The following is a 57,671-nucleotide window of genomic DNA, read 5'->3' on the forward strand; positions in this document are numbered from 1 at the left end:
AGTGGCGAACATCTGTTTTTCCTCTATTAATAATGATTATCGGCATTCCAGGTAGTATTGTTGGTATTGTCTTATTTTATGAATGGTTATATCCAGAGGAAAAAGTTTTAATCAGTGCAGATAGAATATATCCATCTTCTATATTTCCATCTTCTGATAGCTTGAATTTTAATGTGCTTATCACTCGTTTTGAAGATTATGTAACTCAAAATGATGCTGAATGTATAGGTAAGTCCATTCAGCAAAGTATTGGTGTAATTGATGCAAATAATGAATCTACTATACCAATTGTTTCGGTCTATGCCGATAGCATATTATCTCCTAATAATCAAACACTTGCAAAAGAACTTCAAGAGGAGCATAATGCTGACCTTATAATTTATGGTTTAGCAAGGAATATTGAGGATTGCAATAGCGCAGAAGTCTGTTTTAGGTTTAATGTGAATGAAAATTTTGTTTCAAGAGAGAATCCTGAGTTCAATATTCCAGTCACCAAACATGACGCGAAATATGTAATTACTACTCCTGTACAGATAGAAAGTGGAAATTTCGAAATCAACGAGTTTTCCATAAGAAAATGGATTTCGCTGCTCGCTGAACTAAAAATTAATAAGAAGAAAATTTCTTTTGTTGATTTAGAAAGAATAATGATCGATTCCGATACATTGTCAAATGAAGAACTTGCAAATGTTTATTTAAATATTGGTCTTACGTGCAAGTCTTTAAAACAGTACGACTGTTCTATCGAAGCTTATTCAAAGGCGATTAATTTGTTTTCGGATAATTCTGAGTATTATAATTACAGAGGTATTGTTTATAAAAATTCACAGAACTTTCAATTAGCGATTGAGGACTACACCAAAGCTATAAGTTTAAACCCCACTTATCATAAAGCATACTATAATAGAGGAGCAGCCTATGATCGAAGTAAAAATTATCAAGCTTCAATTGAAGACTTTAGTAGAGCTATTGAGCTTAATCCTGAAGATGAGGATTATTTTATTTATTTAGGCTTTGTATATGATAAAATGAAAGAATATCATAAGGCTATAAAATATTATTCGATTGCAATTAGTATGAACCCTATAGATACTTTGGCATATGGTAATCGAGCAACCACCTACAGGGACCTAAATCAAAAGAAAAAAGCTATGGAGGATATTGAAATGGCTCTTTCTTTAGATTCTACATATTCGCCATCATATAATAGTAGGGGAATCTATTATAAGAATGAAAGGAAATATCAGCTTGCATTAAAAGATTATAATAAAGCAATATTACTATCAAATGGGGAACATACCTATGCCTATTTTAATAGAGGATTTTTACATATTCTTCTTGGGAATTATTCAAAGGCGGTAAATGATTTTGATAAATCTACTGAATTAAACCCAGAGGATTATGATGGCTATTTTTTCAGAGGAATAGCTAAACTCGAACTGAAAAATTATGAATCGGCAATTGAAGATTTTAATCAATCCATTGAATTAAATGATTCCATTAATGATAATTACTATCATAGGGGTAGATCCTTTTACAAGCTAAAAAAATATGGGGAGGCAATAGAAGATTTTGACAGGGCAATACAACTGAATGCATCAAATTTTCGTGCCTATTCTTCAAGAGCTTCTGCTTATTTCAAAATACAAAATCAAAAGAAGGCTCTAAGTGACTTTGATAAGGCAATTGAGTTAAATCCAGATTGGGCAAATACGTATAATAGTAGAGGTGTATTATATCTAAAAACATTAAATGTTAACTATGCAATAAACGATTTTAAAAAGGCAATTTCACTTGAAAACAACCACTTCTATAGTTATGTCAACCTGTTTTTCTCATATTGCCTTAAATATTGGTATTTGGTAATTGCAATTTTAGCAGTATTGATGGTCTTTGTTGCTAGGAAATTTTTATTAAGGAAGTAAGTAGAGTGTGTTTGTTAGTGCCCCCGCCGCCGCAAGATTGCATCTTGTGGTTTAGCAGAATAGATCTAAACAAAAACCCGGCAAATTTGCCAAGTTCTTTGTAGTACCTCCAGGGTATTACTTCGACAAAAAACACTGTTTTTTGCTCAGCATAAACTTCGATTCCGTTTTGTTCCAAAACAAAAGCCCATCCAAATTGGATGGGCTTTTTGTAGTTGCCACTTCGTGGTACCTCCAGGAATCGAACCAGGGACACACGGATTTTCAGTCCGTTGCTCTACCAACTGAGCTAAGGTACCATGCCTGTTAAGCGGGTGCAAATATAATTTCAAAATTAGGATATACAAACAAAAACCTCAAAAAAGGCATTCCTTTTTTTGCAATTCTCGATCTTTGTAGCATGAATCTGGTCATAGACATTGGCAATACCTTAATTAAATACGCCGTTTTTGATAACGGCAACCTCCTTTATGACCAAAGTTCGGAGTCGGGGTTATTTCTCTCCAAGGTCAAGGAACTCTTTGAACAGTACCCTAGAATTAACCATGCCCTTATTTCCTCCGTAGGCAAGCTGGACCGAAAAGAACGGGATATTGTGGCCCTGTTCTGCAAGGTTCATGTGCTCACGCACGATTCCAAAGTGCCGTTCAAGAACAGCTATGCAACACCCCAGACCTTGGGGATGGATAGGGTTGCTCTGGCCACCGCCGCTTTTTATCATAATCCAAGGGGCAACACTTTGGTCATTGATGCCGGCACTTGCATTACCTATGATATGGTCAACAACGGTGGGGAGTACGTGGGAGGCGCCATTTCTCCTGGTATTCGCATGCGCTATAAAGCCATGCATAACCAAACGGCGGCACTTCCGCTATTGGACCCAGAGGATATTATGGACTTTATTGGAAATTCCACCGCAAGCAGCATGCACAGTGGGGTAATCAATGGGGTTACGCAAGAAGTGGATGGGGTGATAGACCAGTATCGCAATCGTTTTCAACATTTAACAGTTATTTTAACAGGCGGTGACGCCCAATTTTTTGCGAAAAGGCTAAAAAACACCATATTTGCGAATTCTAAATTTCTCCTGGAGGGGCTAAATTGCTTGCTGGAATACAACAAACGTTAGATGGTTAAGAAATTTTTGATTGCTTTTGTTTGCATGGTCGCACAAGGCCTTTTTGCACAAAACGGTACCATATCGCCATATTCATATTTTGGGATAGGAGATCTTAGAACTTCTGGAACGGTGGACAACCAAATGATGGGTGGGATGGCCATGTACGCGGATAGTATCCACATCAACCTGCAAAATCCAGCAGCTTACTCAAAACTACGACTTACCACCTATACCGCTGGAATATCGCACACCGAAAATAGATTGAAGGACTGGACCGAGGAACAACGGATTTCCGTGACAAATCTGGATTATTTGGCCATTGCATTTCCCGTCGCCAACAAAGTTGGGGTAGGTTTTGGTTTGATGCCACTCTCATCCGTTGGGTACAATCTTAGGGATGAGACCACAACAGGTACAGGTTCCATGGTCACCAATGTGTATTCGGGTGAAGGAGGGTTGAACCGAATCTACATATCAGTGGGTTTTGAACCCTTCAAGAATGTTAGTTTGGGGGCAACCGTAAATTATAATTTTGGGACATTGGAATACCAACGAATTCAAAGTGTGGAAGATGTACAATTTGGTACGTTGGATAATAGGGAATCGCGAATAAACGGATACGACTTTAATTACGCTTTGAATTATACACCTACCATAAAAGACAAGTATACACTGTTTACTTCGGTTCGTGTAAATACCCAAGGAAATCTTGTTTCCAAAAACTCGCAAAGACTGGGTTCGTTTTCTTTGGTAACTGGCGACGACATTGAGGTCATTGATGTGGATTTGGATGCTACCAACAGAAGAAACACCGAATTGAAGATTCCCACCCGAACCACGATAGGATTAGGATTTGGTGAAGATAAAAGGTGGTTTATGGGAGGGGAATACAGCTTTCAACAATTCAGTGATTTTGAAAACACCTTCCTTGGTTTGGAGAATGTTACCTATAATGACGCAAGCACCTACGCATTTGGTGGGTACTGGGTGCCGGATTACCGCTCATTGTCCAGCTATTTTAAAAGAGTTACCTATCGCGCTGGAGTGCGGTATGACCTAAGTGGGTTGGAGGTGAACAACAAGGAGATCAATAATTTTGGCATAACTTTTGGACTAGGATTACCGATGGGCGGATTAAACTATGAATCTGCCTTCTCAAACTTGAATATTGGATTTGAGCTTGGAAGAAGAGGAACCACGGATGCAGCACTGATTGAGGAAAGCTATTTTAAAGTCAATGTGGGATTATCATTAAATGCAAGGTGGTTTAGAAAAAGAAAGATAGATTGATGCGCCTTTTTTTTAAAAATATCATAATTAACCAACCATATGAATCCCTATAAGAGGATTTTTTAATGAAAATTTGTACTTTAACCACTTTAAAAATCAGTAAGATGAAGAAGAAACACTACTTAACGATGATAGCGGTCATTATGTTGACGGGATTAAGTATGGCTCAAGCACAAAATCCAGAGTGCATGACCAATCTTTCCATTTACGCAGAACACGCAAAAGTAAAAAACTATGATGCCGCCTACGAACCATGGAAAATGGTGTATGAAAGTTGTCCGGACATCAATAAGGCCAATTTCTCCTACGGGGAAAGAATCTTAAAGCACAAGGTTGAAAATTCAACGGGTGCCGATAAGGATGGCTATGTACAAGAATTGTTGTCTTTGTACGATAACAGTCTCAAATATTTCCCGAAAAACTATTCTTCGGCAGGTGTTGGGATAGACAAGGCCCTTTTATTATATGATAACAAAATGGCCTCTGATGAGCAGATATTCAAAATGTTGGATGAGGCTTTCAAATCAGACAAAGAAAATTTCACCAACCCAAAGGCACTGTACCTTTATTTCTCAAGTTTGGTGGATTTGCACGCTGCTGGTAAAAAAGACCTACAAGATGTATTTGACACCTATGATGATGTAACCGAGAAGGTTGAGACGGAAAACCAAAAGTTGACCGACGTTATCACAAAGCTGCTACCTAAAGATTCTACAGGAACCATTACATCCAAAGAAAAAAGAATGCTGCGGGTTGCCAGCACCAACTCTGAATCCTACGGTAAGGTAGGAGCCAGTATCGATTCCAAATTGGGAGCTTTGGCCGATTGTGACAATCTCATTCCTCTTTATGAAAAAAGCTATGAAGAGAAAAAAGGCGATGTTGCTTGGGTAAAAAGAGCCGTGGGAAGAATGTTCTCCAAAGAATGTACCGATGACCCTATGTTTAGAAAGTTGTTCGAAGCCCAGTTGGCCTTGGAGCCTTCCGCAAGTGCATATCTGTATGGAGGTGCTTTGAAGCAAAAATCCGGAGACACCAATGGAGCCATTGCTGATTTCAACAAGGCTGTTGAGTTGGAAACGGACTCCTATAAAAAATCAGATATCCTATACAAAATTGCTACTACAGTACGTAGAACCAGTAAATCGCAGGCCAGAAGCTATGCCCTAAAGGCAATTGATGCCAACCCCGCCAACGGTAAGGCATATTTGTTGATTGCAAATCTTTATGCAAGCAGTGCCAACGATTGTGGAAGCACTCCATTTGAAAAGAGAGCTATCTATTGGAAAGCTGAGGATATGGCCAGAAAAGCAGGACGTGTTGACCCATCTTTGGGAAGCACTGCCAGTCAGACAGCGGCTAGTTATTCAGAAAGAGCCCCTAGCAAAGAGATGATCTTTAATTCCGGAATGGCCGGAAAAACAGTATCGTTCAGTTGCTGGGTAGGTGGTAGCGTTAAGGTGCCGAATCTATAAGGTGAAACAATCCTCTGAACATATTTTAAAGTGTTTTGCCACGGTTTTTACCGTGGCAATCCTTTTTATGTCCTGTGGTGACAACTACAAAAGAGTGGGGGAAGAGGCCGTAAAACCCATTTTTCCGCAAGGCGTGGCCCAAAACTTTACCCTTACCTATACCGAAAGCATTGAAGAATTGAGCTCGCAAGATTCGTCAAAGACGCGAGTAATTGCTGTGCTGACCAGTCCCATATCGGAGGATTTTGACAATCAAAGCTTTAAATTCCGTACCTTTCCTAAAGGACTCAAGGTTGATTTCTATGACGACAAGAACCAAAAAAGTATAATTACGGCCGACTACGGTATTGTCTATTCCCAAACCAGTTTGATAGACCTACGTGGAAATGTTGTGATAGAAAGCCATGATGGGAAAAAGTTGGAAACACCCCAGCTGTTCTTTGATAGAAAAAACAACTGGATTTTCACCGAAGAAACCTTTACCTATACTAATCCAGAAGATGGAACCGTAATGGATGGCGAGGGGATGGATTTCAACAAGGATTTCAGTTTTTTCAAGGCCCACAAAACCTATGGTCTAATGACCATTAAAGAAGAAGAATGATATGATTAAAATATTACGGTATACAGAATACCTTTACTTGGCCGTGGCTGCCATTTCAATCTACAAGATCATTACGCTTTGGAGTGTAGAGCCCAAAGAAACCTATATTTTTATTTTCTTTGCGGTGGTTTCAATTGCCATGTTCATCTTCAGACGAAGATACCGTAAACGCTTTGAGCAACATAAAAAGGATAATCAACAATAGCCTTGGATACCTCGGTAATCATCATAGTCCTTTCATTACTGTTTTCGGCTTTCTTTTCAGGAATGGAAATTGCATTTATTTCTGCCAACAGAATTCACATAGAAATTGAAAAGAAACAAGAGGGACTTTTGGCCAAACTACTGACATGGCTCACCGACAAACCCTCAAAGTTTATTGCCACCATGCTCATTGGCAACAACATAGCTCTGGTCATTTATGGGTTATTCATGGGAGATGTGCTCATGGAATGGTTCCAAAGCCTACTCCCGGCAAAGTATGACTTTGTAAATGTTCTGCTTACGGATTTCAGCCTATTGACCCAAACCGTAATTTCAACTCTGATTATTTTGTTTACGGCGGAATTTTTGCCCAAAGTGCTCTTTCAGATTTATTCCAATACCCTGCTGAAATTCTTTGCCATTCCCGCCTACTTCTTTTACGTGTTGTTCTCTATTGTCTCTTGGTTTGTGATCAAGGTTTCGGACTTTATTCTGAAGATTTTTTTCAAGATTGATGGAGACGAGGTGCAATTATCCTTCACCAAATTGGAATTGGGAGATTATATTACCGAGCAGATGGAAACCGTAGAAGAAGAGGATGTGGTGGATTCAGAAATACAGATTTTCCAGAATGCGCTACAATTTTCCACGGTAAAGGCACGCGAGGTCATGGTGCCCAGAACCGAGATAACTGCTGTTGAGTTGGAGGAGACACCAAAGAACCTCACCAAGTTGTTTACCGAAACGGGCTACTCTAAAATACTCGTGTTCAAGGATAGCATTGATGAAATCATTGGTTATGTACATTCCTACGAACTTTTCAAAAAACCAAAAACCATAAAAAGCATCCTGCTGCCGGTAGAATTTGTGCCAGAGACGATGCTCATTCAAGATATTTTGAATGTACTTACCAAAAAACGAAAAAGCGTGGCGGTGGTGTTGGATGAATATGGAGGTACGGCCGGACTCTTGACCGTGGAGGATATTATTGAAGAACTCTTTGGTGAAATTGAGGATGAACATGACAGCACGGACCTACATGAAGAACAGGTCAGTGAAAATGTATTTAAGTTTTCTGCACGATTGGAGGTAGACTACATTAATGAAACCTATAAATTGGAATTGCCCGAAAGTGAGGAATACGAAACCTTGGGCGGACTGATCATGAACGAGACCGGCGAAATTCCCGAGCAGGATTCAGAAGTGAGGATCGAAAATTTCAGCTTTCACATTTTAGAGGTGTCCAATACCAAAATCGATTTGGTCAGTGTACGTGTTCGCACTGAGGATTAACAATTTCCAGCGTTTTTTACCCTTTCCTATTTGAAAAGAAAGTGGTATTTTCGCCCACTGAAATTAAAGTAAACAAGCAGTAAAATGGCAATATTAGAGAATATTAGAAAACGGACAACCATCCTGATCTTGATCATTGGTATGGCCTTGTTCGCATTTGTAATATCAGGGGTCTTTACCAGCAATGATTTTGCTGGGGGCAAAGTGGGCTCCGAAGTGGCTGAGATTAATGGGGAGAGTATTTCCATTGACGCGTTTAGAAGGGAAGTGGAAACCGCCTCAAGAAGGTTCGGTCCCAACTTTTCTTCAACACAATTGGTAAACACCGTTTACGACCAAGAAGTACGAAAGGCTATCTTAAACCAACAATTTGAGGATTTGGGTATTGATGTGGAAAGCGATCAGATTATTGAGTTTGTAAGAACTTCGGGATACGCGCAGATTCCAGATTTTTTGGATGAGAATGGAATTTTCAACGAGGAGGTATTTAAAAGTGCCATTGCGGATTGGAGGGCCAATGACCCACTTCGTTATGATGCTTGGTTGCAAGACGAGAAATCAATCATTCAAGCCGCCAAAGAACGTATGTACTTCAATTTGATCAAGGGAGGCGTTGGTGCTACCTTGGCCGAAGGTGAGTTCGATTACCAATTGGCCAATAGAAAAGTGGACATCCAGTACGTTCGGGTTCCGTATTCTTCAATTCCCGATAGTACCATTCAAGTTTCAAAAAGTGAGATTCAGGCCTATATCAGCAATCACCAAGATCAATTCCAACAGGAAAAAGCACGGGACATCCGTTTCGTTTATTTTGAAGAAAAACCTTCCGCTGAGGATGAAAAAGCGGTCAAGGATGCCATCACTGCTCTGTTGAGCGACACTGTTGAATACTCAGAGGAAAGGGACGCTACAGATACAATACCTGGGTTTAGGAATACCACCGATATGGTCGCTTTCTTGGATCGGAACTCAGATACCAAGTTTGATACCATATACAAAGCCAAAAACGATTTACCTTCCGTAGCAGCCGATACTTTGATGAGTATGTCTGTTGGTGAAATTTATGGTCCATATAAGGATGGTGATTTCTACCGCGTTTCCAAGATTATGGATAAGAAAACCAATGGAACCGTAAAAGCAAGTCATATTTTGATTACTTGGGAAGGTGCAGAACGTGCCAACCCTAGTATTACAAGAACCAAGGAAGAAGCCGAGGCAAGGGCAAAAGAGCTTTTGGTCGAAGCCAAAAAAGAAGGAACTGTCTTTACTACCTTGGCCCGTGAAAATTCTGATGGGCCTTCTGCGCCACGTGGAGGGGATTTGGGTTATTTCCAAGAAGGGGTGATGGCTGATGAATTCAACGATTTTTGTTTTAATAACCCAGTAGGTGCCATTGACTTGGTGGAAACACAGTTTGGGTATCACATTATTAAGGTTGATGATAAGCAAGACGTGATTCAGGTAGCTACACTTTCAAGAGAAATTGAACCATCTGAAGAAACCATCAATACCTTGTTCACCGATGCCACTAAATTGGAAATGGCCACCATGGATGCCGAACCTGAAAATTTTGGTGACATTGCAAGGGAGAGTAGTTATACGGTACGTCCTGTGAACAAAATCAAAGAGATGGAAGAAAACCTTCCTGGTTTGGGATCACAGCGCAGTATTGTGCAATGGGCTTTTAATGATGATACCAATGTGGGGGATATCAGACGTTTTAATGTAAACAACGGATACGCCATTGTACAATTGACCAAAAAGTACAAAAAAGGCCTTATGACCCCTGAAGATGCTTCTGCAACCGCATTGCCAGAAATCAGGAAGAAACGTAAAGCAGAACAGATTATAGCAGCCAATCAAGGAAAAGCCATGGATGCTTTTGCTTCCGATAACAATGTAAGCTTGAACAATGCCTCGGCTTTGACCATAAAAGCGCCTACCATTCCCGGTGCTGGAAGGGAGCCTTTGGTAGTTGGAAGGGCATTTGCCTTGGACCAAGACCAAACCTCTAACCTAATTGAAGGCGTAACAGGGGTGTTTATGATAAAGGTAACGAACAAGGAAGATGCACCGAGCATTGAAAACTTTAGCACCTATGCTAACAACTTAAGAAGTTCAGCGGCCAACCGTGTAAATGGTGCCGTTTATAATGCTCTCAAAGAAAAGGCTGAGATTGAAGATAAAAGAGCAACGTTCTATTAGACTTTAATAGAAGAATGATTTAAAAAAGCGGGATTTCCTTGGAAATCCCGCTTTTTTTGTGGTTAAGTTTATGGGTATTGCGTTATAATCTGTCTGGTTCATCCCACTTCATTTTATAACAAATGGAGACGATTTTACCTTCTGTATTTGTGGTAACCTTAAAACCTTGTTTGGTCCGGAAGTACGCATCCCGGAGAAAATACCAGCTGCCATCTTTGAAAAAATATTCCCTTTTATCAATCTTCCAATCGGCCACGGGATAGAGAATGTCCAACACATCTTCAAAAATGGGGGCAGTTTCTGGGTTTAGCATAAAGTCTTCCCTAATGAGGCTCAAGAAATTATCCAGGGATGTATTGTTATTGATATGCTGAAAATGAATGATTTCTTCGCCAGTGTCCAAAACGATGAATTTATCCTCACGGCTTCTATCATTACGGTAAGTGTTCAAAGTTTTCCGGTTAATGCAATAGACATTGTATTTTAAGACTTTTCCAATGTCCTCAGAATCAATACATTCTATTGTGGTGACAAAACTTTCTTCCAAGAATGCTTCTATTCGGTGTTGGGCCTGTTCATTGGTTTGCGTAAATGCTTGGAAACATAATAGTAGGGAACAGAATGAAGTGGCCAAGTCGGCATGTAAGGAAGACATATCTCATGTATTTTTGATACACTCCCAAATCTAACAGATGAGCATGAGGAATTTGGCCCGCAATTGACGAAACCCCCATTTGGATTTATGAAAACCCTAACATTACCATTTAAAACTTGAAATTGAGACGTTACGGGGACTCCACTTTTTCCAAATAGACCCGCATTACATCTTTTTCTATGACCAATTCTTTTTGGGTCAATTGTATAATTGTAAAAGCTCCAAGTTCGTCGTTGTTGTCTCTTTCCGATTGCAGCATGAGGGTATTGGATTTTGCATCAATTTTCCATGTACCGGATTTATTAGGGCTTTTCCCAATCCCTCCTCCTTCCAACACTCCATTTTCATGAAAATGGAGGTATTTGTTTCTTTCGGTTTGTGAAGCTTCGTTGGATTTTTCAATTTTATATATTTCCCAATACCCTATTATTTTTTTTGTTTTCTGATTATCTGTAAAGCTGAATGAAATAAAAATGGCAAGGACGAATGGTAGTGTTCTCATGAATACATGCTTTTTTCAAAAGTAACGGATAATAAAGGTAAATGGATAGCTATTTGATTCAAAACCCATTTTTTGAGTCATGGATGCGGTTTTTATCAATGCTCTCCAAAAAGGGTAATGGTAAAGTCGAACAAATCTGTTGCTCCGGCTTTTCCGTGCCCGGGAACAACCACTGAAATTTCTGGATACTTGGATTTTAATTTGGATACGGTTTTGGGCCACTCAGCAATATTGGCATCCCCAAGATATCCTTTTCCGGCACCTAGCGATTTTATCAAACACCCCCCAAATAAAACTTGATCTAAGGGGAAATAACCAATGCTGTTGTCTATGGTGTGTCCTTCTCCCAAGTAATCCAAGATGACCGTTTCGTTTCCAACAGATAGTTCCAATTGGTTTGTAAAACCATGCTGGGGAATGGGAGTATTGTTCAATGCCGCAAGCTCCAAAGTCTTACTATAGGCATATGACGGGATATCTCTATTGTGGAAAGCTTGCAATCCACCCAAACAATCCGTGTGGAAATGGGTGGGTACAACGGCCTTTATGGTGCATTTCAATTCATTTTGAATCCATTGCATCAATTCCTCAGACTCCGCATCTGTATTTGGGGTATCAAATATAATAGCTTCGCCATCGGAGATTACGATCATGCCATTGCAGGGTACCTTGCCAAAACTTTCTGTTTGTAAATAGGTAATGTGTTGAAATGTATGTTCGGTAAGTTGGTTAATTTTTAAGGTCTCTGTTTCATAGCTCACAGGAGATTTTCTGGTGTTACAACTCAAGAGAACTAGAAGAGATATCAGATAGGCAAAATTTTTTTTCATGTGAAGTTAGATATTTTGGGCATGTTTCATTCTTACAATAGCATTTCTGAAAATGCAATTACGGTTTTATATCCCTTAGACTTAAAATAATCCGGGGTTTGATCATTTCCAGTGGCCAAAATAAAATCTCCGCCCCACGCTCCAAGACTTTTGATGCTGCCCGAATAATCTGGAAAAAGTCTGGATTTTATTGTTGGAGTTTGAAGTACCTCGGACATGATGGTCTCATGCTGTGCAATGACCAATTCAAATTCATTCAATGATGTCGCGTTAATCATCTGTTGAGTCAACAGAGAAATGCTATGGATAAGCTTACCTCTGTTAAATTGCTGTTCTTTATAGGCAGCTATGGCTTCCCTGCTACTTTGCTTTTCGTTGAGGTGCACAAAATAAAGCGATTCCTTAAAAGAAGGTGAAAACACAACCGTATTGACTTTTGGAACACCATCTTGGATTTGATAAGTGATGGGAGAATTGTGTTGCGCACATGCAATGTCGTATCCACTGCCGCCAAAAGCATTCCAAAGCAATTGGTACGCATCCACTTGGGCCCATTGTGCTATGTTGTTGATCAAGGTTGATGAAGTACCCAGCCCCCAAGAACGTGGAAATCCCAAATGCGTTTCCACTTTAAAGCCAGCACGGTTGGATAGAAAGTCAGGATTCTGATTTCTGGCTTCTGTCAGAAGTTGAATCAAGGTTAGAGCTACCTTCTCATCTGAAGCAGTTCGTATTCCGAAACTTTTCAGGTCAAATTCCGCTTGGAACCAAATTTCCTTCTTTGTATCAAAACTCGTCCACTTTAAAACCTCCGCATCCAATTCAGAAACCTTCAGGAATTGTCCTTGTTTTGTGGGAATTGCCAGGCCTAATGCCCCGTCCAAGATTGCATATTCCCCAGAGAGCAGTAGTTTTCCGTTGCTGTAAAACTCCTTTTCCATTATTGGGACTGAATCTTTTCCAAAGCTTCTTTTACCGAAGCATTCGTGACAACATGGTGTTTAAAATACTCTACTAGTTGTTGTTTTTCAACTTCGGTGGCGCCCATTTGATTGAGCATGTTCAACAAGTGCATCTTCATGTGCCCTTTTTGGATTCCCGTTGTGACCAAGGATCGCACTGCTGCAAAATTCTGGGCAAGCCCTGCCACGGCAACAATTTCCATAAGCGCTTTAGCCGATGGATTTTGAAGGATTTCCAAGGCAAGCTTCACCAAGGGATGCAAGGTGGTCAGCCCGCCAACAGTGCCAAGTGCCAAGGGTATTTCAATCCAAAACTTAAAGGTATCTCCCTCAACCGTAGCGTGCGTCAAACTAGAGTAACGACCATCTTTCGCGGCATAGGCATGTACCCCGGCCTCCACCGCCCTAAAATCATTTCCAGTAGCCAAGACCACGGCGTCCACACCGTTCATGATTCCTTTATTGTGTGTTACGGCCCGATGCGGTTCCAAATTGGCAATGTTTATGGCCCGTATGAACTTGTTGGCGAATTCCTTGGCCAGCGTAGGGTCAGCATCCAATTGTGAAACAGGGCAACTTACTTCGGCTCTGGCCAAACAATTGGGCACATAGTTGGATAGAATACTCATCACCACTTCCAAATTTTTTTCATCTTCAGAAAAGGCATCATATTGCTGTGCCTGCTCCTTTAACGTCTTGGCAAACTGCTCCAAACATGAATTGATAAAATTGGCTCCCATGGCATCTAAGGTCTCAAAAGTGCAATGGAGTTGGTAATACCCTTCCATTTGGTCGCTTAGATTTCTTAACTCAATTTTCCTGATGCCCCCACCTCGCTTTTCCATGTTTTTGGTAATAGAAGAGACACTCTTATGTAGTTTGGGCTTTAATTCTTCAAAAAAGGATTGAAGGGCCTGATAATTTCCCCTATACATAAAATGCACCTGTCCCACTTTCTCGGTTCCTAAAATCTCCGTTTTAAATCCACCCCGGGTTAACCAAAATTTGGCAGCCTTACTGGCGGCAGCCACAACGGAACTTTCCTCTATGGCCATGGGAATGGCATATAGCTTTTCATTGATCAAAAAATTAGGGGCAATGGCAAAAGGAAGATAATAGTTGGTAAGCGTATTTTCTATGAACTCATCATGCAGTTTCTGCATTTTTGGATTGGTGTTCCAGTACTGCTCCAAAATGGCTTTAGAGGCCTTGGGGTCCTTGGTATAGTGCTCAGCGATCCAATTTATCTTTTCGGCTTTGGAACGTTTCGAGAATCCTTCAACAGGAGTGTTCATAGTGTTGGGTTAAAGGCATCAAATATAAATATAATAGAACTTTGGCTTATACTATGTATACCTAATGGTGAACAAACGTAGTTCAGATAGGTGATTATTGTTGTAAATGCAACACCAAAATTTATTTTTTGGATAAATATTAGTAAACTTGGGAGTTTTTAATAAATTTTCACACATGAGAAAACAGTTCCTCCTGTTTGTATCTGTGTTCGGATTTCTTGCCATTTCCACCGCACAGAAGAAAAAAATTACCCTTGAGGAAATTTGGGGCGGCGAATTCAGAACCGAACGCATGGATGTACTCCGTTCCCTGAAAAATGGAAAGCAATACACCATCCTTAATTTTTCCCGGTCGCCACAGAACAGCAGCTTGGATAAATATGATTATGAAACCTTGGAAAAGGTAGAGACTATTGTTTCCTCTGGTGGAAGTGTTCCCTACTTTACATCGTATACCTTTAGTGATGATGAATCCAAAGTATTGTTGACCACTGAGGTTGAGCCCATTTTTAGACGCTCTCGATTGGGCATATACTACGTATATGATATCAATGCAAAAAACCTGACTCAGATTTCCGAAACCAAGATTCAAGAGCCCCTGCTCTCGCCTAATGGGAAGCAAGTTGCCTATGTCTTGAACAATAATTTATATGTGTTTGATGTAGCCTCGAAGTCTACAAAACAGTTGACGCTTGATGGCAACAAAGGAACCATAATCAATGGGGTTACGGATTGGGTCTACGAAGAGGAATTTGGTTTTGTCCGTGCTTTTGAATGGAACAGTGACGGTACCAAAATAGCCTTCCTTAAATTTGATGAGACCGAAGTACCCCACTTTTCCATGGATGTTTACGGGACCAACCTTTATCCCTATCAGCATGAATTTAAGTACCCCAAGGCAGGTGAAGCCAATTCCAAGGTCACACTTCATTTATTGGATGTCGCTTCAGGCTCCATTACTCCGGTTGATTTGGGCGAACCCTACTACATTCCAAGAATTAAATGGATGAACAACCCAAACCATTTGAGTGTCCAGACCTTGAATCGTCATCAAAATAATTTAAAGTTGTTGGATGTAAATGCCAAGGATAATTCGGTTTCAATACTGCTCGAAGAAACAGATGATGCTTACGTAGACATTGATGACGACCTTACCTTTTTGGCAGATGACAGTTTTATCTGGACCAGCGAAGCTGATGGATTCAACCATTTGTATCTCCATGGAAAGGACGGAAAACTGAAAAACCAGATTACCGAAGGATCGTGGGAAGTCACCCATTATTATGGGTACGATGCTTCCAACGATAGAATCTATTACCAGTCGGTAGAAAACGGGTCTATTAATAGGGATGTGTACAGCATTTCAACAAAGGGTAAGAAGAAAAAGCGACTTTCAACGAAAGAGGGTACCAATACCGCGGATTTTAGTGCCGATTATACCTATTACATCAATACTTATTCAAGTGCAGGAACGCCTTTTGAGTTTACCTTGCACAAAGCTTCGGATGGAAAGTTGGTAAAAGCCATTAAAGACAATTCTGCTCTTCTGACCAAATTGCAGCAGTACGAGTTTGTTCCAAAGGAATTTTCTACCATCAACATTAATGGCTATGACCTGAACATGTGGATGATTAAACCTGCAAATTTTGATCCCAACAAAGAATACCCGCTTTTCATGTTCCAATACAGCGGGCCTGGCTCACAATCTGTGGCCAATACCTGGTTGGGCAGCAATGATTATTGGCATCAACTCCTGGCATCCGAAGGGTACGTTGTGGCCTGTGTGGATGGTAGGGGAACTGGTTTTAAAGGAAGAGACTTTAAAAAACTGACCCAAAAAGAATTGGGCAAGTACGAAGTGGAGGACCAAATTGCCGCGGCTAAAAAATTGAGCGAACTCCCCTATATTGATGAAGACCGCACCGGCATTTGGGGGTGGAGCTATGGCGGATTTATGTCCACCAACTGTATCCTAAAAGGGAATGATGTTTTTGAAATGGCCATTGCTGTGGCACCTGTGACCTCATGGCGATTTTACGACACCATTTATACCGAACGATACATGCAGACCCCACAGGAAAACCCCAGTGGATATGATGATAATTCTCCTTTTAATTATCCAGAACTGTTAAAAGGGGATTATTTATTGGTGCATGGTTCCGGGGATGACAATGTCCATGTGCAGAACACCATGCGCATGATCGAAGCCTTGGTACAGGCCAATAAACCATTTGATTGGGCAATTTACCCCGATAAGAACCATGGAATATACGGCGGCAATACACGGCTGCATTTGTTCACCAAGATGACCAACTTCGTCAAAGAGAATTTATAACCAAACAGAAGATATATGTCGGATTTAACCAAACCAGCCAATGAAAAGACCCTTTTTGGGCATCCTATTGGCCTTTTTTACCTGTTTTTTGCTGAGCTCTGGGAACGATTCAGTTTTTATGGAATGCGGGCCTTGCTCACCTTATATATGGTCAATGTCATTTTCGAGGCATTGTCTACTAGAGATTACGCAGCCGCAGCGGTATATGCATCGTATGGATCATTGGTATATGCTTCTACCGTTATTGGAGGTAAAATTTCGGATTCCATTCTAGGGATGCGGGCCTCCATTTTTTTAGGAGGTGTTTTAATGGCTTTGGGACATTTTGTATTGGCCATTGAAAATGATGTGGCTTTCTTTCTGGCCTTGGCCTTTATTATTGTTGGGAATGGGTTTTTTAAACCGAACATTTCAACATTTGTTGGAACGTTATATGAAGATGGTGATGCCAAGAAAGACTCTGGTTTCACCATTTTTTATATGGGGATAAATATTGGAGGTGCCATTGCACCCTTACTATGTGGATGGCTGGGAGCCACCTACGGGTGGCATTACGGTTTCGGCTTGGCCGGAATTGGTATGTTGACGGGGTTGCTGTTCTTTTGGAGCGGAATAAAAAAGAATGTTTTTGGAGAAGGAGGTAGGCCGCCGAGTATGGAAGTGTATGAAAAAAAGATTTTCGGAATTCCACAGAAGCACTTTATCCCTGCTGTAGCGTTTCTTTCTGCTCCTTTGATTGCTTTTCTATTGTGTTCCTATAAATCGTTGGGTGGAGAAGGTTCCCTTTTTGAAGATCAGAACATCGTAAATGTATTGTTCAAATTAATTGGTATAGCCATTTTGGTCTATATGGGCACCATTATGGTCAAGGCAACGGCTGATGAACGTAAAAAGTTGTTCATGGCGTTGTTGATTACGTTTTTCATGACCATTTTCTGGGGATTCCATGAACTTCATGGTAGTGTGATTACGCTTTTCGCGGCACGAAACGTAAATCTTTCCATTATCAATGCCAGTCAGACCAATGCTTTGAATTCAATTTTTATTGTATTGCTGTCCATTCCTATTTCTGTGATGTGGACCTATTTGGCAAAGAAGAAACTCAATCCAAGAACGCCCTATAAATTTGGAATGGGGCTCGTGCTTGCAGGCTTGGCTTTTTATGTGGTCTCTTTGAGTGGGGGCAGTGCCGATGAAAACGGAATGGTGCCATTTTCATACTTGTTGGCATTGTACTTCTTAATTTCGGTAGGGGAATTGTTCATGTCGCCAGTAGGACTTTCCAAAATAACGGACCTTTCACCAAAACGGATTGTAGCCTTTATGATGGGGGTTTGGTTCCTGTCATCTTCCTATGCTTTTCAGATTGTAGGGTTTATATCCAAACAATTGGCCATAGAAAGCACCGATAAAAATGTAGGTGGTTTGGAAACCCTTTCTGTCTACCTGGATGGTTTTGCACTCATTGCCAAATACTCGTTGGTCGCAGGAGTCGTAGTCTTGATTTTTGCACCATTGATGAAACGATTGATGGGCAACGTCCATTAAGGATTTACCAAATCAAAAGCATAATATCCCTTTTCGCCCGTATAGTGGAAAGGGATTTCTTTTTGGGCACACGTTATTCCCCAATGCTCTATTATGCTTCTATAGTTGCTACCATCGGCCAGTACTATTTTCGGTTTAATGGAATCCAATACCCTTTCCAAATTAATTTTTGGGGATTGGGTAAGTAGTAGAAAATCCAACTCTTTGTTTAAAGGGTAGAATCCAAAACTATCCATCACATACAACTTTCTTTGGTTGATGAAGTAGCTATTTTGACGTTGTTTTTTGGTGATTTGTTGAATGCGCTCCGCCACAGCAAAATCATTCACAATTCTGTCCACACTGGCGGTGTCTTGTGCAAATACATTCAAATCATTACCAGTTTGATGCAGCAAAATGGTGTTTCGCGATTTGTGTGCCAAGATGAGACTTTCTTTGGTTTGGAGTTGAAATTGGCTCCAAATGGCCCAACCTTGCAGTGCTATAATTCCTGAGAACAATGCCAAGGCAGTTTTTCGCTTCGGGTGGGATAGAAATACCACTAAGGAAATAATCATGATGTACCCCAAAACCAGTTGAACGGAATCAAAAGGAATGTCTTTGATGATAAAGCCTTCCTGCTTTGCCACCCAATTGACAACGGCGTTCATCGTTCGAATGACCCTATTATAAATAACGACCAAAAATTCTGGGAGCTGATTTACCAAGGACAATGTTATAATCAAGATGCCCATGCTCAAAATCAATCCCAAAAAAGGAATGATCAAAAGATTCGATATAAAAAACAGAGCTGGAAACTGATGAAAATAAAACAAACTGATTGGCAAAACACCCAATTGCGCTGCAACGCTCACGGATAATAATTGCCAGGTTTTCCGAACAACCAAATTTTCAGGAAACCAAAACTTCTGCAATTTCGGGTAAACCCAAACAATGGCAAAAACAGCGGCGTAACTCATTTGAAACCCAACCTGAAATAAAAACAAGGGCTTTATCAAAAGAATAAACAACATGGACAATGCAATGATATTGAATGAATTGGTGGGTCGATTCAAGTACATGGCATAGGCCAAAAACGTAAACATGGTCACTGCCCGGACTATGGATGGCGATAATCCTGCCACAAAAGCATAGGCCCAAAGCAAGAGCACCACCAGCAATAGTTTTAGGGTCTTTCCCTTCGAGAAACGCTCCAAGGGCGACAATAAGAACTGTAGGAGCAAGAGTAAAATCCCAACATGAAGCCCAGATACGGCCAAAATATGGACAGCACCTGCGTTTTTGTAGTCGTTATAGGTACTTTCCGAAATATCATCGCGTTGGCCCAACAACAAGGCTTGAATAACGCTCAGTTCCTCGGCGCCGAATGATTCTTTTTTCAATTTTGAGATAATGTGCTCTCGAGTATTTGAAGCCAATCCCAAAAGGGTGGTTGACGGATTATCAACACGTAAAATAGCATTGTGTGTCGCCCTAATTTGGTGATAAATGGCTTGTTTCCGCAAATAATCTTTATAATCAAATTGATATGGATTCAGTGGAGGATTGATAGCTTCGGTAGTGGAAAGCACAAAGATTTCATCATCCACACTCAATTTTGAGGAAGTTGAGTCAACCGGAAGATTGAGTAGTATTTTTCCAACAACTTCTTCTTCATCCAAAGAAATGACTTGGGTAACATAACGTTGAGAATAGGGATTTGGTTTTAAAATCTCCCTCACCTTTAGATGCCACATGTTTTCTTTTTCAAAATTGTGGTGGGCATAATGATTTCCTAAGCTTTTGCCCATAGCGATGGAAATCACAAAAATCCCCAAAGAAATTGTGGTGAGGGCAGTCGCGATTTCAAAATAGGGTAATTTTTTTCGGGACTGCCTTTTTTGCAACCCATAAAGCACCGGTAAAAACACGAGCATCGCCAGCAACGGGAAAAACGGAGCGACCTCGATATAAAAACCCAAAATAATGCCTACCATCAAGCCCAAGCAGAGCTTAACGGATACAAAATTGAACAAACGCACTAAAGGATACGCATGGCCTTCACAAAGGAATAGTTCCAATATCCCTCCCGTAATGAGGATACCAAAACGCCCCTGGAGGTTGTGGCATGTATAAATTTAACATCGTCCCCTTCCACTTCCACGACCAACCCCACATGGTTGACGCGCTTTCCGCTTTTGCCGGTCTTAAAATAAAGGAGGTCTCCTTTTTGTACTTCATCCACCCTGATTCGCTGGCCTTCTTCGGCCATTTGGTAGGAAACCCGAGGAAATAGAATATCGTTTTCCCGTAGGGAAACATAGACCAATCCGGAACAATCCATGCCTTTTTTGGTGGTGCCCCCATATTTGTAACGTGTTCCAGAATAGCCCATAGCGGTAGAAATTATGGCCTCAGCCTTAGCATTGACCGGTTCTTCTTCTCTGGATTCTAGGGGGATAGTGTCATTGGTTGACCCCTCTACCGTAACGGTTCGGGTCTTGCTGTAGGTTCGTTTTCTCTTGCCAGGACCGCAGGCTACCACGACAAGAAAAAGTAGTAAGAAAATGGTTTTACGTAACATCCAAGAAATTGTATTACTTTCTTGGAGGCTAAATCTAAGCATTTTCAACGATTAATCGGGCGGCCAATTGACTGGCGCCTTTACCGCCCAATTTCTCTTTTAGGATTTTATAGTCTTCCAAGATGCGTTTGCGCTCCTCACCCTCAACAATTTTAGAAAGTTCTTTTTTGAGATTTTTTGAAGTTAATTCATTTTGAATCAGTTCTTTGACAACTTCTTTTTTCATGATAAGATTTACTAGGGAAATAAAATCAAGGGTGATGATTCGCTTTGCAATTTGGTACGAAATCCAGTTGCCTTTATAACACACCACTTGAGGGATTTCAAAGAGGGCCGTCTCCAAAGTGGCTGTTCCACTGGTGACCAATGCGGCGTGGGAATGTTTTAAAAGGGAGTAGGTTTTGTTGGAAACGTAGCCTACTTTGTTCCCTTTTAAAAAGGGAGCATAGAATTCATCGGGAAGGCTAGGGGCTCCTGCAATTACAAATTGATAGTCTACAAAGTCCCCTTTTATGGACAGCATTACATCCAGCATTTTTTGGACTTCTTGTCTTCGGCTTCCGGGAAGCAAGGCAATAATGGGTTTGTATGCATCCAAATCATTTTCATTTCTAAAAGTAGCTTCGTCAACTATTGGAGTGTTTTCGATGGCATCAATAAGCGGATGTCCCACAAATTGAACTGGATAGCCATGCTTTTTTTCGTAAAACTCCTTCTCAAAAGGAAGAATGACATACATGGCATCAATATCCCGTTTTATTTTGTTTATTCTCCCTTCTCGTGAGGCCCAAATTTGGGGAGAAATGTAGTAGTTGGTCCTAAATCCATTTGCCTTGGCCCATTTGGCAATGCGTAGGTTAAAGCCGGAAAAATCAATAAAAATGACCACATCTGGATTGAACTTTTTAATATCCTCCTTGCAAAATGAAATGTTTTTGAAGATAGTGGGAATGTTGGCAATCACCTCCAAAAACCCCATAAATGCCATGTCTTTGTAATGCTTAGCCAATTGCCCCCCGGCCTGCTGCATGAAGTCACCACCCCAGCAACGTATTTCCGCTGAGGGGTCCTCTTTTTTAAGACCCTTGATGAGGTTGGAACCGTGCAGGTCGCCAGAAGCTTCGCCGGCAATGATGTAGTATTTCATACAGAAATCTCAAGTTTCAAGTACAAGTTCAAGTATCAAGTCCAAGTTTCAAGCACAAGTTCAAGTATCATTTTGCACTTGAATTTTGAGCTTGCATTTGCGCTTATTTAGGCAAACACTTTATAAAATAAAATGACCAATGCTGTAACCAAAGTGGCAATCATGACTCCTCTGGCCCTATGTTCCCGCTTTATTCGAAGGAATCCAAAAAAAGCCACCAAATTCAAGATAGCTCCTAGAGCCAACAGACTGCCCATATGGCCTTGATCTATGGCAGCGTTGAAGGTTTCTACAATGCCCAAATCAGAAAACAACAAAATATAGATCAGTGTTCCAAAGACATTGGCAATGATTCCTACTATAAACCCTATTAAAATCTCTTTTTTAGTGTTCATTTAAGTTCCAATTGTTTATTTGTGGTATGGCATGATGCGCCGTAAGGTCAAATTGGGTGGGTACCACAGAGATAAATCCTTGGGACAAGGCCCATTCATCTGTATCTTCCCCTTTATCCAATAGTTCAAATTCCCCGGTAAGCCAGTAATAATCCTTACCCGACGGGCTTGTCCTTTCATCAAACTTTTCTTTCCAGTTTCCTCGGGCCTGTCTGCAGACTTTTATGCCTTTTGGTGTACTTTCCGTCTTTGGAATGTTCACATTGAGTACGGTTCCTTTTGGAATTCCGTTGGTCAGTGCTTCGGAAACAATATTTTTGACAGCGTCCAGTGCTGGTTCAAAATTGGCATTCCAAGAATAATCACACAGTGAAAAACCGATGGCGGGAATTCCTTCGATGCCTGCCTCAATGGCAGCACTCATCGTTCCTGAATAAATTACATTTATGGACGAATTGGAACCGTGGTTAATGCCACTTACACAAATATCAGGTGTTCGGTCAAGAATTACTCGCAATGCCAATTTTACACAATCTGCTGGGGTTCCGCTGCAACTGTACTCGTTCGGAGCACCCTCCTCATGGTCCACAACCACCTTTTTGGAAAAAAGGGTGCTGTCTACAGTTATGGCATGCCCCATGCCCGATTGGGGACTGTCTGGGGCCACAACAACCACGTCTCCCAATTGCTTCATGGTCCGTATCAAAGCCCGTAATCCAGGGGCTGTAATTCCATCATCATTGGTGACCAGTATGAGTGGTTTTTTCATTTTGGATAATTAATGGCATAAAAATACGTTTTTCATAAGGATATGAAGTCTTTACTGTTTAACAAAAAATTAAATGACAATGCCCAAAGTGGCATGGTTTTTTCAGTATCTTAGGGAATTCATACGAGTAGAAATGACGGATGAAGAAATGGAAAATTCAAATTCCATCACTCCGAAAAAAATAGATTTATGAAGAAGAATTTTGTTTTGGCACTACTAGTAATTCTTGTTGCAGTGGCCTCCTGCAGTTTCACAAGCAAGTCTTTTGAAAATGATGATAAGGATAAACTGTTACTGGATTTAATTACCTACGTGTTGGAAAGAGGACACTACGAGCCCAAAAACCTGGATGATACCTTCAGTTCCAGTGTTTTTGATGACTTTATTGACATTTTGGACCCTACCAAACGTTATTTTCTGGAGAGCGATGTCAGGGAGTTTGAAAAGTACAGGTTCATGATCGATGATGAGATCAAGAATACCGAAATCACATTTTTCAATATTGTTTACCAACGTTTAATGGTCCGCATGAACGAAGCAAAGGAAATCTATAAAGAGGTCCTTTCAGAGCCGTTTGACTATACCTTGGATGAAACCATTGAGATTGATTACAGTGAGCAAGAATTCGCGGCCAACAAAAAGCAACTTCGTGAACGTTGGAGAAAGCAGTTGAAGTACAATGCGCTGGCTATTTTTGGAAACAAAGTTGAAAATAAGATTTCGGAAATGATTCAGAACGGGGATGGAGAGGTGTCCACTGATATCATTGCTTTTAATGAATTTCCAAGTTCCATTGACAAAGCAGTGACTGAACAAGAGGCCCGTGAGAATGTTAGAGAGAATCTGGACGAGTATTTTGATTTTGTAGATGATCTAGAGCGCAAAGATTGGTTTGTACAGTACATCAATACCATAGTGGATGAATTTGATCCGCATACATTTTATTTTGCACCGGAAGAAAAAGAACGTTTTGACATTGGTATGTCCGGTAAGTTTGAAGGTATTGGTGCCCGTTTGCAAAAGAGACCCGAAGGAGCAAAAATTGTGGAGATCATCTCCGGAGGTCCTGTATGGAGAGATCAGAGCTTGGAAGTGGGTGATGAAATTCTAAAAGTTGGACAAGAGGGTGAGGAAGCCATTGATATAGTGGGAATGCGATTGGATGATGCCATAAAATTGATCAAAGGCCCTAAAGGCACTATTGTGAACCTTACCGTAAGAAAAGTGGATGGAACCATCGAAAAAGTTTCCATTACCCGCGATGTAGTGGAGTTGGAAGAATCCTATGCTAAATCCGCCACCATTAAAAGTGATGACCACGAATATGGAATCATCAATCTGCCTAAATTCTATGTGGATTTTGAAGATTATACAGACCGAAATGCCGCCACTGATGTAGCCAAAGAAGTGGAGCGTCTTAAAGAAGATGGCGTTGAAGGAATTATTCTTGACCTTCGGGATAACGGAGGAGGGTCCTTGAAAACGGTTGTTGAAATGGCCGGCTTGTTTATCAAGGATGGTCCTATTGTACAGGTTCGTTCTTCTGGACAACGAAAAGAAGTTCATGAAGACAAGGATGAACGTATTCAATGGGATGGTCCTCTAGTGATCATGGTGAATGAATTATCAGCTTCCGCTTCTGAAATTTTGGCAGCCGCCATGCAGGATTATAAGCGGGCTGTTGTTATTGGAAGCAAGCAGACCTTTGGTAAGGGAACGGTTCAAAATGTAATTCCATTGGACAATATTGTCCGTAGCAATGAACATGGCGATTTGGGTGCCATTAAATTGACCACTCAAAAATTCTATCGAATCAATGGAGGCTCTACACAATTGGAAGGTGTTAAAAGTGACATCATTGTTCCAGACAGATATTCCTATATCGATTTGGGTGAGCGTGACCAAGAAAACCCACTAGGATGGGATAAAATCACCCCAGCCGATTATAAAGTTTGGGATGGCTACATCGATCTTGAAACTACTGTTGAGAACAGTAAAAAACGTATGGCCAACAATCCCCAAATCAAATTGATTGAGGAAAACGCAAGATGGATCAAGGAACAACAAGATGAAACCGTTGTTTCGCTCAACTACGATAAATTTGTAACAAAAGAAAGCGAAGCCAAAAAACGGTCGGATAAATTTAAAAGTCTTAGGGATTATGATTCCAAATTGACTTTTGGTTCCTTACAATATGAAACTGAATTGTTTACGCAAGATTCCGTTCTTCGGGAGAAGAGGGACAGATGGCATAAAGATTTGGCCAAAGATATTTATGTTGAAGAAGCCGTGAATGTGCTCAAAGATTTGCAGATGAACAACATCAAGAGTACTGAAAGAAAATTGGCGAGTGCCAATAAGGACTAAACAATAATAGTAAAATAATAAAAACCGGCCTTTTTAAGGCCGGTTTTTATTATTTGATAGATACCTCTATAATGTAATCCATTTCGCCACTCCATTTATCAGGGAGTTGAATTAAGGTGCCAAAAGCTGTTGATTCATACTCCAAAGGCTTTTTGCTATTGAAATCAACCAAACTTGTAATAGTTCCGGAGAAATTGGGCAAGAGAAACGAATTTGATTTCCAATCGAGGATATGGACAAAGGCTGAGTTATTCTTTTGAGTGGTAACACCCCAAGTTTGCGGGGGTACTGGTCCACCACGAGTTCCATATATGGTTTCGCCATTTTTGGAAGTCCATTCGCCAATAATTTTTAAGGTATCCACAAACTCAGGTTGAATCTTTCCATTGGGCATTGGCCCCACGTTCAAGAGAAAATTGCTGTTGTGTCCGGCGGCTTTTACTAAATAGTGAATGAGTTCTTTAGTGGATTTATAGGCTCTATCTTGTAATGAGAACCCCCAACGATGCGCCATGGTCTCGGCAGTTTCCAATGGGAGCTTACCAATTTTGGCTTCTGCACTGAACCCGCCTTTGTTCTCACCAGGAAGGTCTTTTTCAAACATTTGAAAATCTTCGCCGTCCATGGGTGCCTGATGATGGTTGCTTCCAATAAGTGCCTGTGGCTGCAGGCTATGTATGAGGTCGTAGGTTTTTCTGAGTTCCCAATTTGCTTCTTTCTTGTCCCACCAGCCATCAAACCAAATACCGGCAACATCGCCATAATTGGTCAACAGCTCGGTAAGTTGCCCATTCATGAAATCCAGGTATTTCTCCCAATCTCCTTCATCAGGCCTACCTGTTTTGTTTCCAGTTTCCCCTCGTGGATAATAGTCGGGATGGTTCCAATCCAATTGTGAATAGTAAAAGAAAAGTTTAAGTCCATGCTTTCTACAAGCTTCGGCCAATTGCTTTAGGACATCTTTTTTATACACGGTTCGGTCCATAATGTCCCAATCCGTAAGTTTACTGTCGAACATGGCGAACCCATCATGATGTTTGGAGGTGACGGTAATATATTTCATTCCGGCTGACTTGGCTAAGAGGACCCATGACTCGGCATCAAACGCTGTAGGATTAAAAAAAGGAGCTATCTTTTCATAGGTTTTTTTATCGATGGATTGCGTTTCCATGACCCACTCGTGCACGCCCAAAACGGAGTAAATGCCCCAATGAATGAACATTCCAAATTTTGCATCTTGAAACCACTCGCGATTCTCAAGATTTTCTTTGGTCGGGACATAGTTTTGCGCTTGCATAGTGCCGCAGCATAGTGCCGCAACAAGTAGTGAAATAGAGAGGCTTTTTTGTACCATAACCTTTATTTAGTTTCAATGTTTTGGTTGGAATACTTCCAATATAGGCATATCCTTTGAATGATTGTATTTTTTAGAAACGCATATTTTAATGAACTTTACGCACTTTTAGCAGCATTTTTTCAGTGTACATGAAAAACAAAACCATCTACAGTATCCTTTTTGCCCTTTGTTTGATAGGCTTTTGGGTATTCAAAAATTTTTATACTCCTGCTACATACTCCAATCCAGATAGTTCAAATGAAGAGATGGTTGAAGAGGTATTTTTACCCAGTTCCACCACGGGAGATATCGTGCGGCACGAGCACTACATGCTTTCTTACAATGAACCCTTTGAACAGGCCGAGTGGGTACTGTATGAACTCAAAAAAAGCCATCTTACCTATGATGATAGAAAACGGCCATACTTTATTGAAGACCCTAAGGTAAAGACCAAATCGGCTGATTGGCGAAATTACAGGGGTTCTGGATACGACCGAGGCCACTTGTGTCCAGCTGGGGATCGTCGTTTTTCGGAATATGCTTATAATGAAACATTTTATACCAGCAACATAAGTCCGCAGGATAGGGATTTTAATGCAGGTGTCTGGAACCGATTGGAACAGAAAGTACGGTATTGGTGTAAAACCTATGGCGATTTGGTTGTGATTACGGGAGGCATTTTAGAAAGTGGATTGGAGGAAATTGGCGAAGAAGATGTGGACGTTCCCAAAACCTTCTACAAGATTGTTTTGCAGAAAAACAACAACAAGGCCGTAGCTTTTTTAATGCCCAACAAAGAAAGTAAAGAGCCCTTACATCATTTTTTGGTTTCGATTGACAGCATTGAAAAACTGACGGGCATCAATTTTTTTGAAAAGCAGAATGAAGTTTGGCAAGACGAGTTGGAGAGCGAGGTAGATGCTTCCAGTTGGAAGTTTTAAATCCCGTCCTTTAATCTATTGGAGTCCAACTTAAGGAAAATAAACAATAACATTGTAAAAAATATTAGTCCAGAACCCCCATAACTAAAAAAGGGCAGGGGAACCCCAATGGTGGGTAGCAATCCGATCACCATTCCAATGTTAATGAAATAGTGGAACACCAAAATGGAGATAACCCCATAGCCGTACATTCGGCTGAAATCACTTTTTTGCCGCTCGGCAATATGAATCAACCGTAGAAAGAAAACGGAGAACAACAAGATTACGGTGGCCGTACCCAGAAATCCCCATTCCTCACCTACAGAACTGAAGATATAATCCGTATGTTGTTCCGGAACAAAATCTCCTTTGGTTCGTGTACCCTCTAAAAATCCTTTTCCAAAAAAACCTCCAGATTCAATGGCTTTTTCAGATTGATAGGTGTTATAACCAATGGTCTTTCTAATTTCATCCAGCTTTTTTTCATCCTTCTCCAAACTCAGCCAAAGTGCAATACGATCTCGGTGGCGCTGTTCAAATATGTTTTCATATACAAAATCCACCGAAAGGGAAAATAAAATCGACAGGACAATGACACCTGCAACAGGCAGGAACGGAATTTTAACGGAAGCTCTTTTAAAGGTATAGATCAATATGGTCAATATGATCAATCCAATGGCAATCCATACAGTTCCGAACATTAAAGTCGTGGCAAATAAAATCACCATGAACAATAATATTCCCAAAAAATATAATGGGAACCCTTCCCGAAACAACACAAAAAAGAACGAAAAGTAGATAAGGGCACTCCCAGGGTCAGGTTGGGGTAAAATCAATAACGCTGGCAATAGGATAATGGCAAGGGCATACAACTGGTGCCTTCCTGTTTTAAGGTCAGTTTGGATATCACTTAAAAACTTGGCAAGGGCAAGGGCCGTGGCCACTTTTGCCAATTCCGATGGCTGAAGGTTGAAAAAACCAAGATTGTACCAAGATGTTGCTCCGGCGATGGTTTTTCCGAACACAAAGAGACCTAAAAGTAAAACGATGGATATGACGTAAAAAATAGAGGCGAAGCGCTCAAAAAAATTGGACTCCACAAAAAGGACAAAAACAATGCCCAAAGCAGCCAGCCCAATAAAAAAGAGCTGTTTCCCATAAAGTGTTGAAAAGTCAAAAATTGAAGTATTTGGGTCTACCAGCGAAGTGGAATAGATATTGATCCAGCCAATGAAGACCAAAAGGGCATACAGAAAAATAGTGATCCAGTCTATCCTTCCAAAAAGCCCTCTACCAGACATATTCATTTATCTTGAAAGGTTCACCGCTATACGGTTTGGCATATTCGTGTTCCAACGTTTTTTCAAGCATACGCTTCTCCAAGTCCTTACGCGTGATTTCGCCTTTAATATATTTTTCAATTAAAAGTGAGGCAATATGTCCGGCGTAGCGTGCTCCATAATACCCATTTTCAATATAAACGGCCAAGGCAATTTGAGGATTTTCCACAGGAGCAAAGGCGACAAAGACCGAGTGGTCGGTAAGCTGCATTCGTTCGCCGTCAACCCTCACAAAGTTTTCAACGGTACCTGTTTTACCTGCAATTTCAACATCTGGAATCTGAACCCATCGGGCCGTACCATATTTGTATACATTGGCCATACCTTGAATCACGGGATCAAAATGCTTACGGTCAATGGTAGTGTAATTAGGTTCGGTATACTTGGGGTCTATGGTTCCAGAGCTGCCCATATTTTTTATAACATGTGGGATGTAGTAGTACCCCCTGTTGGCAATGGCGGCAGTCATATTGGCCAGCTGAAGCGGGGTGGCCGCAATCTCCCCTTGGCCAATAGCATTGGATATTATGGTTGAGGCGGCCCATCTTCCATCACCGTACCATTTGTCGTAAAAATCCTTATCTGGAATTCTTCCTGGTCTTCCTGTTGGTAAATCCGTACCTAGGTAATTACCTAAACCAAAACTTTTCATGTGTTTTTCCCAAACATCCATTGCTTCATCCGTAGTAGGATACTTGTCAAAAAGTCTTCTGAACGTACCTGCAAAATAAGCATTACATGATTGATAAATACCAGAGTTCATGTCGCGTACTCCCCCTCCACAGTGGCATCCTCTTAGTGTATTGCCAACGTAAAAACCATGGTAACACCGAAATTTTGTGGTGGGGTCAATAACGCCTTCTTGCAAAGCTGCCAATGCATTCAACGTTTTAAATGGCGACCCAGGCGAAGGTTCTGCCAAAATGGAACGGTCCCAAGTGGGTTTGGAAATGGTATCGTAGTGGAGTTTACTATAATTTTTGGAGCGTTCCCTGCCCACCAAAAGCGATGGGTCATAAGTAGGGCCCGAAATCATGGCTAAAATTTCCCCGGACTTGGGTTCAATGGCAACAATACCACCCCGTTTGCCATGCATTAATTTTTCACCGTACTCTTGGAGTTTTTTGTCCAGAGTAATATGTATTTCGGTACCCTGTTGGGGTAATGTATCCAACCTACCATCCTTATAAGGACCAATATCACGATTAAAACGGTCTTTTTGGATGTGCTTGACTCCTTTGCGACCTCTTAAAGCCTCTTCGTATTGTTTTTCAATTCCGGTGCGGCCTTTCAGTTCTCCTGCTACATAATAGGGATTGTTCTGTAGGTCCCACTCATTTACCTCACTGATATAGCCCAGAACATTGGCCGCACTGTTAGTGGTGTAATAGCGTAAAGATCGCTTTTGTATATAAAATCCAACGTAATGCCTCATTTTTTCCTGAAGGGTCGCATAATCTTCCTTAGAAAGTTGGGGGACCAAAACAGATGGAAGTCTGGGTGAATAGACTCTTGCCTTTTCCATTTTGGATATAAAAGTGGCTTTGTCGATTCCCAAAAGGCCACAAAACTCCAAAGTGTCCAAAGGTTTTACCTCGCGGGGAATCACCATCACGTCATAAGCTGGTTGATTACCAACCATAAGCTCCCCATTTCTATCGTAGATATAACCACGTTCAGGGTAGTCGTATATTTTTTTGATGGCCGGGTCATCCAATATTTGATCAGGGGAAAAACGAAACAACTGCAAATAGGAAAGTCTACCGATAAAGGTAAATCCTATGATCACGATAATTGAAGACAAGAGCAGTTTTTTCATACTATACTGATTTGTAAACCCGAAGCCCTATACTATTCCAACGACGCAACAGTGCTTTTATTCGTTTTTAGGACTAAAAAGTGAACTAAAGAGTGTACAAAGTATCAAAGTTACAATACCTGTGATAAAAACTTTTTTCAAAATTAACAGGAAGTGGTAAAAACTTAAAATTTCCAACGAAAAGAATACCGTTAGGTGGATTAAAATTAGCAAGGCCATAAACGTGATCCGTTGCACTTTTGTGGTATTCTTAAAACTGAAGTTTTGAAACTCATAGTTCACGCCAAAGCAAAAACGCATTACCACCGGTCTTGCGTAGGCCACGGTTAATGAAGCCAAGGAGTGCAGTGCCAAGGTGTCTGAAAAGACATCTATTATGAAGCCCAACAGAAACGAAATGACCATGAACACTGCCCTGTTGCCTTTTATGGGGTACCAATAAAAGAATATTACGTATACCATTGGGTTAATGTGCCCCATAAAGTGAAGATTGTTAAAAATCAGCACTTGGGTCAGAACCAATAGCACAAACCGAATGATATTTAAGAATATGGCGTTATTCATTTTTGGTGGTTGATTCCAAGGCCTTTATTTCCTCTCGGTTTTTGTTTTCAATTAGGTATACATTCTTAATGTTTACCATATCATTGAAGAGTTCAACATCAATATTGTAAAAGCTTTTGGAAGCATTCAGATCATACTTTTTTATAACACCAATGGGGATGTTCTCTGGAAAAATACTGGACATTCCTCCCGTTACAATCGTATCTCCCACCACCAGTGGCACCAATCTGGGAATGTCTACCAATTGTGCGGTTGTGTAGTCTTTTGCATCCCAAACCAGTGATCCAAAATAGTTGGAGTGCTTAATTTTTGCATTGATGTTGGATTTGGTATTAAGAATGCTTTGTACCGTTGCAAAATTATTGGAAACATTTTCAACAATTCCCAAAATACCTTTTGTGGTAATGACTCCCATATCTTGACCAACGCCCTGATTTCTTCCTTTATCAATGGTGATGTAGTTGCGGGGTGAGGTAAAACTGTTTTTTATAAGTTTGGCACTCAAAACCTCATAGTCCACAAGGGAAGAGTCCAGAGGTTCAATTACAGCATTTTCCGCATTGAAGAGCATTCTGCGCAACCGCTCGTTTTCCTCCACCAGTCTGGTGTTTTCTTCTCGCAAGTTGAAATAGGAGGACACATCCGAAGCCGTGCCATAGACATTGCCCGTTAACCACTTGGAGGAGTTAAAAAATTTGGATTGATGATAGGAATGTGACCGAACCGTAATCACCAACGAAATGAGCGCAAGAAAGCTGTAGAGGAACGCATTTCTATTCCGAAGGATAAAGTTGATGATCCGTTGCATGCAATCGTATCGTTAAGAAAGTTTGAACGCTTCAAGGGGAAACGGAACAAAGTTCCATTTTACTTGATCAAGATGCTCTTGTAACGCTCCAAATTTTTAAGTGCAATCCCTGTTCCACGCACTACTGCCCTCAGAGGGTCTTCCGCAATATAAACCGGCAAATCTGTCTTTTGGGAAAGCCTTCTGTCCAGACCTCTCAACATAGAACCGCCCCCGGCCAAATAAATTCCCGTATTGTAAATATCGGCAGCCAATTCTGGTGGGGTTTGGGACAAGGTTTCCATAACCGCGTCCTCAACCCGCAAAATACTTTTGTCAAGGGCTTTTGCAATTTCACGGTAAGAGACTTGAACCTGTTTTGGTTTTCCGGTCAAAAGATCGCGCCCTTGGATGGATTTATCATCTGGAGGAGATTTTAAGTCCTCAGTGGCGGAACCAATCTCAATTTTAATCGCTTCAGCAGTGCTTTCACCCACATACAGGTTATGCTGGGTGCGCATATAATATATGATATCGTTGGTGAACACGTCACCTGCAATCTTTACTGATTTGTCGCAAACAATACCGCCCAAGGCAATTACAGCAATCTCGGTGGTACCCCCGCCGATGTCAACAATCATATTCCCTTTGGGTTGCATAATGTCCAACCCAATACCAATAGCAGCCGCCATGGGTTCATGTATCAGATAAACCTCTTTACCGTTTACGCGTTCCGCGGATTCACGAACCGCACGCATTTCCACTTCGGTAATTCCCGATGGGATACAGATAACCATGCGCAATGCTGGTGGAAACCACTTTTTCTTGAGCGCAGGAATGTTCTTGATGAACATATTGATCATCTTTTCCGAAGCGTCAAAGTCAGCGATGACCCCATCTTTCAGTGGTCGAATGGTTTTGATGTTTTCATGGGTTTTCCCCTGCATCATATTGGCTTCGCGACCTACCGCGATTATTTTTCCTGACACGCGGTCCCTAGCCACAATGGAAGGACTGTCAACCACCACTTTGTCCAAGTGGATTATCAGGGTATTTGCAGTACCAAGGTCAATGGCAATTTCCTCGGTCATGAAATCAAAAAATCCCATAAAAAGCGTTTATTTTCGGATTAACGGTAAAAATTATCGGCTAATGTACTAAAATTAATGTTTAAAATGCCGTGTGCCCGTCATCACCATGGCCATTCCATTTTCGTTGCAATAATCAATGCTCAATTGGTCTTTGATGGAACCACCGGGTTGAATCACGCTTTTAATTCCGGCCTTATCGGCAATCTCCACACAATCGGGGAATGGGAAAAATGCATCACTGGCCATAACGGCACCATCCAAATTAAAATTAAAAGACTGCGCTTTATGGATAGCCTGGTTCAAAGCATCAACACGTGAAGTTTGTCCCGTTCCGCTGGCACACAATTGCTTGTTCTTGGCCAAAACAATGGTGTTACTCTTGGTGTGCTTGCACAATTTGGAAGCAAAAATCAAATCCTCGATTTCTTCTGAAGTGGGCTTTTTGTCGGTAACAGGATTTAAGTCCGCCTTGGAATCGGTTTTGGAATCTTTATCCTGAACTAAAACGCCGTTCAAACAAGTTCTTACCAAGGTTTCTGGCAAATCAATCTCATTTTGAATCAAGATGATTCGGTTTTTCTTGCCTTTAAGGATCTCCAAGGCCTCATCAGAATAACTTGGTGCGATAACCACTTCGCAGAACAGATTATGGATTTCTTCGGCAGTTGGGGCATCAATTTCCTTGTTGGAAATCAAAATCCCACCAAAAGCAGAGACTGGGTCTCCAGCCAAGGCATCCACATACGCTTGTTTGATGGTGCTCCGCGTGGCCAACCCACAAGCATTGTTATGCTTTAAAATAGCAAAAGTAGGGTCGTCATTTTTAAATTCTTGCATCAAATTGACTGCTGCATCCACGTCTAACAGGTTGTTGTAGGATAGCTCCTTGCCGTGCAATTTGGTGAACATGGCCTCAAAATCACCAAAGAAATAGCCTTTTTGGTGTGGGTTTTCACCATATCGAAGTATTTGACCTTTGGTCTCGCTAATTTTCAATACGGTTTCCTCCTTGTTTTGGTTGAAGTAATTGAAAATTGCCGTATCGTAATGTGATGAAACATTGAATGCTTTGGTGGCAAATCGTTTGCGGTCTTCCAAGGTTGTGATGCCGTTTCCTTCAGAAATGACCTCCAAAAAGTCAGCATAATCTTCCATAGAGGAAACACAAAGCACGTCCTTGAAGTTTTTGGCAGCAGCCCTGATCAGGGAAATACCACCGATGTCGATTTTCTCGATAATATCTTGTTCCGATGCACCACTGGCAACGGTTTTTTCAAAAGGGTAGAGGTCTACGATGACAATATCCAACTGCGGAATGTCAAATTCCTGCATCTGTGCCACATCACTTTCATTATCTTGACGGTTTAAAATGCCACCAAAAACTTTGGGGTGCAACGTCTTTACACGTCCGCCCAAAATTGAAGGGTAGCTGGTCACATCTTCAACGGGTACCACATTGATGCCCAAATCGCGAATAAACTTTTCGGTTCCCCCCGTGGAATAAAGGGTTACGCCGAGTTCGTCCAATTTTTTTACGATGGGTTCCAGACCATCTTTATGAAATACGGAAATTAATGCAGCGGAGGCTTTTTTGGCAGTCATTTTCTAGGTTTTGGAAATCAATTTTATAAGCGGACAAAATTACCCCTTTTGAACCTAAAAAGTGAAAAGGTTTATCAACAAAATGGCAATAGTTTTACAGAATTTTGGCCACTTCTTGGTTGATGAATTCCAAAAAACGTTCATCTTCTTCCGTAAAAGGGTCTGGAGTGTTGGAATCAATATCGATTTGGCCGACGTTTTCTCCATTTACAAACAATGGAACCACAATTTCGGCCTTTACGGTGATACTGCAGGCAATGTAGTTGTCTTGGGCAGCCACATCGGGCACTACAAAGTTTTGGTTGCTCACTGCCACTTGACCACAAATGCCTTTTCCAAAAGGGATAATGGTGTGGTCTGTGTGGGCTCCGGCATAGGGACCTAATTTCAACTCTTCCTTATCCCCATTTTTAAAATAAAACCCTACCCAGTCGTAATAATCCACATGGCTACGTAAAAGTTCGCAGATTTCACCCAAACGAGTCTCTACGGATTTCGATTCATCTTTTACAATTTCAAGGATTTTGGGTTCCAAAGATTTTAGCATGAGGTGTTTTTTGCAAATGTATTGAATAGGAAATTTGTACGACAAAAGAAATTAAGCTTACATCACAAAAACAGATAAAGTTCTGTTAAGCAAAACAATAAATGTTAATATTTTGTAGTTTTGTAGTCGAATGAAACAGTTTTTTCATCAAATAGTATCCTCATTAATGGCCCTTTTGGTTTTGGCCTCAACGGTTTCTTGGACCGTGGACAAGCATATTTGCATGGGACGGGTAATGGATATTTCCTTTTTTGCACATGCCGATGATTGTGGTATGGACATGGATATGGAAAAGTCCTGTTGTGATGATGAATCTTTCACTGTTCAAGGTCAGGACGACCTAAAAATCTCTTTTGAGAAATTTGATTTGGACCAGCAAGTCTTCTTAGTAAGCTTTGTTCAAACGTATTTTCAACTTTTTAAAACTGATTCTGAAGAACCTTACGCTTTCAATGAGTACAACCCGCCCCCATTGATACGGGATGTGCAGGTTCTTGACCAGACTTTCCGTATTTGATTTAAGATGGATTGAATGTACCCGACCTAACTGGTTGGGCTAGCGCGTTTACACGTGTTTTTTGTCAATCTAATGTTTAAATCAAACCTTTATGCTGAACAAAAGCATTAAATTTTTAATAGATAACAAGTTGGTAGCTATACTGTTCCTGCTATTTTTTATGGCATGGGGCATTGTAAGCACACCTTTTAATTGGGATACGGGTGGTATTTTGCCAAGTAATCCAGTAGCTGTGGATGCCATTCCTGATATTGGAGAAAATCAACAGATTGTTTTTACCAAATGGCCCGGACGGTCCCCACAGGATATCGAAGATCAGATTACGTATCCATTAACCACCTCTTTGCTGGGCATTCCGGGGGTAAAGACCATCCGAAGTTCTTCCATGTTCGGGTTTTCCAGTATTTATATCATTTTCGAAGAGGATGTGGAATTCTACTGGAGTCGAAGTCGAATCTTGGAAAAGCTCAATTCCTTACCCAACAACTTACTACCTGATGGGGTAAACCCTGCTTTAGGACCTGATGCCACAGCTTTGGGACAGATTTTTTGGTACACTCTGGAAGGTCGGGATAAAGACGGAAATGTGACTGGTGGATGGGATTTGCAGGAGCTGCGTAGTGTACAGGATTACTATGTAAAATATGCCCTATCCTCGGCATCGGGCGTATCTGAAGTGGCCTCCATAGGTGGATTTGTGCAGGAATACCAAGTAGATGTGGATCCTGAACTCATGAAGCAGTACAGCGTGGGATTGGACCAAGTGGTGAAAGCGGTAAAGCAGAGCAATCGAGATATAGGGGCACAAACCCTTGAAATCAACAAAGCTGAGTATTTGGTGCGTGGTTTAGGATACATCAAATCTTTGGACGATATCAAAAATGCTGTAGTTGCATCAACCGATTACACCGCCATCAGAATTAAGGACGTGGCCCATGTGTCTTTAGGTCCCGCTGTCCGTCGTGGAATTTTGGACAAAGAAGGGGCTGAAGTGGTCGGTGGAGTGGTTGTGGCGAGATATGGTGCCAATCCGTTGGAAGTCATCAATAATGTAAAGGAAAAAATAAAGGAGTTGAGTGCTGGGCTTCCATCCAAACAATTAAAAGATGGAACCACTTCGCAATTGACCATCGTTCCCTTTTATGATAGAACGGAACTCATCCAAGAAACTTTAGGAACCTTAAATGAGGCGTTGACCCTGGAAATTCTCATCACCATTTTGGTGATTGTGGTCATGGTGTTCAATCTTAGAGCCTCTATTCTTATTTCGGGGCTGTTGCCAGTTGCCGTACTCATGGTGTTCATCTCCATGAAACTATTTGGTGTGGATGCCAACATCGTGGCACTTTCAGGTATCGCCATTGCCATTGGAACCATGGTCGATGTCGGGGTAATCCTCTCCGAGAACATCATCCGACACATGGATGAAAATGACCAAAATTTGTCCATTAATGAGGTAGTATATAATGCCACCGCTGAGGTTTCGGGCGCAATTTTAACTGCAGTGTTGACCACCATCATTAGTTTTATACCTGTGTTCACGATGGTAGGCGCTGAAGGAAAATTGTTCCGACCACTTGCTTTTACAAAAACCATGGCACTTACAGCATCCATAATTGTTGCCCTGTTTTTGATTCCTCCTTTTGCGGCCATTGTATTTAATAAGAAAAATAGACAACCCATTTTTACCTATGTTTGGAATGGCATTTTGATGGCATTGGGATTGGTGGCCATTGGTTTTGGCCATTGGTTGGGATTGGCCTTGATTGCTTTTGGCGTTTCCGGAATCTTAAAAGTACGCCAAACGCTAGACGGAAAACAAGTCAGTATGCTCAATGTGGGTATCTGCGTGGGCACCATTGCCTTCTTGTTGGCCACCTATTGGAGACCGCTTGGTTTTGACCGTAGCATTGCCATCAACCTGATTTTTGTAGGATTGATTTGTAGTGTTTTATTGGGAGGGTTTTATCTGTTCAGACAATACTACAGCCGCATTTTAACCTGGGCGTTGGAACATAAATTGATGTTTCTTTCCATTCCTACCATAATTGTAGTCTTCGGATTCATGATCATGCGGAATACAGGGCAGGAATTTATGCCATCGCTCAATGAAGGTTCATTTCTGCTGATGCCGACTTCCTTGCCGCATGCCGGAGTGGAGGAGAACAAAAGGGTGGTGCAACAATTGGATATGGCCGTGGCCACCATCCCTGAAATTCAAACTGTAGTGGGTAAGGCTGGAAGAACGGAATCCGCTTTGGACCCTGCTCCGCTTTCCATGTATGAGAACATCATTCAATATCGATCCGAGTACGAAAAAAATGAAATTGGAAGTCCACAACGGTTCAAGATCAATTCGGATGGTTATTTTGAATTACGCAATGGAAAAGTGCTGGCCAATCCAAATTTGGAAGTAACCAATGAACAAAATTATAAGGACAGCCATGTAAGCGAACCTTTGCGCATCGATAGAAATCTTTTGATTCCGGATAGTGACGGGGAATATTTCCGAAACTGGCGTCCCGAAATCGAAAGTCCAGATGACATCTGGAACGAAATCGTGAAGGTCACCAAACTGCCTGGGGTTACTTCAGCACCCAAACTGCAGCCTATCGAAACCCGACTGGTAATGCTTCAAACCGGGATGCGAGCACCGATGGGAATCAAAGTAAAAGGTCAGGATTTAAAGGAAATCGAAAACTTTGGCCTACAATTGGAACCTATTTTAAAAGAAGCAGCCGGGGTCAAGGATGAAGCTGTCTTTGCAGACCGAATAGTGGGAAAACCCTATCTCCTTATCGATATAGACCGTGAAAAATTGGTCCGTTATGGATTGGTCATTGAAGATGTACAGCAAGTATTGGAAGTAGCGATTGGAGGAATGTCGCTGAGCCAAACCGTGGAGGGCAGGGAACGTTATGGAATCCGAGTGCGCTATCCGAGGGAACTTCGGGAAAACCCCTCCGATTTGGAAAACATTTATGTTCCTGTACAAAAAGGAAGCCCTATTCCTTTGAGCGAGTTGGTGACTATCCGATATGAACAAGGACCTCAGGCCATTAAAAGTGAAGATACTTTTTTGGTGGGCTATGTACTTTTTGATAAGCTTGATGGCTATGCGGAAGTGGATGTGGTGGAAAATGCCCAAGCCAAGATTCAGGAAAAAATAGACAGTGGGGAATTGGTGGTGCCCAAAGGTATCAGCTACCGATTCACAGGTACGTATGAGAACCAGTTGCGGGCCAAAAAAACCTTATCCGTTGTGGTTCCACTGGCGTTATTGATTATCTTCTTGATTCTGTATTTTCAGTTTAGGTCAGTGGCCACATCCTTGATGGTATTTTCTGGTATTTTGGTGGCTTTTGCGGGAGGCTTTTTAATGATTTGGTTCTATGGTCAGGATTGGTTTCTCAACTTTAGTTTTATGGGAGAAAACCTCCGCGACCTTTTCCAAATGCACACCATTAACTTAAGTGTGGCGGTGTGGGTTGGGTTTATTGCCCTATTCGGAATTGCCACGGATGATGGGGTGGTGATGGCTACCTATCTCACCCAAACTTTTGACAAGAACAAACCGGACAACTTGAAACAAATCCGTGCTTCGGTGTTGGAAGCAGGTGAAAAACGAATTCGACCTTGTTTAATGACAACGGCGACCACCATTTTGGCGCTATTGCCCGTGCTTACCAGTACCGGAAAGGGGAGCGACATTATGATTCCGATGGCCATTCCAAGTTTTGGAGGCATGCTCATCGCTTTAATTACGCTTTTTGTTGTCCCGGTGCTATACAGTTGGAAAAGTGAATTGCAACTTAAAATGCAAAACCGATGAAAAAAAGTCTTTTATATATAGTTTTTGCACTCACATCTTTTGGAGTAAAAGCCCAATCGTTGGAGTTTTATTTACAAGAAGCTGAGCAGAACAGCCCCATGATTCAGGCTTTGGAGCTACGCTATAACATTGCAAAAGAAAAGGTGAGTGAAATGAACACCTTGCCAAACACAACTGTGGCTGCGGGATATTTTGTGAGTGAACCAGAGACCAGAACGGGAGCGCAGCGGGCCCGGTTTTCGGTATCTCAGATGTTGCCATGGTTCGGAACCATAACCGCAAGAGAGAATTATGCCAGTTCCATGGCAGAGACGGAGTATGCAGAAATTGTTATCGCCAAACGAAAATTGGCATTGTCATTGGCGCAATCCTACTACAATTTATACGGGATTGAGGCGAAACAAAAGGTACTTCAGGAAAATATTGAACTGCTCAAAACCTATGAAACACTGGCACTGACTTCGGTTGAGGTGGGAAAAGCTTCGGCGGTGGATATTTTGAAACTTCAAATTCGCCAAAATGAATTGCAACAACAAAAAGAAGTATTGGAACAATCCTACCTGGCGGAGCAGGCGGTTTTCAATAATTTGTTGAATCGTGATGAAAGCATCGCCGTGGAGGTTGTGGAGGAAATGGACATTCCAGAGGATGACCCTATGCTTAACAAATACAATTTAAGTTTAAATCCGGAATTGCTCAAATACGACCAGTTGTACGAATCGGTTGCACAATCCGAACTGCTCAACCAAAAGGAGAACGCGCCAAGCTTTGGGATTGGGATGGACTATATTCCGGTTTCGGAACGCACCGATATGATGATGAGCGATAATGGAAAGGATATTGTAATGCCCATGGTCACTTTTTCCATTCCTGTTTTCAATAACAAATTCAAGTCGGTCACCAAACAGAACGAGCTTCGACAAAAAGAGATTGAATTTCAAAAACAAGAGCGATTGAATGTTTTGGAGAATGCTTATGCCAATGCCATTTCGCAACGGAACCAAGCACGTATTGCCCATCAAACTCAAGCAAAGAACCTAAATCAGGCAAAGGATGCTGAAGAAATTCTGATTAAGAACTATGAGACTGGAACCATCGACTTCAACGATGTGTTGGATATTCAAGAATTACAATTAAAGTTTCAAACGAATCAAATACAATCAGTGCAGCTGTATTATTTACAATCTGCCATCATCAATTATTTAATTAACAAGTAAATTTAATTTTATCAAAAATGAGAGCAAAAATTAGAACAATTATCGGAATTGCATTTGCATCAGCCTTGGTACTTACGGTATCCTGCAAAGGAAAAATGGAGGAAGCCAAGGAGATATCCACAGAAGCGACCATGGAACATGAAGGTCATGATATGGATAAAATGGACCACGAGGGACATGACATGGACAACATGGAAACCGCAGATAAACGAGGCAAGGAGTACACCTCTAAATATGTTTGCCCAATGCACTGCGAAGGTAGTGGTAGCGACGAAGAAGGGAAATGTCCAGTTTGTGGCATGACCTACGTGTTGAACGAGGATTTTGAAATGGAAGAAGGTCACGACCAACACTAATTAAAAATTTATTTGTGCCGAAGATGCGTATTAAAGTCAAAAATATGGTTTGCGAAAGATGCAAAGGTGTTCTGAAAAACGAATTTCGGGATATGGGCATTGAAGTGGTGCAAATTGACTTGGGCGAAGTTGAATTTAAAGATTCGGCCATTGGCCAAATAGAGCGTATTCGGGAGATTTTGACCAAGAATGGTTTTGAATTGATTGAGGATGTGAATCAGACATACATCGTGGACATCAAAAAACACTTAATCAATGCATTGGAGAACCGTTCCGAACAAAATCTCTCGGAATATTTGGCCCAAAAACTGAACAGAGACTATTCGGCACTCAGTAAAATGTTCAGTGCCAAAGAAGGATTGACCATTGAAAAGTATTTTATTCTCCTCAAAATGGAGAAGGTAAAAGAAGAGGTTCAAATGGGAACCAAAACATTCTCAGAAATAGCCTACGATTTAAACTACAAGAGTAGTAGCCACTTGGCCAAACAGTTTAAATCAGTAACTGGGATGTCGATGAGTGAATATAAAAAGGTGCAGGAGTGGAACAGGAGGCCGTTGGACCAAATTGTATAAAAGAAACCCAGAATTGTAAAAAGCTTCCGACTGGTATTCAGCTAGTTTTGAATAAAAATCAAAAAAGATGAAACATACCTATCACATACATGGAATGAGCTGTAATGGTTGTAGAAACCATGTACAAGAAATCCTATCAAAAGTTGATGGGGTTACCGGGGTTGAAGTCAGTTTGGAGAAGGCTGAGGCCTTAATAGAGATGAGGGAACATATTCCTATTGAAACCTTCACGGAAGCACTAAAGAATGATGGAGGCGGATATACCATTCATTTGCACGGTCACCACCATCACCCACCCCAAAAAAAAGAAAAAAAAACTGTTTCAAACGGGAATGGCACCTTTTATTGCCCCATGCGATGCGAAGGGGACAAAACCTATGACGAACCAGGAGATTGCCCGGTATGTGGTATGGATTTGGTAGAGGAACAGAACACGGCTACAAGTTCCAAACAACAATGGACTTGCCCCATGCACCCCGAAGTGGTGGAGGATGGTCCCGGTTCTTGCCCCATTTGCGGAATGGACTTGGTTCCGATGAAGCCCGAAGCAAGTGCAGAGGAGAAAACCTATAAAAAATTACTTAAGAAGTTTTGGATAGCGGTGGGATTTACCCTCCCTATTTTCCTGATTGCTATGAGTGAGATGCTGCCCAACAATCCATTGTACAAACTAATGGCGCCGAGATATTGGAATTGGGTACAGTTTGGGTTATCAATTCCTGTAGTTTTTTACGCTACATGGATGTTTTTTGATAGAGCCTATCGAAGTATCAAGACATGGAACCTGAACATGTTCACCTTAATTGGAATCGGTGCCGGAGTGGCATTTGTGTTCAGTATACTTGGACTGTTGTTTCCCGGGTTTTTCCCAGACCAATTCAAGACCGAATCTGGGGCGGTTCATGTATATTTTGAAGCAGCAACTGTTATGCTTACGCTGGTGCTTTTAGGACAACTATTGGAAGCCAGAGCGCACAGCAAAACCAATAATGCTGTAAAGGAATTGTTGAAATTGGCTCCCAACAAAGCCATCAAAGTTGTGGATGGGGAAGAAGTTGAGGTCAGTATTGACGATATTGAAAAAGGGGACATCCTCCGGGTAAAACCGGGAGAAAAAATTCCTGTGGATGGCATCATCACTGAAGGGGAAACTTCTGTAGATGAATCCATGATCACCGGGGAACCCATTCCGGTAGAAAAAGGAGTGGATGACAAGGTCAGCAGTGGTACCATCAACGGGAATCAATCTTTTTTGATGAAAGCTGAAAAAGTGGGTAGCGATACCCTTTTGTCACAAATCATCGATATGGTGAACCAAGCCAGTCGAAGCCGGGCACCCATTCAGAATTTGGCAGATAAGGTATCCGCCTATTTTGTGCCCGCGGTGGTCATTATCTCCATAATCACATTTGCGGTTTGGGCCATTTGGGGGCCGCAGCCTGCCTATGTTTACGCTTTGATCAATGCCATTGCAGTTTTAATTATTGCGTGTCCCTGTGCATTGGGGCTCGCGACGCCGATGTCGGTGATGGTCGGGGTGGGTAAAGGTGCCCAAAATGGGGTGCTCATTAAAAATGCGGAAGCCTTGGAAAAAATGGCTGATGTGGATACTTTGATTATCGACAAAACGGGAACCATTACCGAAGGTAAACCAACATTTGACCATTTGGAGGCCTTTTCTGATGACTATTCAGATAGAGATTTGTTGCAATACGTTGTCTCCGTAAATGCGAATAGCGAACACCCTTTGGCACAGGCTACGGTAAATTATGGTAAGGAAAAAGATGTCAAGATTCTAAAAACGGAGTCCTTCAATGCCGTCACAGGAATGGGGGTTGAAGGGAAGATCAAAGACGCTAAAATCCATTTGGGAAACCTCAAGTTGATGGAGAAAGCTGAGGTGGAAATTTCCGAAGACATGAAGAAAAAGGTCAAAAAAGCACAAGAAAAAGGGAAAACCGTTTCTTATTTGGCCATAGATGGAAAGTGTCATGGCTATGTGGCCATTGGCGACAAAATAAAGGAAACCAGTGCTAAAGCTATTAAGAATATTAAGGATAAGGGTATTTCTGTGATCATGCTCACCGGAGATAATGCCAACACGGCCAAAGCGGTGGCTAGCGAATTACACTTAAATGATTTTAAGGCCGAAACCTTGCCCGAAGATAAAATGAAAGAAGTGGAGCGCTTGCAAAACGAAGGAAAGGTGGTTGCTATGGCCGGTGATGGTATAAATGATGCCCCAGCATTGGCAAAAAGTGATTTGGGCATTGCCATGGGTACTGGAACGGATGTGGCTATAGAAAGTGCCATGATCACTTTGGTAAAAGGCGACCTGCATGGCATTGTAAAAGCACGGAACCTTAGTAAGGCCGTCATGAAAAACATTAAACAAAACCTATTTTTTGCATTGATCTATAACACCATCGGTGTGCCGGTTGCGGCAGGGGTGCTCTATCCCTTCTTTGGGATTTTGCTTTCACCTATGATTGCTGCCTTGGCTATGAGCTTTAGCTCCGTATCGGTGATAGCCAATGCATTACGACTACGAACTAAATCAATCGACTAAAACTAAAATGGTAAAACGAACAACAGCGGTTAAGATTAGAAAGGCCCACCGATATTTGGGGCTCTTTTTAGGGATTCAATTCATCATGTGGACGGCCAGTGGTCTTTATTTCAGTTGGACTGATATTGATGAAATTCATGGAGATCATTTCAGAAATATGGATTATGAGCCTGCAGCTTTTGATGGTCTCATTGGACTTTCGCAAATCAATCTACCCGCTAAAATAAGTTCGTTGCGCCTAAAGGACATAGGAGGAAAACCATACTATTGGATCAATAATGCATATTTGGTCGATGCTAGGGACGGAAGTCTGAAAAAAGGTATTTCGGAACAGGAAGCACTGGCAGTTGCCCAGAAACAAATGTCACCTGAGTTAAAAGTGAAGAATGTTGAGGTGATTCAAGAAACGGACAAGCACCACGAGTATCGGGAACGGAAATTGCCCGCTTATGTGATTTCGTATGATTCCCCAGAGGAAATTAAGGCTTATGTCTCTGTGGAGGATGGTTCTTTTCAGGCCGTTCGGCACAGGAACTGGCGCTGGTTCGATTTTTTGTGGATGACCCATACGATGGATTATGAAAGTAGGGATAATTTCAATACCACCGTCCTTCGAGCCTTCTCCCTGATGGGGTTGATAACCGTTTTGAGCGGGTTCCTGCTATGGTTTATCAGCTCGCCTACAGTTCGAAAAGTAAAAAAGGGAAACAATAAGCACTAAAATTTTAATACCATGGAAAAATCAAAACGCTCAAACAAGGGAAATTACAAAACCTTTTTTATTATGCTGGCTTGCTCTTTCGTGGCAATGTACATCACAATGTATCTCAACACCTATGAGTTTGACCATGTATGGTTCAGTTTAACGCGATTCTATATGGTCTGTTTGGGAATAGCAGCAATGGCAGTCATAATGTGGTTCTTTATGCGCAAAATGTACACCGACAAGAAAAAGAATATGGCCATATTGCTAGGTAGTTTGGTCTTGTTTCTTGGCTCCCTATTTCTTGTGCGCGACCAAAAATCTACGGTAGGCGATGTGCTATGGATGAAGGCGATGATACCTCACCATTCCATTGCCATATTGACAAGTGAACGTGCAGACATCAAAGACCCAGAGGTAAAGAAACTGGCAGAGGAAATCATTGAGGCTCAGCGAAGGGAAATTACTGAAATGGAAAAAATGATTGAACGATTGCAGAACGAAAAAAAATAGTGTCATGAAAAAGAAAAACATCATATACATTGGGGTTGCTGTAGCAATTGGATTGTTAATAGGGTACTTTATATTTGGTGGCAATTCCGAAACCACCATAACGGATGAACATGACCATGGCACCGAAGCAGCATCGGGCCAAATGTGGACCTGTTCCATGCACCCACAGATTATGCAGCTAGAACCTGGGTCTTGCCCAATCTGCGGTATGGATTTAATTCCAGCTGATGCAGCAGGCGAAGGACTGTCGCATTCGCAAATTAGCATGACGACAAATGCCATGACCTTGGCGGGTGTGGAGACAGTGACAGTTGGTAAAGGAGGAGTCAGTAGTGGTCACGTAAAACTTTCTGGGAAAGTAGCGGTCAACCAAGAATCTGATGCCGTACAATCTGCATATTTTAATGGTAGAATAGAACGTTTGAACATCAATTATGAGGGTGAAGAGGTTAAAAGAGGACAACAATTGGCCACTATTTATTCCCCTGAATTGGTATCGGCCCAACAAGAATTGTTGACCGCAGGTAAATTAAAAGAATCCCAACCTCAGTTGTACAATGCTGTTCGAAACAAATTGAAATTATGGAAGTTGTCAGAGAGCCAAATCAATCAAATTGAGACCTCAGGGAAGGTGGTTGAAAATTTTCCGGTGTATGCCAATGTTTCGGGGGTGGTTTCTTCCATCATGGTGGAGGAAGGCGATTATGTAAAAACCGGTTCACCTTTGGTGAAAGTGGCCAATTTGAATTCAGTTTGGGCCATTTTTGATGCTTATGAAAATCAGTTGGCGCTGTTTAAAAAAGGTCAAACTCTGGAAGTATCTACCAAGTCATATCCCAATGAAATATTTCAGGCGACCATTTCCTTTATAGATCCCTTGCTCAACAATTCTAGCCGAACGTTGGAAGTCCGGGCAGAATTGGATAACAAAAAAGGATTGTTGAAACCGGGAATGTTTGTTGTTGGTGAAATAAAAGCAGCAGAAACTATGACAATGGATGTGGTCACCGTTCCTGAAAGTGCCGTGTTATGGACTGGGGAACGTTCGGTGGTTTATGTGCAACCAAACCCAGGGGAATCCGTTTTTGAAATGCGGGAAGTAGTCTTGGGAAATTTGAGTAATGGAAGCTACCCAGTGGTTTCAGGTATTGAAGCTGGAGAAGAAGTTGTGGCAAAGGGCACCTTTACCGTGGATGCAGCCGCTCAATTACAAGGCAAAAAATCCATGATGAACAAAAGTGGTGGTGCAACCATGACAGGTCACGAGGGCCATGGAATGAAAATGGATTTTTCCAATGCCTTTGAAACTGGATTCAATGAGGTGTTGAACTCTTACTTAAAGCTGAAGAATGCATTGGTGGATTCTGATATGGATGGAGCAAAAAAATGGGCAAGTGAGACATTACAAAAAGTGCAAAACCTAAAATCAATGGAGATGGATAAAATGGGCATGACTCATGTGGAAAAAATTGAAGAATACCTTTCTAATATCTCTGAAAAAAGCTCCATTGAGTCCCAACGAAAAGATTTTGTACTGTTGTCGGAGAACATGATTCTAATTGGAAACCAATTGAAGGGGCTGGACCAAAAACTGTATTTACAGCATTGCCCCATGGCGGACAATAACAAGGGAGCCAATTGGATAAGTGCCGAAAAGGAAATCAGAAACCCCTATTATGGAGAGGCTATGCTAACCTGTGGCAGTGTAGTCCATACGTGGTAATTTAGTCCTTGCTGGCGGCATCATGCATAGCTTTTAAAAGACTACTCGGTTCTTTAGTGTCATTGCCCAATTGCCAAAACATGATGCCACCCAATTTCTTTTTCAGGGCGTATTCGGTTTTCAGACGAACGGAAACTGTATCGTCATAGCTGATAAAAATGCTGTCTTTGGCATTATAGAGATAGGGCGCTTTAGCAATGGAATCCCAATAACGTTTAAAATTGGGGTCTTTTTCAAACTCAGTTCGGATATTGTAGTAGGCCGCCCATCCAATATGCGGACCTGAGTTGGATTGGTAAAGTCCATTGTTTTTGGGAGGAACACCTTTCCAAGCCCTTCCATAAAAAGCGGAACCAATGACCATTTGTTCGGGTTTTACCCCTTGCTCCAGACAGTATTCCACTATTTTTTCAGCTGACCTGGGTCCATAATCCCGGTCATCCCCACGTTCTTTTTTCCATTCATTGATGAATTCTGCTGCTGGAGTACCCTCAAGGTCTTTTTCCCTGATATATCCCAGAGGCGTATGATGTCCGGTATAGGGAGAATTGCCTCCAACTTGATCGTAGGTCATGATGTTCATATAATCTACAAAACCCATCACCTTTTCCAACTCAATATTCTCATAGTAAGGTTTCCAGCCTGCAGAAGCAAAAGTCAAGGTCTGTTTGCGTTCCAGTGCATCCAAAGCTTCACGTAATTCCTTCATCAATAGCGTGAAGTTTTGCTTGTCTTCAGGTCGAGCGCCAGTACCTGCTGCAGGTATGGCTGGATATTCCCAATCAATGTCAATTCCATCCAAATCGTATTTTTGATTGAACTCCACTACACTTTCTACAAACTTCTTTCGATTCTCAGCGGTATGGGACATGTCGGAAAACCCATCGGCACCCCATCCGCCGCAGGCAATCATTACCTTAAGATTCGGATGGTTTTTTCGCTGTTCCACCAATTGTTCTAGTTTTTTGCCGTCTTCCGCATTCCTGAACTGCATTTTTCCATCGATGACATGGGTAAATGAAAAAATGATATGTGTCAATTGATGCAACGGAAGGTTTTCGGGATGATAGTCCTTTTCAGGCACATAATAGGCCATTACGGCCACTGAGGGTTCATCGGAATTGGGTTGATTTTTAAAAACGGCAAATGCCGTAATCAATCCGAAAAGAAGTAGAAGTGAGATGGAGCGCAGCTGTTTCATTTTGTGTGATTTAGATTTTTAGAAAGTACTCCAAAAGAGATTGAATATCGAAAGTTTTAGACCAAGAACAGCTTGATCAATACGGACAACAATTTTGAGGATAAAAGTATGCCGTTTGTTTTTAGTTAATATTTAGCCAAATAAAATCTACGAATTCAAATCTGAAATACATTTACTTCAGTTTTAAATTTATTTGACTCATGAAACAAGCGAAGTCAACTGGAAAGTCATCTCCTGCAAAAGCTGTAAAGCCTGCTGCAAAGAAGACTACCCAAGCTACTGGTAAGAAGAAGTAACTTGGTTTTTGGGTTCTCCGGAATCCTACAACGAGATAAAAAGAAAACGCCCCGATGAAAATCGGGGCGTTCCTATTTTTAATCCGAATGGGATGTCTTACATCATGCCTGGCATTCCACCGCCACCCATTGGAGGTCCGGCTGGAGTATCTTCTTTGATGTCAGTCAATGCACATTCAGTTGTCAAGATCATACCTGCTACTGAAGCGGCATTTTCCAAAGCAATTCGGGTTACTTTCTTAGGGTCTATGATACCCGCCTGAAGCATGTCAACATACTTGTCAGATTTGGCATCATATCCGTAATCTTTTTTGCCTTCAAGTACTTTAGCAATTACTACGGAGCCTTCACCGCCAGCGTTTTCAACGATGGTACGCAATGGAGACTCAATGGCCTTGGCCACGATTTGTACACCTGTGGTTTCATCCAAAGAATCGGTAGTCAATTTTTCAAGCACTTTTTTGGCACGTACCAACGCTACACCACCACCGGCAACAATACCTTCTTCCACAGCGGCACGAGTAGCATGCAAGGCATCATCAACACGATCTTTTTTCTCCTTCATCTCAACTTCTGAAGCAGCACCTACATATAAAACGGCAACTCCACCAGCCAATTTGGCCAAACGTTCTTGCAATTTTTCCTTGTCATAATCAGAAGTAGTGGTCTCAATCTGAGATTTGATTTGGTTTACTCTTGCTTTAATGTCAGAGGGTTTACCAGAACCGTTCACAATTGTAGTGTTGTCCTTGTCGATGGTTACGGTCTCAGCAGTACCCAACATATCCAAAGAAGCATTTTCCAAAGAGAAACCTCTTTCTTCGGAAATTACAGTTCCACCGGTTAGGATAGCAATATCTTCCAACATGGCTTTTCTTCTGTCGCCAAATCCAGGTGCTTTAACAGCAGCAATTTTAAGACCACCTCTCAATTTGTTCACGACCAAAGTGGCCAAAGCTTGACCTTCAACATCTTCGGCAATAATCAAAAGGGGTCTTCCAGATTGTGCAACGGGCTCAAGGATGGGAAGAATCTCTTGTAGATTGGAAATTTTCTTATCGAACAATAGGATATAAGGATTCTCCAAATCGGCCACCATTTTGTCGGTATCGGTTACGAAGTAAGGAGAAAGGTAACCTCTATCAAACTGCATACCTTCTACTACATCAACATAGGTATCCGTACCTTTGGCTTCCTCAACAGTGATTACACCTTCTTTACCAACTTTATCAAATGCTTTGGCGATAAGGTCACCAATAGTCTCATCATTATTTGAAGAGATTGAGGCAACTTGCTTGATTTTGTCTGAATCGTTGCCCACTTTCTTGGCTTGCTTTTCCAAGTCAGCTACCAAAGCCTCAACCGCTTTGTCTATACCTCTTTTCAGGTCCATTGGGTTGGCCCCAGCAGCAACGTTTTTAAGCCCTTCTTTTACAATGGCTTGTGCCAATACGGTTGCAGTGGTAGTACCGTCACCAGCTTGATCATTGGTTCTGGAAGCAACTTCCTTCACCATTTGTGCCCCCATGTCCTCTAGGGGATCCTCCAATTCAATTTCTTTTGCTACAGAAACACCATCCTTGGTTACTTGTGGTGCACCGAATGATTTACTGATAATCACGTTTCTTCCCTTGGGTCCCAAGGTTACCTTTACAGCTTCGGCCAATTTGTCAACACCTCTTTTAAGGCCGTCACGTGCATCTATCTCAAACTTAATATCTTTTGCCATTTTTAAATTTTTTAGTTGAAAAAATTAATTTCCAAAATTCAATTCCCAAACTCCATTTTGGAAGGTTGATAGGGATTGGTTTGGATTTTGATTATTGGTTTTTGGAATTTTCCGCTATACTATTGCCAAAATATCGCTCTCGCGCATCATCAAATAGTCCGTACCATCCAATTTAAGTTCGGTACCGGCATATTTTCCATATAATACGGTATCACCTACTTTAACGGTGACCTTTTCATCTTTGGTTCCGGGTCCAACAGCAACTACGTTGCCTTTTTGTGGTTTTTCCTTTGCGTTGTCCGGGATGATGATACCGGAGGCAGTTTTGGTCTCGGCCTGTAGTGGCTCGATCAGTACTCGGTCTGCCAATGGTTTGATATTAACTTTAGCCATATTTTTAATTATTTAGGTATTTGTTTTAAAAATTCTCGAACATTGGGGCAGAAATTGTGCCAATGCCCAAAAACTGACATTATGGAAAACAAAAATGCCAGCTTGTCACTCAAGCTGGCATTTTTGTATGCGTTGTCACTATCAATTGATGGTGTCCGTTGGATCGGAACTGCCAGTAGGAAGTTGTTCAGGGACTTCCTCGGGCACTGTTTCTGGAATAGTGGCCTCCGTATCATCGCCCTGCAACAATTTTGAATCTGCTTGGCTGTAGCTTCCCTTTAGGGAAACGTTGGACAAAAGAATCAATACTATTAATAATGTGGCAAGGGTCCAAGTACTTTTATCCAAAAAGTCACCGGTTTTCTTCACACCTCCCACAACTTGATTTCCACCGCCTCCAAAAGACGAGGACAATCCACCACCTTTAGGATTTTGGACCATAATGACCAAGACCAACAAAAGGCACACGATAATGATCAAAATCAAAAAAATTGTAAACGTGCTCATTTTTTATCTTATTCTTTTTCTTTCTGCAGCTTCTTCACCGCCCGAATTTGGTCTGCAAAGAAACCACTTTTTTCTGGATATTTCAAACTCAATATTTTAAAGGCTTGAATGGCCTTTTTGTACTTCTTTTGTTCCAGATAAACCTTGGCCAAAGTCTCCGTCATCAGCTCGTTTTTATCGAACTTGGTAGATGCTTTGATGTCGATTTTGGGATTGGTATTTTCCTTGGGGACAATCTTGGGATTGTTTTCTATGAACTTGTCCAAGAGATCAAACTTTTTCTTCTTTTCCAATTCATCCATGACATCCTCTTCGGGTTCTTTCTCGGTAGATTTGGAGGTCAATTGTAGCCATTCGGTAAAAGAGTGCTTTTCCTTTTTGGTGAAGGGAATTGGTTTGCCAAGGTTCAAGTCATTTTCTGAAGTGGTTTCTTGTTTAGCCTTGGGAGATTCTTCTTTTTCAACTGCTTTTTCCTCTTCTTGATTTTCAGGAGATTTGGATTTGAACAAGGCAGGGTTCAATATCTGCTCGGCATCCTGAATGTTTTGGGGAAGCGCTACTTCCTCAGCTTCCACCAGCATGGCATTCACATTTTCACTGGGTTCAATTTCTTCGGAAATGGCATTTTGGTCTTCCAATTTTGACCGTCGTCCCGCTATGGTATCGGCAATGTTGTTTTGGATAAATTCCTTCGATGTGATGTAATCAAAAAGTACATCCCTATCCGCCGTATGGGCCGCTGCAACTTTTAACGCGTTGTTGTATTTGTAGCTATCAAGATTTTTAAGTCCCTTTAAATGCAGTGCACGGGCCGCCTGAAAATACGGATACTCCTCAATGATATCTTCCAGTTCCCGAGTTTGTTTTGGGGATAGGATGGTATTTGAGTTTTGAAGAATCTGTATAAAATCCGATACGTTCATAGTAATTACCAATTTCCCAAGGAAGCATTAAAAATATCTTGGGTAAGTCGATCAAAGATTTCTTCGTGGGCAGCCGCCTGTACCGAGGTCAGTGAAGCTGCTGCATCAAAATCGTAAAAAAAGGAAAAACGGCGTTCAAAATCCGCATCTTCCTTGGTGTTGTTAAAAAACCGAACATTTACGCTCATGGTAAGCCGGTTTTGAGCGGTTCGTTGATCGGCAGTTGCCGTCATGGGCACCACCTTGTATTCCACAATTTCTCCTTCGTACAACAAATCACCGTTGTTTCCGGTAAGGGAAAGGCTGGTGAGGTTGTTGATCAAATCTTGTAAGGCCAAGGTAAAATCCCGATCCAAACCGGGAACAATGATGGAACTTGGGGATTGATCTGCATAATTTTGGAAGAAATTCACCTGAAAGGTCGTAGCAGTTCCAATATCGGCCCCAGAAAAATTATAAGCACCACAACTGTATAGACTTAGGATCAGTGCAAAAAGTCCAACTTTAAAACCGTTTTTTCTCTTCATTCTCATTTCAATTTGGTGTAGTAAAGTTGGCAATTTACAAATCGTATTGTTTTATTTTTCGATACAAGGTACGCTCTGAAATCCCCAATTCGGCAGCCGCTGCTTTACGTTTTCCGCGGTTGCGCTCCAGTGATTTTTTTATCAGCTCTATTTCCTTTTCCTGTAAAGATAGGGTTTCTTCTTCTTCAATTTCTTCCGCAAAATGATAGCGGTCTTCTTGAGGCTGGGGAATATGTGCCGGTTTCTCTACCACGGGTTCGGGTAAATGGAGGACTTCGGCCATGCTTTCTTCGGCTTCTATGTCTTCTTCTTCCTTATTTCCGTATATTTTGCGAATAAGGGTTTCATTTTCTTCCTGAACCTTTTCAGAATTGTCGTTCTTCAATAATTCCAGAGTGAGTTTTTTTAAATCGTTCAAATCACCTTTCATGTCGAACAAAACTTTATACAAAATCTCCCTCTCGTTGCTAAAATCTCCCTCTTTTTTGGTCTGTCCTACCACGGCAGGTAGATTAGAGGTGCTGGCGTTGGGCAAATAGCCGTTCAATGTTGATGCGGAAATGGTCCTATTTTCTTCCAGCACTGAAATCTGTTCAGCAATGTTTCGGAGCTGCCTAATATTTCCCGGCCAGCGGTATTTGGTCAACAAGTGAACAGCATCATCTTCTAACCGAATGGTGGGCATTTTGTATTTCTGTCCAAAATCCGAGGCAAACTTTCGAAACAGCAAATGAATATCATCCTGACGTTCCCGAAGAGGTGGGATATTGATTTCCACAGTGCTCAATCTATAATAAAGATCTTCTCGAAACTTTTCATTTTTGATGGCCTCGAACATGTTGATGTTGGTAGCCGCCACAATGCGAACGTTGGTCTTTTGCACTTGGGAAGAACCCACTTTCAAGAATTCGCCATTTTCCAAGACCCGAAGCAAACGAACCTGGGTTGTTAAGGGAAGCTCCCCGACTTCATCCAAAAAAATGGTTCCACCATCGGCCACTTCAAAATAACCGCTGCGGGTCTGGGTGGCTCCGGTAAAGGCGCCTTTTTCGTGACCAAACAATTCACTGTCAATGGTTCCTTCTGGGATGGCTCCACAGTTAACGGCAATGTACTTGGCATGTTTGCGGTGCGATAGGGAATGGATAATCTTTGGTATGGCTTCCTTTCCCACCCCACTCTCTCCGGTCACCAAAACTGAAATGTCCGTAGGGGCTACCTGCATCGCCTTTTCCAATGCCCGGTTGAGCTTTACATCGTTTCCAATGAGCTCAAAACGCTGTTTTATTGATTGTATACTTTCCATTTATGGTACTCCTGAAAAAGCAGGAATCTTTATTGTTTTGTTGTTGAATTCCGCACGGTACTTCGACTACGCTCAGTATCCCAGCGGAATGACAAACGATTCTTAATTATTTTTTGAGTACCCCACTGCCTCACCGATTAGCGTGGCAGAGGTGCATTCATTGATCTTTACATTCACAAAATCGCCTATGTTGTAGTGTTCTTTAGGAAATACCACCACTGTGTTTTGTGAATTACGGCCCATCCAATGCGCATCGGATTTTTTGGAAGTACCTTCTATAAGGACTTCTTCCGTTTTTCCCAAATGTTGTTGGGTGCGATAATGGCTGTGCTTTTGCTGTAGTTCGATGATTTCCGTAAGGCGTCTTTTCTTTATGGCTTCAGGAACATCATCCTCCATTTTTCGCTCCGCGAGGGTACCGGGCCGTTCGGAATAGGCGAACATAAAACCAAAGTCGTACTTCACATATTCCATCAGGCTTAAGGTGTCCTGATGGTCCTCTTCGGTTTCCGTGGGGAAACCCGTTATCATATCTTGACTAATGGCACAATCTGGAATTATTTTTTTGATGTTGTCGATCAACTCAAAATATTCCTCGCGGGTGTGCAGTCGGTTCATCGCCTTTAAAATACGATTACTCCCACTTTGCACGGGCAAATGGATGTAGTTGCAGATGTTTTCATATTTAGCCATAGCCTCGATGACATCCAAGGTCATATCCTGTGGATTGGAAGTGGAAAAACGAATGCGCATTTTGGGCTGAGCCTCGGCCACCAGTTCCAAAAGTTTGGCAAAGTTTACCGAAGTAGCCTTCTGCATATCCGAAGCTTTTTCATAATCCTTCTTCAATCCGCCACCATACCAAAGGTAACTGTCCACATTTTGCCCAAGCAAGGTGATTTCCTTAAATCCTTTTTCCCATAGCTCGTTTACTTCCTGTAAAATGGACTGTGGGTCACGACTGCGCTCCCGACCACGGGTAAAAGGCACCACACAGAACGTGCACATATTATCACAGCCACGTGTAATGGAAACAAAGGCGGTAACGCCATTGGAGTTCAATCGTACCGGAGCCACATCACCATACGTCTCGTCCTTGGAAAGGATGACATTGACCGCATTTCGGCCTTCATCAATTTCTTGGATGAGGTTGGGTAGGTCTTTGTAGGCATCGGGGCCTACCACCATGTCCACTATTTTTTCCTCTTCCAGGAATTTGCTCTTGAGTCGTTCCGCCATGCAGCCCAATACACCCACCTTCATTCCGGGATTGGTCTTTTTTACCGCGTTGAATTTTTCCAAGCGTTTGCGAACGGTCTGTTCGGCCTTTTCACGAATGGAACAGGTGTTCACCAGAACCAAATCGGCTTCATCCAATATTTGGGTGGTATTGAATCCTTCCTTGGCCAAAATGGAAGCCACAATTTCACTATCGGAAAAATTCATCTGGCACCCATAACTTTCAATGTAGAGCTTACGGGTGTTCTTATGGTTATTTTCCAAGGTCAAAGTGCTTCCTTGCTGGCTTTCGTCTATTATTTTTTCTACGCTTTCGTCCTTTATCATATTCGTACAATGGGCTGCAAAGATAATGGTTATTCCATTTTAGTGACAATTTGGCAGTTAAAATTTAACCAAAAATGTAACGCAACTTTTTTAGCTTTAATTTATCTAATGACCACAGTTTCAATCAGAAAAAACAAACGCAAATGAAAACGAAAATCCTATTTCTACTCTCTTTGACCGTACTGTTCTTTGTCTCCTGCGACAAAGATGATTCCAATGGCGAATACGCTGATTACCTGGTGGCGCGTCCGCTGGTGATCAGCAAGGCCGAGTTTGCTACGAGTGTTGATGTGGTTGCCCCAAGGCCAGTTAATGAATCTGGAAAGGTTTACACCTATCAAGATTATATTTTTATCAATGATATGTACCAAGGTATCCATGTGATTGATAACAGTAATCCCTCACAACCTGTAAAAATTGCCTTTATCACAATTCCCGGGAACGTGGATATTTCGGTGAAGGACGATTATTTGTACGCAGATAGTCTCATGGACTTGGTGGTTATTGATATTTCAGACATCAACAATATAGTATTGGTCAACCGATTGGAAAATGTGCTATATGGAAATGTTTTCTTTCCGTTTGAAGCAGATTTGGTGGAAGACACTAATTTTGATTATGAGTCTGAGATGATCATTGGCTGGGAGACCACTACCGAAAGAAGACTGATTTCAGAAGTTGAGGCACAAAACGGAGGGTTTGTATTTAGGGAGGATTTTGCCCTTGCCAATGATGCGTCAGGAGGTACGGGGCAAGGTGGTTCTTTGGCACGGTTTAAAATTGTAAATGATTATCTCTACGCTGTGGACAGTCATAATATTAATGTGTTTAATATTTCCGATTTGGAAAATCCGCAGAATTTGGATGATGTTTATGCCGGTTTCGACATAGAGACCATTTTTTATAACGGCACGTATTTGTTCTTGGGAAGTATGCGCGGCATGTATATTTATGATATTGCCGACCCCGCTGCACCGTCCTTGATTTCAGAATTTGAACATGGCACGGCCTGCGACCCTGTCGTTGTGGATGGAGATTATGCCTATGTTACCCTTAGGGGTGGCAATGGGTGCGGTGCTACAGAAAGTGGCTTGTTCATTGTGGACATTTCCAATATTGAAAATCCAGAATTAGTAGTACAATATCCCATGGACGGTCCTTATGGCTTGGGAATCAAAGGTGAAAAGATCTTTGTGTGCGATGGGGAATCTGGACTCAAGGTCTATGATAAAACCGATATTATGGATTTAGTGGAGTTAAATCATTTTGAAAATATTGTTACGTTTGATGTCATTCCTTTGGAAAACCATTTGATAATGGTGGGTGACGGCATCCTCTATCAATATGAATATTTAGACAACGATATTAGGCTCATCAGTCAGATAGGGCTTAACTAAAAAGCACAATATCAATTGTAAATATCCCGTTTTTAGCGGGATATTTTTTTGATAAGAGTTTTGTAAAAAATTCAAAATCGAATTTTTGATATACTTTTGTTACCACAAAACCTAGTGCATGCCAAAGAATTTAGTTATTGTTGAGTCCCCCGCAAAGGCAAAGACCATAGAACGATTTCTAGGAAAAGAATACCAAGTAGAATCCAGTTTTGGACATATTGTAGACCTTCCGTCCAAAGAACTTGGGGTTGATGTAGAAAACGATTTTAAGCCAAAATATACAGTTGACAAGGAGAAGAAGGCCTTGGTGAAAAAACTCAAGGACCTTGCC

General features: G+C 41.5%; 49 protein-coding genes and 1 tRNA gene (1 of these 50 running past the window's edge). 23 read left to right on the forward strand and 27 right to left on the reverse strand.

Annotated elements, in window-relative coordinates:
• Nucleotides 1-32: 32 nt before the first annotated feature.
• Entirely contained in the window at nucleotides 33-1,925 is a 1,893-nt protein-coding gene (locus ACFOWS_RS13025) for a tetratricopeptide repeat protein (protein ID WP_366587318.1), read from the forward strand.
• Between the two features lie 226 nt (nucleotides 1,926-2,151).
• Here ACFOWS_RS13025 and ACFOWS_RS13030 read toward each other — a convergent pair.
• Nucleotides 2,152-2,224 (reverse strand) — tRNA-Phe (locus ACFOWS_RS13030).
• 101 nt (nucleotides 2,225-2,325) lie between these two features.
• On the opposite strand from ACFOWS_RS13030, the gene ACFOWS_RS13035 reads away from it, so the two are divergent.
• The 7 genes from ACFOWS_RS13035 (at nucleotide 2,326) to ACFOWS_RS13065 (ending at nucleotide 10,116) form a co-directional block, all read left to right on the forward strand.
• Nucleotides 2,326-3,054: a type III pantothenate kinase gene (locus ACFOWS_RS13035; protein ID WP_379765189.1), complete on the forward strand. Its 729-nt coding sequence runs from the start codon at nucleotides 2,326-2,328 to the stop codon at nucleotides 3,052-3,054.
• Nucleotides 3,055-4,335: a hypothetical protein gene (locus ACFOWS_RS13040; protein ID WP_379765192.1), complete on the forward strand. Its 1,281-nt coding sequence runs from the start codon at nucleotides 3,055-3,057 to the stop codon at nucleotides 4,333-4,335.
• A gap of 104 nt (nucleotides 4,336-4,439) precedes the next feature.
• On the forward strand, nucleotides 4,440-5,810 hold the full coding sequence (locus ACFOWS_RS13045; RefSeq protein WP_366587338.1) for a hypothetical protein: 1,371 nt from the start codon (nucleotides 4,440-4,442) through the stop codon (nucleotides 5,808-5,810).
• Between the two features lies 1 nt (nucleotide 5,811).
• The gene (lptC, locus tag ACFOWS_RS13050; protein WP_366587340.1) at nucleotides 5,812-6,414 is read left to right on the forward strand and encodes an LPS export ABC transporter periplasmic protein LptC; all 603 of its coding nucleotides are present in this window, start codon (nucleotides 5,812-5,814) and stop codon (nucleotides 6,412-6,414) included.
• Between the two features lies 1 nt (nucleotide 6,415).
• A complete protein-coding gene (locus ACFOWS_RS13055) occupies nucleotides 6,416-6,619 on the forward strand; it encodes a hypothetical protein (protein WP_379765196.1) in 204 nt (67 codons plus the stop codon).
• Nucleotides 6,620-6,621: 2 nt separating this feature from the next.
• Nucleotides 6,622-7,911 (forward strand): hemolysin family protein, encoded by a 1,290-nt coding sequence (locus ACFOWS_RS13060; protein WP_379765199.1) that lies wholly within the window; start codon nucleotides 6,622-6,624, stop codon nucleotides 7,909-7,911.
• A gap of 84 nt (nucleotides 7,912-7,995) precedes the next feature.
• A complete protein-coding gene (locus ACFOWS_RS13065) occupies nucleotides 7,996-10,116 on the forward strand; it encodes a peptidylprolyl isomerase (RefSeq protein ID WP_379765202.1) in 2,121 nt (706 codons plus the stop codon).
• Between the two features lie 82 nt (nucleotides 10,117-10,198).
• On the opposite strand, the gene ACFOWS_RS13070 is transcribed toward ACFOWS_RS13065, so the two are convergent.
• The 5 genes from ACFOWS_RS13070 to ACFOWS_RS13090 form a co-directional block, all read right to left on the reverse strand.
• A complete protein-coding gene (locus tag ACFOWS_RS13070) occupies nucleotides 10,199-10,771 on the reverse strand; it encodes a hypothetical protein (protein WP_379765205.1) in 573 nt (190 codons plus the stop codon).
• 130 nt (nucleotides 10,772-10,901) lie between these two features.
• Complete coding sequence (locus ACFOWS_RS13075) at nucleotides 10,902-11,273, reverse strand: lipocalin family protein (RefSeq protein WP_379765208.1); 372 nt, start codon at nucleotides 11,271-11,273, stop codon at nucleotides 10,902-10,904.
• 95 nt (nucleotides 11,274-11,368) lie between these two features.
• Nucleotides 11,369-12,103 carry a subclass B1 metallo-beta-lactamase gene (gene bla / locus ACFOWS_RS13080; protein ID WP_379765210.1) on the reverse strand — a complete coding sequence of 245 codons (735 nt, stop codon included), beginning with the start codon at nucleotides 12,101-12,103 and terminating at the stop codon, nucleotides 11,369-11,371.
• 32 nt (nucleotides 12,104-12,135) lie between these two features.
• Nucleotides 12,136-13,044, reverse strand: a complete 909-nt coding sequence (locus tag ACFOWS_RS13085) for a GYDIA family GHMP kinase (protein ID WP_379765213.1) — start codon at nucleotides 13,042-13,044, stop codon at nucleotides 12,136-12,138.
• Nucleotides 13,044-14,360, reverse strand: coding sequence for a hydroxymethylglutaryl-CoA reductase, degradative (locus ACFOWS_RS13090; protein WP_379765216.1), 1,317 nt, complete (start codon nucleotides 14,358-14,360; stop codon nucleotides 13,044-13,046). The genes ACFOWS_RS13085 and ACFOWS_RS13090 overlap by 1 nt, the downstream gene beginning before the upstream one ends.
• 175 nt (nucleotides 14,361-14,535) lie before the next feature.
• On the opposite strand from ACFOWS_RS13090, the gene ACFOWS_RS13095 reads away from it, so the two are divergent.
• Entirely contained in the window at nucleotides 14,536-16,695 is a 2,160-nt protein-coding gene (locus ACFOWS_RS13095) for a S9 family peptidase (protein ID WP_379765219.1), read from the forward strand.
• A 15-nt stretch (nucleotides 16,696-16,710) separates the two neighbouring features.
• Complete coding sequence (locus ACFOWS_RS13100; RefSeq protein ID WP_379765222.1) at nucleotides 16,711-18,243, forward strand: peptide MFS transporter; 1,533 nt, start codon at nucleotides 16,711-16,713, stop codon at nucleotides 18,241-18,243.
• On the opposite strand, the gene ACFOWS_RS13105 is transcribed toward ACFOWS_RS13100, so the two are convergent.
• From ACFOWS_RS13105 to surE, 5 genes are all read right to left on the reverse strand, one after another.
• Nucleotides 18,240-20,303, reverse strand: a complete 2,064-nt coding sequence (locus tag ACFOWS_RS13105; RefSeq protein ID WP_379765225.1) for a ComEC/Rec2 family competence protein — start codon at nucleotides 20,301-20,303, stop codon at nucleotides 18,240-18,242. The two genes, ACFOWS_RS13100 and ACFOWS_RS13105, sit on opposite strands and share 4 nt — an antisense overlap.
• Entirely contained in the window at nucleotides 20,264-20,848 is a 585-nt protein-coding gene (locus tag ACFOWS_RS13110) for a C40 family peptidase (protein ID WP_379765228.1), read from the reverse strand. The genes ACFOWS_RS13105 and ACFOWS_RS13110 overlap by 40 nt, the downstream gene beginning before the upstream one ends.
• Entirely contained in the window at nucleotides 20,841-21,953 is a 1,113-nt protein-coding gene (gene lpxB, locus ACFOWS_RS13115; protein ID WP_379765231.1) for a lipid-A-disaccharide synthase, read from the reverse strand. Before lpxB ends, ACFOWS_RS13110 begins: the two co-directional genes overlap by 8 nt.
• A 107-nt stretch (nucleotides 21,954-22,060) precedes the next feature.
• Nucleotides 22,061-22,348 (reverse strand): hypothetical protein, encoded by a 288-nt coding sequence (locus ACFOWS_RS13120; RefSeq protein ID WP_379765233.1) that lies wholly within the window; start codon nucleotides 22,346-22,348, stop codon nucleotides 22,061-22,063.
• A complete protein-coding gene (gene surE / locus ACFOWS_RS13125; RefSeq protein ID WP_379765236.1) occupies nucleotides 22,338-23,117 on the reverse strand; it encodes a 5'/3'-nucleotidase SurE in 780 nt (259 codons plus the stop codon). Before surE ends, ACFOWS_RS13120 begins: the two co-directional genes overlap by 11 nt.
• A 189-nt stretch (nucleotides 23,118-23,306) precedes the next feature.
• Between surE and ACFOWS_RS13130 the strand changes: the two genes are divergently transcribed.
• Nucleotides 23,307-25,484, forward strand: a complete 2,178-nt coding sequence (locus ACFOWS_RS13130) for a carboxy terminal-processing peptidase (RefSeq protein WP_379765239.1) — start codon at nucleotides 23,307-23,309, stop codon at nucleotides 25,482-25,484.
• A gap of 49 nt (nucleotides 25,485-25,533) precedes the next feature.
• On the opposite strand, the gene ACFOWS_RS13135 is transcribed toward ACFOWS_RS13130, so the two are convergent.
• On the reverse strand, nucleotides 25,534-26,838 hold the full coding sequence (locus tag ACFOWS_RS13135; RefSeq protein ID WP_379765242.1) for an alpha-L-fucosidase: 1,305 nt from the start codon (nucleotides 26,836-26,838) through the stop codon (nucleotides 25,534-25,536).
• 131 nt (nucleotides 26,839-26,969) lie between these two features.
• Between ACFOWS_RS13135 and ACFOWS_RS13140 the strand changes: the two genes are divergently transcribed.
• On the forward strand, nucleotides 26,970-27,761 hold the full coding sequence (locus ACFOWS_RS13140) for a DNA/RNA non-specific endonuclease (protein ID WP_379765245.1): 792 nt from the start codon (nucleotides 26,970-26,972) through the stop codon (nucleotides 27,759-27,761).
• Here the strand turns inward: ACFOWS_RS13140 and rodA are convergent.
• From rodA to ACFOWS_RS13175, 7 genes are all read right to left on the reverse strand, one after another.
• The gene (rodA, locus tag ACFOWS_RS13145; protein ID WP_366587379.1) at nucleotides 27,758-29,041 is read right to left on the reverse strand and encodes a rod shape-determining protein RodA; all 1,284 of its coding nucleotides are present in this window, start codon (nucleotides 29,039-29,041) and stop codon (nucleotides 27,758-27,760) included. The two genes, ACFOWS_RS13140 and rodA, sit on opposite strands and share 4 nt — an antisense overlap.
• Nucleotides 29,031-30,899 (reverse strand): peptidoglycan D,D-transpeptidase FtsI family protein, encoded by a 1,869-nt coding sequence (locus tag ACFOWS_RS13150; protein WP_379765248.1) that lies wholly within the window; start codon nucleotides 30,897-30,899, stop codon nucleotides 29,031-29,033. Before ACFOWS_RS13150 ends, rodA begins: the two co-directional genes overlap by 11 nt.
• Nucleotides 30,900-30,956: 57 nt before the next feature.
• The gene (locus tag ACFOWS_RS13155; protein WP_379765251.1) at nucleotides 30,957-31,463 is read right to left on the reverse strand and encodes a rod shape-determining protein MreD; all 507 of its coding nucleotides are present in this window, start codon (nucleotides 31,461-31,463) and stop codon (nucleotides 30,957-30,959) included.
• Nucleotides 31,456-32,271 (reverse strand): rod shape-determining protein MreC, encoded by an 816-nt coding sequence (gene mreC, locus ACFOWS_RS13160; RefSeq protein WP_379765254.1) that lies wholly within the window; start codon nucleotides 32,269-32,271, stop codon nucleotides 31,456-31,458. Before mreC ends, ACFOWS_RS13155 begins: the two co-directional genes overlap by 8 nt.
• A 59-nt stretch (nucleotides 32,272-32,330) precedes the next feature.
• Nucleotides 32,331-33,359, reverse strand: coding sequence for a rod shape-determining protein (locus tag ACFOWS_RS13165; protein ID WP_036380166.1), 1,029 nt, complete (start codon nucleotides 33,357-33,359; stop codon nucleotides 32,331-32,333).
• Between the two features lie 54 nt (nucleotides 33,360-33,413).
• Complete coding sequence (purH, locus tag ACFOWS_RS13170) at nucleotides 33,414-34,943, reverse strand: bifunctional phosphoribosylaminoimidazolecarboxamide formyltransferase/IMP cyclohydrolase (RefSeq protein ID WP_379765258.1); 1,530 nt, start codon at nucleotides 34,941-34,943, stop codon at nucleotides 33,414-33,416.
• 94 nt (nucleotides 34,944-35,037) lie between these two features.
• Nucleotides 35,038-35,490, reverse strand: coding sequence for a GAF domain-containing protein (locus ACFOWS_RS13175; RefSeq protein WP_379765261.1), 453 nt, complete (start codon nucleotides 35,488-35,490; stop codon nucleotides 35,038-35,040).
• 130 nt (nucleotides 35,491-35,620) lie between these two features.
• Here ACFOWS_RS13175 and ACFOWS_RS13180 point away from each other — a divergent pair, with 130 nt between their 5' ends.
• From ACFOWS_RS13180 to ACFOWS_RS13220, 9 genes are all read left to right on the forward strand, one after another.
• Nucleotides 35,621-36,007 carry an HYC_CC_PP family protein gene (locus tag ACFOWS_RS13180; protein WP_379765264.1) on the forward strand — a complete coding sequence of 129 codons (387 nt, stop codon included), beginning with the start codon at nucleotides 35,621-35,623 and terminating at the stop codon, nucleotides 36,005-36,007.
• A 91-nt stretch (nucleotides 36,008-36,098) separates the two neighbouring features.
• Nucleotides 36,099-39,839: an efflux RND transporter permease subunit gene (locus ACFOWS_RS13185; RefSeq protein WP_379765267.1), complete on the forward strand. Its 3,741-nt coding sequence runs from the start codon at nucleotides 36,099-36,101 to the stop codon at nucleotides 39,837-39,839.
• A complete protein-coding gene (locus ACFOWS_RS13190) occupies nucleotides 39,836-41,056 on the forward strand; it encodes a TolC family protein (protein WP_379765270.1) in 1,221 nt (406 codons plus the stop codon). The genes ACFOWS_RS13185 and ACFOWS_RS13190 overlap by 4 nt, the downstream gene beginning before the upstream one ends.
• Before the next feature lie 17 nt (nucleotides 41,057-41,073).
• Nucleotides 41,074-41,412 carry a heavy metal-binding domain-containing protein gene (locus ACFOWS_RS13195; RefSeq protein ID WP_379765273.1) on the forward strand — a complete coding sequence of 113 codons (339 nt, stop codon included), beginning with the start codon at nucleotides 41,074-41,076 and terminating at the stop codon, nucleotides 41,410-41,412.
• Between the two features lie 44 nt (nucleotides 41,413-41,456).
• Nucleotides 41,457-41,987: a helix-turn-helix domain-containing protein gene (locus ACFOWS_RS13200; RefSeq protein WP_379765276.1), complete on the forward strand. Its 531-nt coding sequence runs from the start codon at nucleotides 41,457-41,459 to the stop codon at nucleotides 41,985-41,987.
• Nucleotides 41,988-42,054: 67 nt separating this feature from the next.
• Entirely contained in the window at nucleotides 42,055-44,556 is a 2,502-nt protein-coding gene (locus tag ACFOWS_RS13205) for a heavy metal translocating P-type ATPase (protein ID WP_379765279.1), read from the forward strand.
• Between the two features lie 7 nt (nucleotides 44,557-44,563).
• Nucleotides 44,564-45,277 (forward strand): hypothetical protein, encoded by a 714-nt coding sequence (locus ACFOWS_RS13210; protein ID WP_369884376.1) that lies wholly within the window; start codon nucleotides 44,564-44,566, stop codon nucleotides 45,275-45,277.
• A gap of 12 nt (nucleotides 45,278-45,289) precedes the next feature.
• Complete coding sequence (locus ACFOWS_RS13215; protein ID WP_379765282.1) at nucleotides 45,290-45,772, forward strand: DUF305 domain-containing protein; 483 nt, start codon at nucleotides 45,290-45,292, stop codon at nucleotides 45,770-45,772.
• A gap of 4 nt (nucleotides 45,773-45,776) precedes the next feature.
• A complete protein-coding gene (locus tag ACFOWS_RS13220) occupies nucleotides 45,777-47,495 on the forward strand; it encodes an efflux RND transporter periplasmic adaptor subunit (RefSeq protein ID WP_379765285.1) in 1,719 nt (572 codons plus the stop codon).
• Nucleotide 47,496: 1 nt separating this feature from the next.
• On the opposite strand, the gene ACFOWS_RS13225 is transcribed toward ACFOWS_RS13220, so the two are convergent.
• From ACFOWS_RS13225 to miaB, 8 genes are all read right to left on the reverse strand, one after another.
• The gene (locus tag ACFOWS_RS13225; protein ID WP_379765288.1) at nucleotides 47,497-48,696 is read right to left on the reverse strand and encodes a glycoside hydrolase family 18 protein; all 1,200 of its coding nucleotides are present in this window, start codon (nucleotides 48,694-48,696) and stop codon (nucleotides 47,497-47,499) included.
• A 393-nt stretch (nucleotides 48,697-49,089) separates the two neighbouring features.
• Nucleotides 49,090-50,721 (reverse strand): chaperonin GroEL, encoded by a 1,632-nt coding sequence (gene groL, locus ACFOWS_RS13230; protein ID WP_366587406.1) that lies wholly within the window; start codon nucleotides 50,719-50,721, stop codon nucleotides 49,090-49,092.
• A gap of 114 nt (nucleotides 50,722-50,835) precedes the next feature.
• The gene (locus tag ACFOWS_RS13235; RefSeq protein ID WP_036380142.1) at nucleotides 50,836-51,114 is read right to left on the reverse strand and encodes a co-chaperone GroES; all 279 of its coding nucleotides are present in this window, start codon (nucleotides 51,112-51,114) and stop codon (nucleotides 50,836-50,838) included.
• Nucleotides 51,115-51,255: 141 nt separating this feature from the next.
• The gene (secG, locus tag ACFOWS_RS13240; RefSeq protein ID WP_366587408.1) at nucleotides 51,256-51,621 is read right to left on the reverse strand and encodes a preprotein translocase subunit SecG; all 366 of its coding nucleotides are present in this window, start codon (nucleotides 51,619-51,621) and stop codon (nucleotides 51,256-51,258) included.
• 8 nt (nucleotides 51,622-51,629) lie between these two features.
• Nucleotides 51,630-52,544, reverse strand: a complete 915-nt coding sequence (locus ACFOWS_RS13245) for a hypothetical protein (protein WP_379765292.1) — start codon at nucleotides 52,542-52,544, stop codon at nucleotides 51,630-51,632.
• Between the two features lie 5 nt (nucleotides 52,545-52,549).
• On the reverse strand, nucleotides 52,550-53,077 hold the full coding sequence (locus ACFOWS_RS13250; RefSeq protein WP_379765295.1) for an LptE family protein: 528 nt from the start codon (nucleotides 53,075-53,077) through the stop codon (nucleotides 52,550-52,552).
• Nucleotides 53,078-53,105: 28 nt separating this feature from the next.
• On the reverse strand, nucleotides 53,106-54,377 hold the full coding sequence (locus ACFOWS_RS13255) for a sigma-54 interaction domain-containing protein (RefSeq protein ID WP_379765297.1): 1,272 nt from the start codon (nucleotides 54,375-54,377) through the stop codon (nucleotides 53,106-53,108).
• A gap of 102 nt (nucleotides 54,378-54,479) precedes the next feature.
• On the reverse strand, nucleotides 54,480-55,943 hold the full coding sequence (gene miaB / locus ACFOWS_RS13260; RefSeq protein ID WP_379765299.1) for a tRNA (N6-isopentenyl adenosine(37)-C2)-methylthiotransferase MiaB: 1,464 nt from the start codon (nucleotides 55,941-55,943) through the stop codon (nucleotides 54,480-54,482).
• Between the two features lie 143 nt (nucleotides 55,944-56,086).
• On the opposite strand from miaB, the gene ACFOWS_RS13265 reads away from it, so the two are divergent.
• Together ACFOWS_RS13265 and topA are read left to right on the forward strand one after the other, a co-directional pair.
• Nucleotides 56,087-57,340, forward strand: coding sequence for an LVIVD repeat-containing protein (locus ACFOWS_RS13265; protein ID WP_379765301.1), 1,254 nt, complete (start codon nucleotides 56,087-56,089; stop codon nucleotides 57,338-57,340).
• A gap of 118 nt (nucleotides 57,341-57,458) precedes the next feature.
• Nucleotides 57,459-57,671: the 5' end (the start) of a type I DNA topoisomerase gene (gene topA, locus ACFOWS_RS13270; RefSeq protein ID WP_379765304.1), read on the forward strand. The gene runs 2,271 nt beyond the window's last position; 213 of the gene's 2,484 nt are visible here — the first part of the coding sequence; the start codon lies at nucleotides 57,459-57,461; its stop codon lies off the right edge, out of view.

It is taken from the genome of Flagellimonas marina (genome assembly GCF_042651185.1).
In the GTDB taxonomy this organism is placed as follows: Bacteria; Bacteroidota; Bacteroidia; order Flavobacteriales; family Flavobacteriaceae; genus Flagellimonas; species Flagellimonas marina.

What these genes read in the sequence shown, in the direction of transcription:
- purH (WP_379765258.1), bottom strand. Translation starts at nt 34,943, where the DNA reads ATGACTGCCAAAAAAGCCTCCGCTGCATTAATTTCCGTATTTCATAAA.
- ACFOWS_RS13255 (WP_379765297.1), bottom strand. Translation starts at nt 54,377, where the DNA reads ATGGAAAGTATACAATCAATAAAACAGCGTTTTGAGCTCATTGGAAAC.
- ACFOWS_RS13155 (WP_379765251.1), bottom strand. Translation starts at nt 31,463, where the DNA reads ATGAATAACGCCATATTCTTAAATATCATTCGGTTTGTGCTATTGGTT.
- ACFOWS_RS13200 (WP_379765276.1), top strand. Translation starts at nt 41,457, where the DNA reads ATGGTTTGCGAAAGATGCAAAGGTGTTCTGAAAAACGAATTTCGGGAT.
- ACFOWS_RS13135 (WP_379765242.1), bottom strand. Translation starts at nt 26,838, where the DNA reads ATGGTACAAAAAAGCCTCTCTATTTCACTACTTGTTGCGGCACTATGC.
- ACFOWS_RS13075 (WP_379765208.1), bottom strand. Translation starts at nt 11,273, where the DNA reads ATGAGAACACTACCATTCGTCCTTGCCATTTTTATTTCATTCAGCTTT.
- ACFOWS_RS13110 (WP_379765228.1), bottom strand. Translation starts at nt 20,848, where the DNA reads ATGCTTAGATTTAGCCTCCAAGAAAGTAATACAATTTCTTGGATGTTA.
- surE (WP_379765236.1), bottom strand. Translation starts at nt 23,117, where the DNA reads ATGAAAAAACCACTCATACTGGTCACCAATGATGATGGAATTACAGCC.
- ACFOWS_RS13215 (WP_379765282.1), top strand. Translation starts at nt 45,290, where the DNA reads ATGGAAAAATCAAAACGCTCAAACAAGGGAAATTACAAAACCTTTTTT.
- ACFOWS_RS13055 (WP_379765196.1), top strand. Translation starts at nt 6,416, where the DNA reads ATGATTAAAATATTACGGTATACAGAATACCTTTACTTGGCCGTGGCT.
- ACFOWS_RS13045 (WP_366587338.1), top strand. Translation starts at nt 4,440, where the DNA reads ATGAAGAAGAAACACTACTTAACGATGATAGCGGTCATTATGTTGACG.
- ACFOWS_RS13235 (WP_036380142.1), bottom strand. Translation starts at nt 51,114, where the DNA reads ATGGCTAAAGTTAATATCAAACCATTGGCAGACCGAGTACTGATCGAG.
- miaB (WP_379765299.1), bottom strand. Translation starts at nt 55,943, where the DNA reads ATGATAAAGGACGAAAGCGTAGAAAAAATAATAGACGAAAGCCAGCAA.
- lpxB (WP_379765231.1), bottom strand. Translation starts at nt 21,953, where the DNA reads ATGAAATACTACATCATTGCCGGCGAAGCTTCTGGCGACCTGCACGGT.
- ACFOWS_RS13175 (WP_379765261.1), bottom strand. Translation starts at nt 35,490, where the DNA reads ATGCTAAAATCTTTGGAACCCAAAATCCTTGAAATTGTAAAAGATGAA.
- ACFOWS_RS13250 (WP_379765295.1), bottom strand. Translation starts at nt 53,077, where the DNA reads ATGAGAATGAAGAGAAAAAACGGTTTTAAAGTTGGACTTTTTGCACTG.
- ACFOWS_RS13180 (WP_379765264.1), top strand. Translation starts at nt 35,621, where the DNA reads ATGAAACAGTTTTTTCATCAAATAGTATCCTCATTAATGGCCCTTTTG.
- ACFOWS_RS13040 (WP_379765192.1), top strand. Translation starts at nt 3,055, where the DNA reads ATGGTTAAGAAATTTTTGATTGCTTTTGTTTGCATGGTCGCACAAGGC.
- ACFOWS_RS13095 (WP_379765219.1), top strand. Translation starts at nt 14,536, where the DNA reads ATGAGAAAACAGTTCCTCCTGTTTGTATCTGTGTTCGGATTTCTTGCC.
- ACFOWS_RS13245 (WP_379765292.1), bottom strand. Translation starts at nt 52,544, where the DNA reads ATGAACGTATCGGATTTTATACAGATTCTTCAAAACTCAAATACCATC.
- rodA (WP_366587379.1), bottom strand. Translation starts at nt 29,041, where the DNA reads ATGTCTGGTAGAGGGCTTTTTGGAAGGATAGACTGGATCACTATTTTT.
- ACFOWS_RS13195 (WP_379765273.1), top strand. Translation starts at nt 41,074, where the DNA reads ATGAGAGCAAAAATTAGAACAATTATCGGAATTGCATTTGCATCAGCC.
- ACFOWS_RS13035 (WP_379765189.1), top strand. Translation starts at nt 2,326, where the DNA reads ATGAATCTGGTCATAGACATTGGCAATACCTTAATTAAATACGCCGTT.
- ACFOWS_RS13065 (WP_379765202.1), top strand. Translation starts at nt 7,996, where the DNA reads ATGGCAATATTAGAGAATATTAGAAAACGGACAACCATCCTGATCTTG.
- ACFOWS_RS13210 (WP_369884376.1), top strand. Translation starts at nt 44,564, where the DNA reads ATGGTAAAACGAACAACAGCGGTTAAGATTAGAAAGGCCCACCGATAT.
- ACFOWS_RS13085 (WP_379765213.1), bottom strand. Translation starts at nt 13,044, where the DNA reads ATGGAAAAGGAGTTTTACAGCAACGGAAAACTACTGCTCTCTGGGGAA.
- ACFOWS_RS13225 (WP_379765288.1), bottom strand. Translation starts at nt 48,696, where the DNA reads ATGAAACAGCTGCGCTCCATCTCACTTCTACTTCTTTTCGGATTGATT.
- ACFOWS_RS13120 (WP_379765233.1), bottom strand. Translation starts at nt 22,348, where the DNA reads ATGAACACTAAAAAAGAGATTTTAATAGGGTTTATAGTAGGAATCATT.
- secG (WP_366587408.1), bottom strand. Translation starts at nt 51,621, where the DNA reads ATGAGCACGTTTACAATTTTTTTGATTTTGATCATTATCGTGTGCCTT.
- bla (WP_379765210.1), bottom strand. Translation starts at nt 12,103, where the DNA reads ATGAAAAAAAATTTTGCCTATCTGATATCTCTTCTAGTTCTCTTGAGT.
- mreC (WP_379765254.1), bottom strand. Translation starts at nt 32,271, where the DNA reads ATGCAACGGATCATCAACTTTATCCTTCGGAATAGAAATGCGTTCCTC.
- ACFOWS_RS13070 (WP_379765205.1), bottom strand. Translation starts at nt 10,771, where the DNA reads ATGTCTTCCTTACATGCCGACTTGGCCACTTCATTCTGTTCCCTACTA.
- ACFOWS_RS13140 (WP_379765245.1), top strand. Translation starts at nt 26,970, where the DNA reads ATGAAAAACAAAACCATCTACAGTATCCTTTTTGCCCTTTGTTTGATA.
- ACFOWS_RS13090 (WP_379765216.1), bottom strand. Translation starts at nt 14,360, where the DNA reads ATGAACACTCCTGTTGAAGGATTCTCGAAACGTTCCAAAGCCGAAAAG.
- groL (WP_366587406.1), bottom strand. Translation starts at nt 50,721, where the DNA reads ATGGCAAAAGATATTAAGTTTGAGATAGATGCACGTGACGGCCTTAAA.
- ACFOWS_RS13165 (WP_036380166.1), bottom strand. Translation starts at nt 33,359, where the DNA reads ATGGGATTTTTTGATTTCATGACCGAGGAAATTGCCATTGACCTTGGT.
- ACFOWS_RS13150 (WP_379765248.1), bottom strand. Translation starts at nt 30,899, where the DNA reads ATGAAAAAACTGCTCTTGTCTTCAATTATCGTGATCATAGGATTTACC.
- ACFOWS_RS13190 (WP_379765270.1), top strand. Translation starts at nt 39,836, where the DNA reads ATGAAAAAAAGTCTTTTATATATAGTTTTTGCACTCACATCTTTTGGA.
- ACFOWS_RS13185 (WP_379765267.1), top strand. Translation starts at nt 36,099, where the DNA reads ATGCTGAACAAAAGCATTAAATTTTTAATAGATAACAAGTTGGTAGCT.
- ACFOWS_RS13205 (WP_379765279.1), top strand. Translation starts at nt 42,055, where the DNA reads ATGAAACATACCTATCACATACATGGAATGAGCTGTAATGGTTGTAGA.
- ACFOWS_RS13025 (WP_366587318.1), top strand. Translation starts at nt 33, where the DNA reads ATGATTATCGGCATTCCAGGTAGTATTGTTGGTATTGTCTTATTTTAT.
- ACFOWS_RS13265 (WP_379765301.1), top strand. Translation starts at nt 56,087, where the DNA reads ATGAAAACGAAAATCCTATTTCTACTCTCTTTGACCGTACTGTTCTTT.
- ACFOWS_RS13130 (WP_379765239.1), top strand. Translation starts at nt 23,307, where the DNA reads ATGAAGAAGAATTTTGTTTTGGCACTACTAGTAATTCTTGTTGCAGTG.
- ACFOWS_RS13220 (WP_379765285.1), top strand. Translation starts at nt 45,777, where the DNA reads ATGAAAAAGAAAAACATCATATACATTGGGGTTGCTGTAGCAATTGGA.
- ACFOWS_RS13100 (WP_379765222.1), top strand. Translation starts at nt 16,711, where the DNA reads ATGTCGGATTTAACCAAACCAGCCAATGAAAAGACCCTTTTTGGGCAT.